Annotated in this window: 51 protein-coding genes and 1 tRNA gene (2 of these 52 running past the window's edge); 31 read left to right on the forward strand and 21 right to left on the reverse strand. The window is 40.4% G+C overall.

Going from position 1 to position 57,671, the window contains the following annotated elements; all coding sequences use genetic code 11:
• The 7 genes from Q0590_RS14215 to Q0590_RS14245 form a co-directional block, all read left to right on the forward strand.
• Nucleotides 1-1,202, forward strand: partial view of a site-specific integrase gene (locus tag Q0590_RS14215; protein WP_302038222.1) — the 3' portion only. 823 nt of this gene lie to the left of the window's left edge; 1,202 of the gene's 2,025 nt are visible here — the last part of the coding sequence; its start codon lies beyond the left edge, outside the window; its stop codon occupies nucleotides 1,200-1,202.
• 12 nt (nucleotides 1,203-1,214) lie between these two features.
• Nucleotides 1,215-1,829 carry a hypothetical protein gene (locus Q0590_RS14220; RefSeq protein ID WP_302038223.1) on the forward strand — a complete coding sequence of 205 codons (615 nt, stop codon included), beginning with the start codon at nucleotides 1,215-1,217 and terminating at the stop codon, nucleotides 1,827-1,829.
• On the forward strand, nucleotides 1,813-2,622 hold the full coding sequence (gene thyA, locus Q0590_RS14225) for a thymidylate synthase (RefSeq protein ID WP_302038224.1): 810 nt from the start codon (nucleotides 1,813-1,815) through the stop codon (nucleotides 2,620-2,622). Before Q0590_RS14220 ends, thyA (Q0590_RS14225) begins: the two co-directional genes overlap by 17 nt.
• A gap of 217 nt (nucleotides 2,623-2,839) precedes the next feature.
• Nucleotides 2,840-3,793, forward strand: a complete 954-nt coding sequence (locus tag Q0590_RS14230) for a DUF4062 domain-containing protein (protein ID WP_302038225.1) — start codon at nucleotides 2,840-2,842, stop codon at nucleotides 3,791-3,793.
• A gap of 414 nt (nucleotides 3,794-4,207) precedes the next feature.
• On the forward strand, nucleotides 4,208-4,537 hold the full coding sequence (gene thyA, locus Q0590_RS14235) for a thymidylate synthase (RefSeq protein WP_302038226.1): 330 nt from the start codon (nucleotides 4,208-4,210) through the stop codon (nucleotides 4,535-4,537).
• 111 nt (nucleotides 4,538-4,648) lie between these two features.
• Entirely contained in the window at nucleotides 4,649-5,929 is a 1,281-nt protein-coding gene (gene fahA, locus Q0590_RS14240) for a fumarylacetoacetase (RefSeq protein WP_302038227.1), read from the forward strand.
• A gap of 62 nt (nucleotides 5,930-5,991) precedes the next feature.
• A complete protein-coding gene (locus Q0590_RS14245) occupies nucleotides 5,992-6,888 on the forward strand; it encodes a flavin reductase family protein (RefSeq protein WP_302038228.1) in 897 nt (298 codons plus the stop codon).
• Here the strand turns inward: Q0590_RS14245 and Q0590_RS14250 are convergent, their stop codons facing one another.
• The 7 genes from Q0590_RS14250 to Q0590_RS14280 form a co-directional block, all read right to left on the reverse strand.
• The gene (locus tag Q0590_RS14250; protein ID WP_302038229.1) at nucleotides 6,889-8,694 is read right to left on the reverse strand and encodes a sensor histidine kinase; all 1,806 of its coding nucleotides are present in this window, start codon (nucleotides 8,692-8,694) and stop codon (nucleotides 6,889-6,891) included.
• An 8-nt stretch (nucleotides 8,695-8,702) separates the two neighbouring features.
• Nucleotides 8,703-9,545 carry a hypothetical protein gene (locus Q0590_RS14255; RefSeq protein WP_302038230.1) on the reverse strand — a complete coding sequence of 281 codons (843 nt, stop codon included), beginning with the start codon at nucleotides 9,543-9,545 and terminating at the stop codon, nucleotides 8,703-8,705.
• Between the two features lie 235 nt (nucleotides 9,546-9,780).
• Nucleotides 9,781-10,536: a hypothetical protein gene (locus tag Q0590_RS14260; protein WP_302038231.1), complete on the reverse strand. Its 756-nt coding sequence runs from the start codon at nucleotides 10,534-10,536 to the stop codon at nucleotides 9,781-9,783.
• Nucleotides 10,537-10,745: 209 nt separating this feature from the next.
• Nucleotides 10,746-12,107, reverse strand: coding sequence for a glycoside hydrolase family 140 protein (locus Q0590_RS14265; protein ID WP_302038232.1), 1,362 nt, complete (start codon nucleotides 12,105-12,107; stop codon nucleotides 10,746-10,748).
• 188 nt (nucleotides 12,108-12,295) lie between these two features.
• A complete protein-coding gene (locus tag Q0590_RS14270) occupies nucleotides 12,296-13,522 on the reverse strand; it encodes a geranylgeranyl reductase family protein (protein WP_302038233.1) in 1,227 nt (408 codons plus the stop codon).
• Between the two features lie 139 nt (nucleotides 13,523-13,661).
• Nucleotides 13,662-14,267 (reverse strand): thioredoxin family protein, encoded by a 606-nt coding sequence (locus Q0590_RS14275; protein ID WP_302038234.1) that lies wholly within the window; start codon nucleotides 14,265-14,267, stop codon nucleotides 13,662-13,664.
• 104 nt (nucleotides 14,268-14,371) lie between these two features.
• A complete protein-coding gene (locus Q0590_RS14280; RefSeq protein WP_302038235.1) occupies nucleotides 14,372-15,010 on the reverse strand; it encodes a 4'-phosphopantetheinyl transferase family protein in 639 nt (212 codons plus the stop codon).
• Between the two features lie 115 nt (nucleotides 15,011-15,125).
• Here Q0590_RS14280 and Q0590_RS14285 point away from each other — a divergent pair, with 115 nt between their 5' ends.
• The 3 genes from Q0590_RS14285 (at nucleotide 15,126) to folB (ending at nucleotide 17,392) form a co-directional block, all read left to right on the forward strand.
• Nucleotides 15,126-16,049, forward strand: coding sequence for a WD40 repeat domain-containing protein (locus tag Q0590_RS14285; protein ID WP_302038236.1), 924 nt, complete (start codon nucleotides 15,126-15,128; stop codon nucleotides 16,047-16,049).
• 191 nt (nucleotides 16,050-16,240) lie between these two features.
• The gene (locus Q0590_RS14290) at nucleotides 16,241-16,975 is read left to right on the forward strand and encodes a DivIVA domain-containing protein (RefSeq protein ID WP_302038237.1); all 735 of its coding nucleotides are present in this window, start codon (nucleotides 16,241-16,243) and stop codon (nucleotides 16,973-16,975) included.
• Nucleotides 16,976-17,041: 66 nt separating this feature from the next.
• Nucleotides 17,042-17,392: a dihydroneopterin aldolase gene (gene folB / locus Q0590_RS14295; RefSeq protein ID WP_302038238.1), complete on the forward strand. Its 351-nt coding sequence runs from the start codon at nucleotides 17,042-17,044 to the stop codon at nucleotides 17,390-17,392.
• 79 nt (nucleotides 17,393-17,471) lie between these two features.
• On the opposite strand, the gene trxA is transcribed toward folB, so the two are convergent.
• The 5 genes from trxA to Q0590_RS14320 form a co-directional block, all read right to left on the reverse strand.
• Nucleotides 17,472-17,807 carry a thioredoxin gene (gene trxA / locus Q0590_RS14300; RefSeq protein WP_302038239.1) on the reverse strand — a complete coding sequence of 112 codons (336 nt, stop codon included), beginning with the start codon at nucleotides 17,805-17,807 and terminating at the stop codon, nucleotides 17,472-17,474.
• A gap of 134 nt (nucleotides 17,808-17,941) precedes the next feature.
• Nucleotides 17,942-21,466 carry a DNA polymerase III subunit alpha gene (gene dnaE, locus Q0590_RS14305; RefSeq protein WP_302038240.1) on the reverse strand — a complete coding sequence of 1,175 codons (3,525 nt, stop codon included), beginning with the start codon at nucleotides 21,464-21,466 and terminating at the stop codon, nucleotides 17,942-17,944.
• A gap of 192 nt (nucleotides 21,467-21,658) precedes the next feature.
• Nucleotides 21,659-22,276: a PNPOx family protein gene (locus Q0590_RS14310; RefSeq protein ID WP_302038241.1), complete on the reverse strand. Its 618-nt coding sequence runs from the start codon at nucleotides 22,274-22,276 to the stop codon at nucleotides 21,659-21,661.
• A gap of 102 nt (nucleotides 22,277-22,378) precedes the next feature.
• Complete coding sequence (locus Q0590_RS14315; RefSeq protein WP_302038242.1) at nucleotides 22,379-23,257, reverse strand: DUF4249 domain-containing protein; 879 nt, start codon at nucleotides 23,255-23,257, stop codon at nucleotides 22,379-22,381.
• 3 nt (nucleotides 23,258-23,260) lie between these two features.
• Nucleotides 23,261-25,609, reverse strand: a complete 2,349-nt coding sequence (locus Q0590_RS14320) for a TonB-dependent receptor (RefSeq protein WP_302038243.1) — start codon at nucleotides 25,607-25,609, stop codon at nucleotides 23,261-23,263.
• Nucleotides 25,610-26,019: 410 nt separating this feature from the next.
• Here Q0590_RS14320 and Q0590_RS14325 point away from each other — a divergent pair, with 410 nt between their 5' ends.
• From Q0590_RS14325 to Q0590_RS14335, 3 genes are read left to right on the forward strand one after another with little or no spacing between them, the layout of a single operon-like run.
• Nucleotides 26,020-27,045: a FecR family protein gene (locus tag Q0590_RS14325; RefSeq protein ID WP_302038244.1), complete on the forward strand. Its 1,026-nt coding sequence runs from the start codon at nucleotides 26,020-26,022 to the stop codon at nucleotides 27,043-27,045.
• Nucleotides 27,046-27,088: 43 nt separating this feature from the next.
• Nucleotides 27,089-30,526, forward strand: a complete 3,438-nt coding sequence (locus Q0590_RS14330; RefSeq protein WP_302038245.1) for a SusC/RagA family TonB-linked outer membrane protein — start codon at nucleotides 27,089-27,091, stop codon at nucleotides 30,524-30,526.
• A 23-nt stretch (nucleotides 30,527-30,549) separates the two neighbouring features.
• Nucleotides 30,550-32,214: a RagB/SusD family nutrient uptake outer membrane protein gene (locus Q0590_RS14335; protein ID WP_302038246.1), complete on the forward strand. Its 1,665-nt coding sequence runs from the start codon at nucleotides 30,550-30,552 to the stop codon at nucleotides 32,212-32,214.
• 70 nt (nucleotides 32,215-32,284) lie between these two features.
• Here Q0590_RS14335 and Q0590_RS14340 read toward each other — a convergent pair whose 3' ends face one another.
• From Q0590_RS14340 to Q0590_RS14350, 3 genes are all read right to left on the reverse strand, one after another.
• Nucleotides 32,285-32,737 (reverse strand): hypothetical protein, encoded by a 453-nt coding sequence (locus Q0590_RS14340; protein WP_302038247.1) that lies wholly within the window; start codon nucleotides 32,735-32,737, stop codon nucleotides 32,285-32,287.
• Nucleotides 32,738-33,135: 398 nt separating this feature from the next.
• Nucleotides 33,136-34,035 (reverse strand): DUF58 domain-containing protein, encoded by a 900-nt coding sequence (locus Q0590_RS14345; protein ID WP_302038248.1) that lies wholly within the window; start codon nucleotides 34,033-34,035, stop codon nucleotides 33,136-33,138.
• Between the two features lie 172 nt (nucleotides 34,036-34,207).
• Nucleotides 34,208-34,957 carry a septal ring lytic transglycosylase RlpA family protein gene (locus Q0590_RS14350; protein WP_302038249.1) on the reverse strand — a complete coding sequence of 250 codons (750 nt, stop codon included), beginning with the start codon at nucleotides 34,955-34,957 and terminating at the stop codon, nucleotides 34,208-34,210.
• A gap of 355 nt (nucleotides 34,958-35,312) precedes the next feature.
• Between Q0590_RS14350 and Q0590_RS14355 the strand changes: the two genes are divergently transcribed.
• From Q0590_RS14355 to cas6, 4 genes are all read left to right on the forward strand, one after another.
• Nucleotides 35,313-35,654, forward strand: coding sequence for a DUF3276 family protein (locus tag Q0590_RS14355; protein ID WP_302038250.1), 342 nt, complete (start codon nucleotides 35,313-35,315; stop codon nucleotides 35,652-35,654).
• A gap of 141 nt (nucleotides 35,655-35,795) precedes the next feature.
• Nucleotides 35,796-36,944 (forward strand): AI-2E family transporter, encoded by a 1,149-nt coding sequence (locus Q0590_RS14360; RefSeq protein ID WP_302038251.1) that lies wholly within the window; start codon nucleotides 35,796-35,798, stop codon nucleotides 36,942-36,944.
• A gap of 79 nt (nucleotides 36,945-37,023) precedes the next feature.
• Nucleotides 37,024-38,121 carry a redox-regulated ATPase YchF gene (ychF, locus tag Q0590_RS14365; RefSeq protein WP_302038252.1) on the forward strand — a complete coding sequence of 366 codons (1,098 nt, stop codon included), beginning with the start codon at nucleotides 37,024-37,026 and terminating at the stop codon, nucleotides 38,119-38,121.
• Nucleotides 38,122-38,263: 142 nt separating this feature from the next.
• Nucleotides 38,264-39,064 carry a CRISPR-associated endoribonuclease Cas6 gene (gene cas6 / locus Q0590_RS14370; protein WP_302038253.1) on the forward strand — a complete coding sequence of 267 codons (801 nt, stop codon included), beginning with the start codon at nucleotides 38,264-38,266 and terminating at the stop codon, nucleotides 39,062-39,064.
• Nucleotides 39,065-39,122: 58 nt separating this feature from the next.
• On the opposite strand, the gene Q0590_RS14375 is transcribed toward cas6, so the two are convergent.
• From Q0590_RS14375 to Q0590_RS14390, 4 genes are all read right to left on the reverse strand, one after another.
• On the reverse strand, nucleotides 39,123-40,547 hold the full coding sequence (locus Q0590_RS14375; RefSeq protein WP_302038254.1) for a type IX secretion system plug protein: 1,425 nt from the start codon (nucleotides 40,545-40,547) through the stop codon (nucleotides 39,123-39,125).
• 31 nt (nucleotides 40,548-40,578) lie between these two features.
• Nucleotides 40,579-42,516, reverse strand: coding sequence for an ABC-F family ATP-binding cassette domain-containing protein (locus Q0590_RS14380; RefSeq protein ID WP_302038255.1), 1,938 nt, complete (start codon nucleotides 42,514-42,516; stop codon nucleotides 40,579-40,581).
• A gap of 474 nt (nucleotides 42,517-42,990) precedes the next feature.
• On the reverse strand, nucleotides 42,991-43,497 hold the full coding sequence (locus Q0590_RS14385) for a pyridoxamine 5'-phosphate oxidase family protein (RefSeq protein WP_302038256.1): 507 nt from the start codon (nucleotides 43,495-43,497) through the stop codon (nucleotides 42,991-42,993).
• Nucleotides 43,498-43,628: 131 nt separating this feature from the next.
• Nucleotides 43,629-43,712, reverse strand: a tRNA-Leu gene (locus Q0590_RS14390).
• 526 nt (nucleotides 43,713-44,238) lie between these two features.
• On the opposite strand from Q0590_RS14390, the gene Q0590_RS14395 reads away from it, so the two are divergent.
• The 10 genes from Q0590_RS14395 to Q0590_RS14440 all read left to right on the forward strand — a co-directional run bounded on the left by Q0590_RS14395 (nucleotide 44,239) and on the right by Q0590_RS14440 (nucleotide 53,021).
• Complete coding sequence (locus Q0590_RS14395) at nucleotides 44,239-44,814, forward strand: restriction endonuclease subunit S (protein WP_302038257.1); 576 nt, start codon at nucleotides 44,239-44,241, stop codon at nucleotides 44,812-44,814.
• A 2-nt stretch (nucleotides 44,815-44,816) separates the two neighbouring features.
• A complete protein-coding gene (locus Q0590_RS14400) occupies nucleotides 44,817-46,286 on the forward strand; it encodes an N-6 DNA methylase (protein ID WP_302038258.1) in 1,470 nt (489 codons plus the stop codon).
• A gap of 112 nt (nucleotides 46,287-46,398) precedes the next feature.
• Nucleotides 46,399-47,445 (forward strand): oxidoreductase, encoded by a 1,047-nt coding sequence (locus tag Q0590_RS14405; protein ID WP_302038259.1) that lies wholly within the window; start codon nucleotides 46,399-46,401, stop codon nucleotides 47,443-47,445.
• Between the two features lie 234 nt (nucleotides 47,446-47,679).
• Nucleotides 47,680-48,210: an RNA polymerase sigma factor gene (locus Q0590_RS14410; protein ID WP_378411429.1), complete on the forward strand. Its 531-nt coding sequence runs from the start codon at nucleotides 47,680-47,682 to the stop codon at nucleotides 48,208-48,210.
• On the forward strand, nucleotides 48,185-49,861 hold the full coding sequence (locus Q0590_RS14415; RefSeq protein ID WP_302038261.1) for a porin family protein: 1,677 nt from the start codon (nucleotides 48,185-48,187) through the stop codon (nucleotides 49,859-49,861). The genes Q0590_RS14410 and Q0590_RS14415 overlap by 26 nt, the downstream gene beginning before the upstream one ends.
• Nucleotides 49,862-49,894: 33 nt before the next feature.
• The gene (locus tag Q0590_RS14420; RefSeq protein WP_302038262.1) at nucleotides 49,895-50,467 is read left to right on the forward strand and encodes a SprB repeat-containing protein; all 573 of its coding nucleotides are present in this window, start codon (nucleotides 49,895-49,897) and stop codon (nucleotides 50,465-50,467) included.
• A gap of 111 nt (nucleotides 50,468-50,578) precedes the next feature.
• The gene (locus Q0590_RS14425; RefSeq protein WP_302038263.1) at nucleotides 50,579-50,998 is read left to right on the forward strand and encodes an OB-fold protein; all 420 of its coding nucleotides are present in this window, start codon (nucleotides 50,579-50,581) and stop codon (nucleotides 50,996-50,998) included.
• 81 nt (nucleotides 50,999-51,079) lie between these two features.
• Entirely contained in the window at nucleotides 51,080-51,511 is a 432-nt protein-coding gene (locus Q0590_RS14430) for a hypothetical protein (RefSeq protein WP_302038264.1), read from the forward strand.
• A gap of 48 nt (nucleotides 51,512-51,559) precedes the next feature.
• Complete coding sequence (locus Q0590_RS14435) at nucleotides 51,560-52,114, forward strand: YceI family protein (protein ID WP_302038265.1); 555 nt, start codon at nucleotides 51,560-51,562, stop codon at nucleotides 52,112-52,114.
• A 4-nt stretch (nucleotides 52,115-52,118) separates the two neighbouring features.
• On the forward strand, nucleotides 52,119-53,021 hold the full coding sequence (locus Q0590_RS14440) for a DUF5777 family beta-barrel protein (protein WP_302038266.1): 903 nt from the start codon (nucleotides 52,119-52,121) through the stop codon (nucleotides 53,019-53,021).
• Between the two features lie 88 nt (nucleotides 53,022-53,109).
• Here Q0590_RS14440 and Q0590_RS14445 read toward each other — a convergent pair whose 3' ends face one another.
• Nucleotides 53,110-54,588, reverse strand: coding sequence for a PRC-barrel domain-containing protein (locus tag Q0590_RS14445; protein WP_302038267.1), 1,479 nt, complete (start codon nucleotides 54,586-54,588; stop codon nucleotides 53,110-53,112).
• 57 nt (nucleotides 54,589-54,645) lie between these two features.
• Nucleotides 54,646-54,891 carry a hypothetical protein gene (locus Q0590_RS14450; protein ID WP_302038268.1) on the reverse strand — a complete coding sequence of 82 codons (246 nt, stop codon included), beginning with the start codon at nucleotides 54,889-54,891 and terminating at the stop codon, nucleotides 54,646-54,648.
• 222 nt (nucleotides 54,892-55,113) lie between these two features.
• On the opposite strand from Q0590_RS14450, the gene Q0590_RS14455 reads away from it, so the two are divergent.
• The 4 genes from Q0590_RS14455 to Q0590_RS14470 all read left to right on the forward strand — a co-directional run.
• The gene (locus Q0590_RS14455) at nucleotides 55,114-55,818 is read left to right on the forward strand and encodes a 16S rRNA (uracil(1498)-N(3))-methyltransferase (protein WP_302038269.1); all 705 of its coding nucleotides are present in this window, start codon (nucleotides 55,114-55,116) and stop codon (nucleotides 55,816-55,818) included.
• A 59-nt stretch (nucleotides 55,819-55,877) separates the two neighbouring features.
• Complete coding sequence (locus Q0590_RS14460; RefSeq protein ID WP_302038270.1) at nucleotides 55,878-56,552, forward strand: DUF4159 domain-containing protein; 675 nt, start codon at nucleotides 55,878-55,880, stop codon at nucleotides 56,550-56,552.
• 5 nt (nucleotides 56,553-56,557) lie between these two features.
• Complete coding sequence (locus tag Q0590_RS14465; protein ID WP_302038271.1) at nucleotides 56,558-57,124, forward strand: hypothetical protein; 567 nt, start codon at nucleotides 56,558-56,560, stop codon at nucleotides 57,122-57,124.
• 159 nt (nucleotides 57,125-57,283) lie between these two features.
• Nucleotides 57,284-57,671, forward strand: partial view of a hypothetical protein gene (locus Q0590_RS14470; protein WP_302038272.1) — the 5' portion only. It continues 356 nt past the right edge of the window; only the first 388 of its 744 coding nucleotides appear in the window; its start codon is at nucleotides 57,284-57,286; its stop codon lies off the right edge, out of view.

Raw genomic sequence — 57,671 nt, forward strand, 5'->3', positions numbered from 1 at the left:
AAGATTATTCAGAAATAAAAGCAAAAGATTTCTCTTATATGAGTATGTCTAATAAAAGAGGGAGTGGCTCACAAAATCAAAGAGAGTTATTCAAAAGAACGTATACTTTAAGCGTAAATGAGTTCAAAATAATTCTTCAAAGGGTGCAGTTAGCTGCACAATATTTACTATTGCAATTTACAGGAATTCGATATAGTGAAGCTGTTCAGCTTAAAAGAGGTTGTATTGAGCAATTAGACTCAGGTGATTATGTTATTAGAGGAACAATGGTAAAAGGGAAACCAGATGATCGACTTACTAACATAGATTATTGGGTTGCTTGCCCAATTGTTCGCGATGCTGTTAGTGTACTTGAATTGATGGCTAGACTTAATAATAATGATTATTTATTCGCTCCAAACAGATTAGTCGTACTAAATATAGATAATCGGCCATTATCAAATAATAGTATAAGTAATGGTATTACATCATATATTCATATAGTTGACACGGATAATAACTTTTCTTATAAGAATAATAGCGCAAAAAAACGGTATCAAAATGTTTATGCGAAATACCAACTCACTACTCACAGATTAAGACATACACTCAGTCTCCAATTATATAAAGCAGCTGTAGGTATTCCATACATTAGCTTTCATTTAAAACATTTATATGAGTCTCATAACAGATTTCGAACTGCAAGTGAAGTTACTCTAGGATATGGAGGAATAAGCACAGAAATATTTAATGATGCCGTTGCTATCAATAGAGTAAACAAAGATATTATTAATTCACTTTATCATCCCGAAGCCCCAGTAGCTGGACCTAACGCTGAAGAGTTTAAACAGAGACGTGAAGATTTTTTTAAAGGATGGCAAGCAGCAGGAGTTCCAATAGAAGAAGTTATGGAAGACCTCGTAAGCAAGGGTATCCCATTTGTAGATGTCGGATTAGGATTTTGTGGAGGCAAACGCAAAATTGAATATGCAGATGGGACAGTTGAGGAGCCGCCCTGTAAAGGAAACCTGCAATGCAACCCTACAAAATGCAAAAATGCTATCATAACTAAAATGCATATTCCTATATGGAAGGATGTATACGTAAAAAACAAGAAGAAATTAAATGATCCATACATGGCGTATGCAAAAAAAGAAATTCAAGCTATAGTAACTGAAGCTGAAAATGTTTTGAAAAATCTGGGCATTAAATTAATTACATGAAAATTCCGGAATTTGTTATTTAAGCATGGAGCTAGTAGTAGAGATTGGATAAAGGAGCATGATAGGTTACAGCAATTAGATTTTCAGAATCCTTTTGACCAGAGAAATCTGGAAGACTGGTGGTTGCAGAATTATAAAATAAGGAAATTATTTGATTCAATTGAAGCTGAAATAAAGGCTTCAATAAAGAAGGGAGTTACTCCCAGTATTCGGATAGTTTCCTGGGTGAGATTGGCTAAAAAACTTAAGTGTGACAGAGCTACTTTGAAACACTCTAAAAGATATTTCTGGACAAAGAATAGAAAAGAGAATATAGAAAAAATCATCCTAGAAAATAAGAACTCAACTACATTAAATCCTAATGAAAGCCGAAGTGATAAACTGAAAGAGATAAAAGAAACACTCTCAAAACAGAGAAACCAAACAGCTCACTGGTTTACCAAATGTAAAGCTTTAGAATGCGCATTCAATGAGTTGAGTATTTACACAGAAAATTTAAAAGCTAAAGTTGAAGAGTATGAAAAAATTATAGCTCAATTGCCTAACTTGGAACAAAATTTATCAATTTTAGAAAAGAAGGTTTTTAGTATCCATAGAAATAATAATAACAATGAGCCAACATCCTGAGAGACAATATTTAGCCTTAATGAGAGATATTTTGGATAATGGTGTGCAGAAAGGAGATAGAACTGGGACAGGCACTTTATCTGTTTTTGGCAGGCAAATGAGATTTGATTTATCAAATGGCTTTCCCTTATTAACGACAAAAAAACTTCATATACGGTCTATCATCCATGAATTACTATGGTTCTTAAGTGGTGATACAAATATTAAATACTTAAAAGAAAATGGAGTTTCTATCTGGGATGAATGGGCCGATGAAAATGGAGATTTAGGGCCAGTTTATGGGAAGCAATGGCGGAGATGGAAAACTCCAAATGGAGAAGAGATAGATCAGATTACTCAGATTGTTCAGCAGATCAAAACTAATCCTAATTCCAGAAGACATATTGTAAGTGCCTGGAATGTGGCTGATGTAAATGATATGGCCTTGCCACCTTGCCACACGCTTTTTCAATTCTATGTCGCTGAAGGTAAATTATCCTGCCAACTCTATACTCGCAGCCAAGACTTTTTTTTGGGTACCCCTTTTAATCTGGCAAGCTATGCATTACTAGTACATATGATCGCCCAGCAATGCGAATTGGAACCTGGAGATTTTGTATGGACTGGAGGAGATGTGCATCTATATTCTAATCATTTGGAACAAGCAAAAATTCAGCTTGCTCGTGAGCCCTATCCCATGCCTACACTCATAATTAAACGTAAGCCAGATTCTATATTTGATTATAAGTTTGAAGATTTTGAGATAGTGAATTATCAAGCTCATCCTTCTATTAAAGCCCCAATTGCTGTATAAATTAGCCTGATTATATAGCTCTGATGTGTTTTACTCTGTAGCCGTCCTATAAATTGAGCTACAAAGCAGAAGCAGAAAATATAACATTAGATAGACACAAAACCCAACAGATAAATATCGTGGAAATATTTATCTGTTGGGTTTTGTGTCATATTAAAAATTATAAAAATATATTTGATATCTTGGACTATACCTAATACAAAGTTATAATATAAATATGCCATTCGTATCAACTGTTTATAATGTAATGCTTGCATCACCAAGTGATGTAAATGATGAACGTGAAATAGCTAGAAAGATAATATGGGAATGGAATTATCTTTATTCAATACATAAAAAGATGGTGCTACTACCAATAGGTTGGGAAACTCATTCTGCTCCGCTATTAGGGGATCGGCCTCAAGAAATCATTAATAAACAGGTATTAGGCCAAAGCGATTTATTGATAGGAATTTTTTGGACACGAATTGGTACTCCAACCGGTAATTTTATTAGTGGAAGTGCAGAAGAGATAGAGGCACATATTAAAACTGGTAAGCCAGTAATGCTATATTTTTCGAATAAACCTGTAGCATTGGATAGAGTGGACAATAGTCAATATCAAAAATTAATAGCATTTAAAAATGAATATATGCAAAGAGGTCTGATAGAGACTTTCAGTTCAATTGAGGACTTTAAGAACAAGTTTGAAAGACAATTAGCAATAATGATTAATACTACCTCATATTTCAAAGGATTTGAAGAGGCTGGTGTTATTGCTGTCCAAAATGGGGAACCAATAGCTGTAGATAAGTATATTAATAGGTTAGCAGATGTAGAGCAACGAAAGCTTAAATTAAGTGTAAAGCCTAAATTATGGCTAAATGGTGCTTCGACTAATGGTGCGAGCGGCGATATTAAAATAGATTTAAATAATAAAGGCGAAACAGCTTATATTAAAGATATAAAATTGCTTTCTGGCAATATAAATTTACATTCTCTTAGCCTACCATATGAACTCAATAAAAGTGAAAGAAGGTATATATTTGGCAGAACAACTGGAGAGAATCATATTAGTAATACTAGCTATACAATAGAAGTGTCTTATGAAGATGAATTAGGAAATAAATTTATTTCAATAATAGAAGGAGTAGGACCTAAAGCAACCATCACAAAGACTATTGAAAATTGAATACTTTAATTTAAAGATATATAATTTAAGACAGATTTGCTAGATATATTGTGGACATTATTATTAACTACCCTATTGAATTAATCCTATTTAGTCTTCTATAATAGAATTTATGTGCAACTTATTTTCAAATTTATTAAGCCAGATCTAGTATAAGAATTTATAAAATATAAAAAAGGTAAGCTAAGTATTATATCAATAAGTTTATAAAATTTAGATCTCTATCAATAAAAGATTATATATTTTGAAACATATTGTAAAGTAATATTGGGTATTTTGACTTGAGTAGATATTTATTGTATAATTGAAAATAGAATTATTTAGAGTTGAGAAAGATACTAATTTGAGTAGCTTGTGCCGAAGATGTTCATATTCAACAAATTTTATCTGTGTAATACATAAAATTTCATTAAAATGGTTGATTTACAATGTATTCATCAAATTTTTAGTAATACAAAGCTGATGGGAGTTCCTTTTAATATTGCTTCGTATGCACTGCTAACCATGATGGTAGCTCAAGTATGTGATTTACAGCCTGGTGAATTTATCTGGACTGGTGGAGATACGCATTTATATTCTAACCACTTGGAACAAGTACAGGTACAACTCTCCAGGGAACCCCGTCCATTACCTCAGATGCGGTTGAATCCGGAGGTTAAAGATATTTTTTCTTTCCAATATGAAGACTTTACATTAGAGAATTATCAGCCGCATCCATCTATTAAAGCGCCGGTAGCCGTATAATAAAAGAATAATTATTGACGGATGAAGGCATAACCAATACCTGGGAATACCTTCTGAGTTATACATTTATACATCATTAGTCATTCATCCGTATCTATTATTCAGTACTCTATGCTTTCTGCGAACGATCCAAGTCTGAAAACATGGGTAGAAGTACCGGCAGACAGTGATTTTCCGGTGCAAAATCTTCCTTTTGGCATTTTTAAACCCAAAATAGGTACTGCCCGTGCCGGAGTTGCCATCGGCAACTATGTACTGGATCTTCAGGAGATGGCGCAGCTGGGGTATTTCGATACCTTACATCTAAAAGATCATGCTGTATTCAGTCAGCCGTATCTGAATGATTTTATTGCATTAGGAAAATCAGCATGTCAGCAAGTAAGGCAGCGGATATCAGAATTGCTGCGGCATGATAATGCCAAACTGCAGGATAATTACGAACACCGGCGCAAAGTATTGTTGTACGACACAGAGGTACATATGCAATTGCCGGTAAAAATAGGCGACTATACAGATTTTTACTCCTCCATGGAGCACGCCACCAATGTAGGCACTATGTTTCGCGATCCTGCGAATGCCTTGCTTCCAAACTGGAAACACCTGCCGGTAGGGTATCATGGCCGATCCTCCTCTATTGTAGTATCCGGCACAAATTTTCATAGACCTAATGGCCAGTATAAAACACCGGATGCAGCATTGCCTGGTTTTGGCCCTTCGCAGCAACTGGATTTTGAACTGGAAATGGCATTTGTTATAGGTCAGTCTACGGAGTTAGGAGAACATATACCTGTAACCAAAGCAGAGGAGTATATATTTGGTATGGTTCTGTTTAACGACTGGTCTGCCAGAGATATTCAAGCCTGGGAGTATGTGCCATTAGGGCCATTTCTGGGCAAAAATTTTGCTTCCTCCATTTCTCCCTGGATTGTTACTTTGGATGCATTAGAGCCTTTCCGTGTGCCTGGTCCGGTACAAGAGCCCCAAGTGTTACCCTATCTGCAATCTTCCGGGCAACGGAATTACGATATTCATTTAGAAGTTTCTATACTACCCGACAAAGGCAGTGAAAAAGTTGTTTGCCGTTCGAATGCTAAATACCTGTATTGGAATATTGCCCAGCAACTGGCACATCATACCGTAAATGGCTGTAATGTTACTATTGGTGATGTGTATGCCTCAGGTACAATTAGTGGCCCGAAGGCAGATGCGTATGGCTCTATGCTGGAACTTACCTGGCGGGGAACTAAGCCCTTGCTTCTAGCCGACGGCTCTGAAAGAAAATTCCTACATGACCATGATACGGTAATTATGCGGGGCTTTGGAAAAAAGGATGGTAACAGAATAGGGTTTGGGGAGGTGAGAGGAAAAGTGCTGCCAGCGAAAGAAATATAGTTACCAAAGAGTGTAAGCTAAGCCATTATTGTATACCTGCCAGCACCTGAAAAAATACTACCATGCCTGTTAAGACCATTCATCCTAATGATATTGCTACGCAAACCCTTCATGGGTATTTATTAGGTGCCGTAGCCCCTCGTCCTATTGCGTTTGCCAGTACGGTAGACAGCAATGGAAATGTAAACCTCAGTCCATTCAGTTTTTTTAATGTATTTGGCTCTAATCCACCAACGCTGGTATTTTCTCCCGCACGCCGGGTACGGGACAACAGTATAAAGCATACGCTGGAGAATGTGTATGAAACAAAAGAGGTGGTAATAAATGTGGTAAACTATGCTATGGTGCAGCAAACCTCGCTGGCTAGTTGTGAGTACGACAAAGGAGTGAATGAGTTTATAAAAGCAGGTTTTACAGCTCTACCTTCTACCTTAGTAAAACCCCCGCGAGTAGGAGAGTCTCCAGTAGCTTTTGAATGCAAAGTAAATCAGGTGATAGAAACTGGCACATCTGGGGGAGCAGGCAATTTGGTCATTTGCGAAGTGCTGCTTATGCATATAAAAGAAGAGATTCTGAATGAAAAAGGACAGATTGATCCTCAGAGGATTGATCTGGTTGCCCGTATGGGTGGCGATTGGTATTGCCGGGCAAGTGGCGATGCTTTATTTGAAGTACCTAAACCTAATCAGAAAAAGGGTATTGGTATAGATCAGATTCCACATTCTATCCGCAATAGCACAGTACTTACAGGAAATGATCTTGGCATGTTAGGCAACATTGAAGCTTTCCCGGACAAACAAGCCATTGTTAATTTTTCAAACCAGCCCGTTATTCAATCGGTACTGGCTGCCTATAAATCGGATGAAGATCTGCAGATAAGACTGCACCGGACCGCACAATCTTATCTGAGAGTTGGCAAACTTACGGAAGCCTGGCTAACGCTGCTACAGAAAGTATAGTTAGACAGTTTTATTAATATGGTTGGGTAAGGTAACACTAAAGATAGCTCCTTGATCGGGTTTACTTTCAACATGAATAGTTCCGCCTAAAGCTTCAATGGCTTGACGGGCTATATATAACCCAAGGCCAGATCCGGTAGCTTTTTCGCTGCCTCTGAAAAACATATCAAATATTTTAGGCAAGTGCTCTTCTGTAATGCCTTCTCCGTTATCGGCTATGGTAATAACTGCTTGTTCCTGGGAAGTATGAATAGTTATGTTAACAAAGTTACTGTCTGCATTCGACTTGCTGTATCTAACTGCATTGGCTACTAAATTGTGCAAAATGATATTTACCCGAAACAGATCACTGCCAAACGGATAGCTTACCTCGGTGTGCACTTGCAGCTTTATCTGATCAGCACCGGAGATATAGTGCTGTGCTTCCTGAAAGCAACTGTTGGCAAGCGTTGGTAAATCTATTGTTTCTATCTGTAGTTCAGTATTTAATACTTTGGAATGACTAAGGATAGATTGGATAAAGCGGTCGGATTTATAGACAGATTTCTCTATCAAATCTATGTATTGCTTTATATTAGCTATATCGCTTTCAGTTTTTGACAGATTAATTAAACCTTGCATAGAGCAGAAGGGTGCCCGCAAATCATGTGAAACCCGGTATACATAATTATCCAGTTCATGATTCCGGGTTTGTAGCTCTTTTACTGTTCTCTTTAATAGTTCTTCTGCTTGTTTACGGGGCGTTATATCTTCACTAATGGTCAAAATAAACATGGGCTCCCCTTTATCATCACAAATGGTTGATTTTCTGGTATACAAAAATTTAGTTTCATTGTTTTTATTGGTCACCAATCTCTCTGCTTCTATTGTCTCTTTTGATTGAAGCACCCTTAAGTCTTCTTCCAGTAAAGCTTCTGCCTGCGTATGTGGATAAAGATCCGTGTCTTTTTTATTTACAAAATCAACTGCTGGGTACAACATCAAGTCTTCACTTGCTTTGTTTACCCTAACATATCTCAGTTCTTTCACATCTTTCACAGCCAAAGACAATGGTAGATTATCGATTATACTGTTCAGAAATATTCTGTTTTTAATCAATTCATCTTGTGAGGCAGTTAAATTAGCATTTAGTAGCAACAGTTCTTCATTTTGCCTAGTAATTTCTTGTTCCTTAACCTGCAGCTCCGCTACCAAAATTCGTAAGTCTCTCTCAGATTTTTCGTAAATAGAGAACAGATACAACACAGATAATACCACCGACAGTAGAATGAAACCTATGTTGACGAAAAGTGAACTGTGCGAAAATAGCTCAGAAGCAGTAGTCCCTCTTAGCAAAGTAATATCTAGCAATTGCACACAAGCAAATAAGAGTACCGGAATAGTAAAACTCAACGCAAGTTCCAGTTTTTCTTCTTTGGAAAACAGAACTAAATTAGCCACCACAGCCATTGTACAAAGCAAAAAAGCTAAAACCGGGGTGTTGCCTGTTATGAATACTAATGTAGTTAACACATACAATGCTCCTATAAACATCCACCTAGCCGCATGATAATATCCCCGTTTATTGATTAATAAAACAGATAGTGCAGCAAAAGAAATAAGTCCATAGCTTTCATAAGATGCCTGGAAATTTATTAAACCTACCAGAAGGTTAATAACGATGATGCTTAAACAACTATAGGTTATGGTATGTATTTGAAAAGTTCTATAAGCTTCAGTATTCCTGGACCACCCATTAAGAAGCGGGGAGTGTAACACAGAAAAAATCCGGGGAAGTGATATAACAGGTTTAGAGAGCAATTTCATAGGGGTAATTAATTCAATGTTAAAAAATAAACAGACTGAAACTGGGCTTCTTCTGAATAGACTTTTATCGAGTACTTACCTTTAACAAATTCATCTTTGGAAGGGGTAAAAATGTACTCAGACACGAAATGGTTAGTAATGCGTACCTTATCTCTGGGACTGGAAATAATGCGGTGAGAGGGATCTCTTACTTCCAGGTACAAATACTTATCCTGTAAGTCAGCCGGGTCTCCTTTCAACTGGAATTTTATGCGTAGATTTTTTGTGCGGCTTGCCCGGTATTTTTTATCGGAGGAAACTATGGTTAAATAGTACATGGATAATTTATTTTGCAGAACCACTGAAGGGTGCCGTGCTTCCAGCTCAGCTATAGTTGCTTTTAACTTAGCTATTTCTGCTTCCTTAGCCAGTAGCAGTGTATCTTTCTTAACTATAGGTAAATAGATATCCGGTAGAATTTCTGCCTTCTGAATAATAGTAATGGTATCTGCTTTGGTTTTTGCTTCCAGACTAAGTAACTCTACCTGGTTTTTAAGTTCTGAAAGCTTGAGTATCAGTTTCTTCCTTTCTTCTTCCGAGGTTTGGGTTTTAGACATTTCAGCTTCCACTTCTTGCATCTGGAGTAAAATTTTCTCTTTCTGCTTTTGAATCATGGAATCTTTCTCAGGCAGGTATTTCAACAGTACATTCATTTCACCGGTAATAACCTGTAAATCCTGCCGGAAATGCTCTATTTTGTTCTTCATTACCAGGCTATAGCTGCTCATATAAATCAACGAGAACAGCATAATACAAATCACAACAATAAAAGTAGCCTTTTCGCTTTTTAAGCCGTTAAGCGGTGTCTTCATTGAAAAAAAATTATGCAAGCGGATACCCTTACTTATTTTGGGTGAAACGCCCGAATCAAATATAAAAGAATTGGACTGTTAATAAGATTTGGGCAGGCAGGGTATAGCCAGCCTCTGCAGCAGAGCGTGCAGAAAGTAGAGATAAGTGCAGGAGAGAGAGGTAAATGAACTTTATTAATGAACTAACTTACATAAGGAATAAGCGGATGAAGGTATTTTTCTGATAATGGGAAGTTTACTTGGCACTTTTCTTTAACTGAATGCCATATTTGACAATATACAGATATGGCTCATTTACATTGGCCCCGTCTATCTCATATGTTTCTTTTATAGTCTTAGAGCCATTGATGATGTTATTAAGTTCTGCAGCATCAAATGCTTGTTTAGTACCTCCCAGGTCGTCGTTTGTAGATACATCCATTTGCTTGGTTTTAAAATATTTATAGCCAGCTATTTTAAACGATCTGTCTATGAGTTCCAGTGGGGGTAGGTTTTTATCCTCATCAAAGGCGGATACCCGGAGCAATTTTGGAAATCGAACAGATTTAGTATAATCCCTTACTTTGTCCATCTTCCGTTCGCCTTTGAAATCATCGATCTCTATTAATGAAACAGCTATTAGCAGCCTTCCGTCTCTATATGCAGGAATATCTATTTTATCAAACTGATCTGCTAAAATTAAGGCATTTTGTTTTGTCTGGCGAATTCCCCACAGGCCATTGTTAACAGAAGTAAGTTGCCCTTCTTTATTATAGGCATTGATGGTATATAGCAATGCCAGTTCATCGCCAGTATCGGAATCTAATAGCCCTTTTTCCTGTACTTGTTTCGCGTGTAAAGAGTTAATAGTTAACTGTACGGCGGCATCGCCAGTGGTATCGTGTGTTTTGGTTTGAAAAAGTGTACAGCTATTTAATAAGAGTGCCAGGAGTACAATGCTGTATATATAGGATTTTTTGATCAACAGTGGGGTAAAAATAAGTTTTTCCATGGGGTTTAGGCAGTATGGTAGTTAAGTAAAGCTGCTATCAGGCACATACGGGTAGTTGGCGGTAACTGTTGCTCTAGATAGTAGATGCTGGCTATTTATTCAATTACGTAGCCAGCATCTAGTATAGCCTTAGTAACCCAGTGGTTAAGAGGTTGCATGGGTTTAGGGAAAGGTTTGTCTACTTGATTAGTAAATTAGCCATGTTTGTGTTAGGTATTTTTCTTAGTAACTATTTTCTGCGGCTCTTTGTAATTTTTAGTGGCATCGTCTAAAATCAGTATCCAGTCTTTGCCCAGACCACTGGAAGGTGGAGTAAATTCTTTTTTGCCTGTATTATCCATGCTTTCTACGGCTTTAGACGTTCCTTCGCGTGGGTCATACCAGAAGCCTTTTACTTGCTTGCCAGAGATTTTTCCCATGTTTACCGTAAAGGGCCGCCCAGTGCTGGTGTATACAAATAAATAGTCTTTGCCTCTGGTAGCCTGAATGCGGTCTCCTTCAGCATAGGTATCAGTAGCCACGATGGCCTGGTCTGGTACCCGGTCCAGTATGGGACGTGATTCCATAAGTGCCCGGACATGCGTCATGTCAGAAGCACCGGGGAGGTCTAACGATTCCGACCAGGGTTTTAAGGGGCCATTTACAGGCTTGCGGTTTGGCGCATACATCTGCCATATACTGTGGCAGCCATAGGTGTGGCCGTGGGCTCCGGCAAATAAATCCAGGTATGCTGCCCGGCGCACATCATAGGCAGCAGAGTAGCCTAAATCATTGGCATTAAAACAAACCGGGTGATCTTCATAAATGGGTTCGCCATCCATAGTAGGCTTGGTCGTGGCAAGTGTATAATCATGAGTTATTTTCTCATATACATTGCTATTGCGGCAGTGCCCAGTCTGGAACATATTAAAATCTAGCCACTCATCGGTGTGGAACCAGGTAGATGAGCCGCCTTTTTCTTTAGGTTGAGGGTGATAGGTCATGAGCGCATTATCTTTATTTCCCACACCAGCGATAATACCTTCGGCCATTGCCCGCCATATAGCTATATCGGCATCGTTGCGTGGATTACGGTCGCCGCCCAATATCCAAATAATAGGTTTGCTGGCATACCGTTTTCCTAAATATTCACCGTAGGCTTTGGCATTTTGGGGGTTAAAAATCTCCGGACCAGCACCCCAGGTATTTTTAAAAACTTTGTCTCCCCAGGTAGGTAACATGCCAATGTATAAACCCAGGTCAGTAGCTTTATTTACAATATAGTCTACATGTTTAAAATATTCATCGTTTGGCTGCGTAGGGTCGTTGTTTTTTAGTGGGGTATGTCCATAAGGGTTAGGGTCGTTTAAGCCATCCAGTTCTGCGAGTACGACAGCCTGTATGACTGTATAGCCTTTGTCTGCCCGGTTTTGCAAATATTTGTCCGCTTCTTCCCGGTTTAGCCGGTGAAACAACTCCCAAGCTGTATCACCCAGGTAAAAGAAAGGACTGCCGTCCTGTTTTACTATATACCGCTTATTGGGGCTTACTTTTAATATTTGTGCCTGTGCCATGTTTTGAATTAGCAACATAAAGAGTACTGCTATACAGCATTTTTGCATGCAAAAAGATCGGAAGAGCATAATAGGTTTTGGAGTTATAAGCAATCAAAATAAAAATAAATCATGAATAAATACAAAATATTTGTGAATGTATTGGTTATTGTATTACCTAAGGAAGCCTAACTCCAGCTCAGGAACAATAAAGCTGCTATAATTCATTATTTGTTGAATAGCAACCGGTAATAAAAGCTGGGCTGGGTTAATAGCCGTTTGGTGTTTACATCGGCAAGTGCATCTGTAAAGAATTGCTGTAAATAGGCATTGGTGCTTGCTTTTTTTAAGAGAAAGTTGAACAACCATGGGTATCTGCACAGGTTTTGGAGAGAACGGCTTATGCTTAACTCATTCCACATACGCCGGTAAATCTCATTATCGTATTGCTTGTTGAAGGAAGCTGAAAAAGTATTCTGTTTAAAGCACGCAATACAATGCTCTGCCGCTACCCGGCCACTTCGGATAGCATTGCCTATGCCCTCACCGGTAAATGGATCTATGAGAGAGGCGGCATCGCCAGTGAGCACAAACCGTTCGCCGGAAATAGCTCGCTTTTTAGACCCTAAGGGCAGCCCAAATCCTTTTATACTTTCCAACGGCCGGGCCTTTTGAAATCGTTCTTTTAGCAGCGGATGTGTATCAAGTAATTGCTGTAGGATATGTTTTAGATTTAACTTCTTTGCTGCAATAGATGAAGAAAGCATACCTATGCCTACATTTGCCTTGTTGCCGGGCAGCGGAAAAATCCACAGATACCCTGGCAGGATTTCACGAAAGAAGTATAGCTCAATAAAATTTTGCGGATGAAAATGTTCTACCCCTTCATAATACAGCCGAAGTCCTGCACTATGGTGAGGCCGTTCCATCTGCAGATGGGCAAGCTGCTTGCCTATTATGGAATGAGCACCATCTGCGCCGATAACCATCTGTCCTTCAAACACGCCTATGTTTGAATATAGCATAACTCTGTCTTGTGCATTTTCTGCTTTCTGGATCAGGCAGTTTTCATAGGTATCTATCTTAGCACTCTGTTTTACCTGGCTAAAAAGCAAATTATCAAAATGTGTCCGCTGGCAGATGTAGCCATACCGGTTTTCGCCCTTATGGATAAAAGGGATATCCATTCGATGGCCTCCGGGAGAGATAATACGTACCCCATACGAATGCGTTTTTTCAGCAGACGATTCCATACGTTGAGCCAATGTCTGCGAAAGTATAGGCAGTTGGTTAAGCACATCTACACTTAAGGCATCTCCACATATTTTGTCTCTGGGAAAAGAAGCTTTATCCAGCAAGGCTACCCGCAGTCCGGCATTTGCCAGTCGTAAGGCGCTCGCACAACCTGCCGGACCTCCTCCGGCAATCAATACATCGTATACATATCTGTTCACTAGTAAGCTTTTGTGCAAGGTTAGTTTGATTGAATCAAATATGCAAAAAGGAAGGGATAAGCCGTTTATACCTTCCTATAGTTGGTAAATAAACGGTAAAAGAGACACAGTAAATTGTGGAAAGAGACAAACTATATAATTATTCTTTTTTTATCATGCATCCGGTGGCCCGCTTTTCTACTACTGCCAGGTTGCGTTTATTTACAATGGCATTAATGGCATCTCTCAGGTAAAAAGCAGAAGCAGCATTAGGTAGTTGCGGATTGTCGTCGATAGCGCCTTTGTATTTTACAATGAAAGCGCCGTTTCCGGTATTCTGCAAGACAAAAGCTTCAGGTGTTTTGGTGGCTCCCAGCCGGTTACTTAGGGTATGCTCTTTATCAGCCAGGTAAGGAATTTGCCAGTTTTTCTCCCGTGCGTACCTGGTCATTTCTTCTACCGTGTCGTCAATATTATCAGCGGAGGTATTGGAGTTTACCATCAAAAATTTTATTCCCTGGGCATTAAACTGATTGGCAAGAGTAATTATTCTATCCTCGTAGAGTTTTGAATACGGACAGTAGTTACTGGTAAAAACAATAACAACCCCTTTTTCGCTGGCAAAATCAGTTAAGGAAACCGGGCGATTAGTGATTGTATTAGTTAAAGTAAAGTTCTCAATTTTGTTTCCAGTCTGCAAATTGGGCTCGGCATCAGAGCTATATAAACTAAAAAGAGTAACAAAAAACAATGAAAGTATTTTCATATGTGTATTTTTTCAGCGACTATGTTGTTCCATATAAGGCAAAGTTTTCTCCTTAAACATATTTTTTAGCAGGCTATTTTTATTAGGTGTTGTTCAAAAGTGACCTACTCAAAACTGAAAGATATAATCAAATTGTCAATTATCATATATATAATTTCATTCTGAATGGAATAGCCATTTTTTTCTACAGTGCCTCTAATTGTGCCAAAAGTGCTCACCTTGAATGGAGAAATGCTGATTTCTTCTTTTAAAGAAAGTTGTCTCCGGCCGTATTTCTTGTATAGCACCTCTTTGGCACTCCAATAGATACCCAACTTCTGTAAGTCATCTCCAGCATCCTGGTATTCTTGTTCATTCAAAAATTTATGAGCTACTCTTAACAGTTTCCCTTTGATAAACTCAATATCTATACCAACTTCTTGATGCTTATGCATGATTACTGCCGCATAGTGGCTTGTATGGCTAATAGATATATGAATAGGTAATTCGGCCAGATAAGGTTTGTCGTGTTCATCTTTGATAATACCCCAATATGCACAATGCCATTCTTGTAACATATGCATGGCTAAAACCCGTACGGCTAACGATTCAGCCTTTTTGCCTTCGTGAGTAACACTGGCTAAATAATGTATGTCATGGATGTTAGGTGGCAGTTGAGTAGTTAGTGCCTCTGCAGATTCTGTAATTTCCCATAAACCCCATATGCAATCTTCATTTATAACAGTCAGTTGGGACAAAGGCATAATATATGTGTAATTTCTAAAGGAAATGGAATATACCAGATGTCATTTTCTCTCAGAAAATACATCTGTTCAAATTTATCTCTATTTTTGTTTACTTTACCAGCTAACACCGCGAATGAATATAACAAAAAAAGTAACGGTAGAAAAAATTGCTTCTTTTACTGGGCACCGTGACTCTGTGTATACCATAGAGCAGGGCCCATTACCTTACATATTTTACTCAGCTGCCGGAGATGGCATGGTGGTTAGTTGGAACCTACAAAGCCCAGACCAGGGTGAGCTGATAGCCCGTATAGCAGCGTCTGTATATGCCTTGCATTTTTTGCCGGAATTACATCAACTCTGGATCGGACAAAACTTCGATGGCCTTCACATTATTGATTTACATACAAAAAAAGAGGTTAAATCAATTAAAATTACAGATGCAGCCATATTTGACATTAAAAGCTGGAAGCAAGATATATGGGTAGCTGCAGGCGATGGTACGCTTACAGTTGTAGATGTACAAACAGTTGGTATAAAAAAACAAATAAAAGTTTCCGGCAATAGTGCCCGCTGTATAGCAATTAACCCTGTAAAGGGAGAAATAGCTGTCGGTTACAGCGATCATCAGATCAGGGTTTTCGACCTCTCTACTTACAAACTTACCTATACAATTGATGCACATACAAACTCTGTGTTTGCTCTAACCTACTCACCAGACTATCAATACCTGCTAAGTGGCAGCCGGGATGCCCATCTGAAGGTCTGGCATACGGCCGACTACTCATTGCACCAGTCCATTGTGGCTCATATGTATGCGATTAACCATTTAGTATATAGCCCTTCCGGGGAATGTTTTCTATCGTGTAGTATGGATAAATCTATTAAAGTATGGGATGCGGAAAGCTTTAAGTTGCTGAAGGTGATAGACCGGGCCCGGCATGCCGGACATGGAACCTCTATTAATAAACTGCAATGGACCAATTTTCATAACCAGATTGTAGCTTGTAGTGACGACCGCTCCATTTCTGTGTGGAAATTGCATTTTGACCAGTAAAATATAACGGTTAATTTTAAAATATCTCTAATAATATGTACTTTACAGTACAAAAAATATAAATAAGTTATGAGTCTGTAGGGAGTTGTCTTCATGCCAGAACCTGAGACTGCGGACTTTTGAAACTTTAAACCAACAAATTGAGATGAAATGGGCACTCTATATGTCCATTAAAAATAAACATTATACATATGAAAGTAACACCGATAGAGATAAGGCAAAAAAGTTTTGAAAAAGTATTCCGTGGGTACGATAAAGAGGAAGTAGATGGATTTCTGTTGTCTTTGTCGCAGGAGTGGGAGCGGATAATAGATGAAAATAAAGAATATAGAATAAAACTGGAGATAGCTGAAAAAGAAGTAAAGAAACTGCGTGAAGTAGAAACTACCCTCTATAGAACTCTTAAAACCGCGGAAGATACAGGTACGCATTTAATAGAGCAAGCCAACAAATCGGCGGAAATGCAAATACGGGAAGCACAGGTAAAGGCAGACAGCATCTTGCGTGAAGCCCGAAGCAAAGCACAATATATGGTGCAAGAGGCCGATGGAAAAGCAAAACAAGCCTTACAGGAAACCATAGCCGAGTTAAAAGCCATGGAAAAGGATGTGCGCATTATCGAAAGCCAGAAAGATAATTTGATTGTAGAGCTAAGAAGTATCGTTAGTGATATATCCGAGAAGGTGAACCGCATAGAGGCCAAAAGCAGCCGCATTTCTTTTGATTCCAAAGTAAATGAAGTAAAATCATTCTTGGAGCAGCGTAGTGAACCGCCTAAGTACGTAACTCCCGAGAACGAATCTACGGTTTCCTACAATCCATCTGCCAAATCGACCCCCTCAGAACCCGAGCATACACCACAAACTCAAGCAGCAGAGCCTAAGCAACCTGGTGGAGGTTCGTTTTTTGACGAAATAGGCAGCTGATCGGATAGTTTTAGTAAACCAACATTATTGCCAACTAGCCAAAGTTTGTAAGTATTGAAATAACTGATGGGAACTGTTGCTTTAGAAGGTATGGAATTTTTTGCCTATCATGGGTTCTATGAGGAAGAACGCAAAATAGGCAATAAGTACAGTGTAGACATTACCGTAAGCCTGGATATAACGGAGGCAGCCTCTACCGACGATCTGCAGGGAACTGTTAATTACGAGGAATTATATGACATTGTCCGCCACGAGATGCTAACCCCTTCCCGCTTATTAGAAAACATTGCTTACCGGATAATCGACCGCACCTACGAAATATATCCTGAACTAGAATGGGTAGAAGTACAGATTTCTAAATTTAATCCTCCCTTGGGCGGAATCTGCCATAAATCTACCATTACCTTACGAAAGTAGCTGTTTGTTCCCAGGGCTTGTAAAATAAAAAACCTGCCACAGGGAAATGGGCAGGTTTAAAAAATAGGGGAGAGTTACTTTATACTTTTTCTGCAACAATAGCATTGTTCAGCTTCTGGGCAAGTACATTTTTGGGAACAACCCCTACTTGCTTATCTACGAGTTGACCGTTTTTAAAAATCAGCAAGGTAGGAATATTGCGTATGCCAAATTTCATTGGTACTTGTGAGTTTTCCTGTACATCCAGTTTGCCTATTATTGCTTTTCCTTCATAATCTCCAGCCAATTCTTCTACAATCGGGCCTATCATCTTACAAGGTGCGCACCAGTCAGCCCAGAAATCTACAAGTACAGGTTTGTCACCGGCTATCATTTGTTCAAAATTGGCATCGGTAATTTCGATTGCTTTTCCCATGATCTTTTCTTTTAATTGTTAGTATTTTTGTTTTAAGGTGTCAGGAGTCAGGTAGTGTTACATTAGTTATGTGTTTGATTATCCAACTCTTTTACTGCTTGACTGGATAATTTTTTTTTGTGTAAATAAGTTCCTTACCAGATCAACTTATATGATAAGCCTTCCAGGGATGATAGCTGGTCGATGAGTTCATTGGTCGGGAAGATTTTAAATTTGCGGGCTACTGTTTCTATCTGCATTTTATCTTCTGTGTCATGCAGCACTACTTTCAAATAACAATCGCCAGTATGAGACTGAGCAATTCTGGCTAGTTCTTCCACCACTTTATGGTTAACCCTGGCCAGGTCCAGATTTACATGCAGCCCTTTGCAGAGTTTTTTACGAAGTTCGCCCAATAACTGAATTTGCATTGGCTTTACCTCCCATTGGTCATTAGTACCATAACGCAGTTGTACTTTGCCTTTGATATACACAAACTGCCCTACCGTAATATATTTAGAAAGGTTTACATAATCTTCTCCAAATAAAGCCATATCCAGAGAACCGTTGTAGTCTTCAATAGAGAATAAGGCGAAAGGATTTCCATTCCGGCCTTGCCGTACCACATTTTTAGTTACAATGCCGGCAATACATACTTCTTTGTTCTTGTAGTTTTCTATATTGTCAATTGTGTCGCTGCAGAAATTATCAATCTCCAGCTTAAACTGGTCCAGTGGATGGCCGGAAATATAGAAACCTACTACTTCTTTTTCGTACTTGAGTTTTTCAATCTCACTCCAGGGGTCTGTTACCGGGATGCGGGGCGTAGGCACATCTACATTTCCACCAATGCTAAATAAGGATTGCTGGGTAGCACCTTTGGCTTGTAAGTAGCTGTTACCATATTTAATAACTTTCTCTATCAGGTTGGCGCCATCTGCTTCAAAAAAGTACTGTGCCCGGTGAATGGTTGAAAACCCGTCGAAAGCTCCTGAATACGCCAGACTTTCGAATGTCCGTTTGTTAACAGCACGTAAATTTACCCGGCGGGCGAAATCAAAAATATCTTTAAAAGGCCCTTCTTTCGCACGCTCTTCAATTATGTTATCTACGGCTGCATCACCTGTTCCTTTAATGGCACCTAAGCCAAAGCGGATTTTACCTTCTTTATTTACGTTAAAGAAACGGGCTGATTCGTTTACATCCGGGCCTAACACAGGTATATTCTGCTTCCGGCACTCATCCATGAAGAAAGTAATTTTTTCAATATTGCCCATCCAGTGCGTAAGCACAGAGGCCATATATTCTGCAGGGTAGTTGGCTTTTAGGAAAGCCGTTTGGTAGGCTACCACTGAGTAAGCGGCCGAGTGAGAACGGTTGAAGCCGTACTCAGCAAACTTCTCCATTACGTCGAATACTTCTTCGGCTTTCTTCTCCGGAATACTGTGTATTTCTTTGGCCCCTTTCACAAATTTTACCCGTTCTTTGGCCATCTTCTCCTTATCCTTCTTACCCATAGCCCGGCGCAGCAAATCGGCTCCGCCTAAGGTATAACCTGCCAGAATCTGGGCTGTCTGCATAATTTGCTCCTGGTACACCATAATACCATAAGTATAATTCAGAATAGGCTCCAGCAGGTCATGCGGGTAAATTACTTCTTCTTTCCCATGTTTCCGGTTGATGAAGTTGGGAATGAATTGCATCGGACCCGGACGGTACAAGGCGTTCATGGCAATTAAATCTTCAATATTCGTGGGCCTTAGGTCTTTCAGGTACATTCGCATACCCTCGGACTCGAACTGGAACGTGCCTACCGTATCGCCTCGCTGGTATAATTCGAACGTTTTGGGGTCGTCCATGGGGATGGCGTCAATATCTATATCAACTCCATGGTTCTTCTTGATCATAGCCAGGGCATCTTTGATGATGGTGAGGGTTTTTAGCCCCAGAAAGTCCATTTTCAACATGCCCGCATCTTCTATGTGCTTTCCATCGAACTGGGTAACGAAAAGTTCAGAATCTTTGGAAGTAAATACCGGAATGTAATCTGTTAAATCGTCTGGCGCAATAATTACCCCGGCAGCATGTATACCAGTGTTCCGTACCGAGCCTTCCAGTTTTTCAGCCAGTTGTAATACATCGCCATTAATATCTTTTGAGTTACGTAGTTCCTGTAATTCTGGTACTTCGGAAAATGCTTTGGGCAAGGTCATGCCTACCACGGTTGGTACCAGGTTGGCTAATTTGTTGGATTGAGGCAAAGGTAAATCCAGTACGCGGGCTACGTCTTTTATGGAAGACTTTGCAGCCATGGTACCAAACGTTACAATTTGGGCTACCTGATTTTTGCCGTATTTATCTACCACATAATCTATTACTTGCTGGCGGCCCTGGTCATCGAAGTCAATATCAATATCGGGCATGCTTACCCGTTCCGGATTCAGGAAACGTTCGAATAGCAAGCTATATTTAATCGGATCTATGTTGGTAATACCAATGCAATAAGCTACGGCTGAACCTGCTGCCGACCCACGGCCCGGGCCAACGGCTACACCTAGTTTTCTACCGGCTGCAATAAAATCCTGCACAATGAGGAAGTAGCCAGCAAAGCCCATGGTTTTAATAATGCGCAACTCATGTTCCAGGCGTTCGGTTACTTCGGTGGGTAAGCTTAGACCACTGGTATCCTCATGCGTCAGCGGTAAGCCATTGTAGCGTTTTTTGGCTCCTTCAAATGTGAGGTAGTATAAATAATCGTCGGCTGTGGCAAATTGCGGAGGCAGAGGAAAATTGGGTAGCAAAATATCTCTTTTCAGCTTCGGGGGAGTTATTTTGTCTACTATCTCATTTGTATTATCCAGGGCTTGCGGCAAATCATGAAAGAGCTTGGCCATCTCTTCCGTCTTTTTAAAATAAAACTGGTCATTGGGAAAGCCAAACCGGTATTCTCTTCCGCCAAAGCCATCTCCTTTCCAAACAGGTTTGCTTTGCAGTTCACCTGTATTTACACACAATAAGATGTCATGCGCATTGTAATCGTCCTGGTTGAGGTAGTGCGAATCGTTCGAGCAAATGATTTTTACATTGTACTTCTTGGCAAACTTGAGCAATACGGCATTTACCTTTTCCTGCTGCTCCATTTTGTGCCGTTGCAACTCCACATAGTAATCGTTGCCAAAAAGATCTAACCACCACTGAAATAATTTTTCAGCTTCTTCTTCACCCTGATTTAGTATAGCTTGTGGCACTTCGGCACCAATACAACAGGTAGTAGCAATCAGACCTTCTTTATATTTCAGCAATATTTCTTTATCAATCCGGGGCCATTTGCTGTACATGCCTTCAATGTAGCCCAATGAGCAAAGTTTAGCCAGATTTTTATAGCCATTCTGATCTTTAGCCAACAACAGCTGATGATGGCGGTTATCTTTAGATTCTTTGTTGAACGTTTTTTTGTGCCGGTCTTCCACTAAATAGAACTCACAGCCGACAATGGGTTTTACATTGTATTTATTAGCTTCGGCTACAAACTTAAAAGCCCCAAACATGTTGCCATGATCAGTTAGTGCAACGGCTGGCATCCCATCGGCTTGTGCTTTTTTCATCATGTCGCTGATATTGGCTGCACCGTCCAGCAGAGAGAACTGGGTATGGCAATGCAAGTGGCTGAATGTCGGCATAGTAAGTAGTCTAGTAGTGAGTAATGAACAATGAATAATAACTAAGAGGTTTCACTTCAAGCGGATTTTAAAGTGAAGATGTAAGTAAAGGTATCAAATTTTGGGGTAGGGGAAAACGGTATTTTTTCCTAAAAAAGTTTCTGCTTTGGTAGGTAGTTCATTCTCAAAAAAATAAGCTCAAAAAATTTAACATTAGGGGATGACCCAGCTGGCTTCGGCTAGTTCTCCGGCCTCATACCGGAACATAGCCCGGCGATGGCCGCTTTTAGCTAAGTGCAGCCAGTCCATCTGTTGAATACGGGTAACAATAACAGCAAAATTGAATCTGCCTTGTTCACTTTCTTCCTGGGTAGGTTCTCTGGTGTCCAGGCCCTCTGGTAAGCCGGAAGTAGGTTCTGATTGGAAGGAGCCCGGAGCAGGAATAGCCAGGTAACTCCGCCGGTTACTTGGGCTTGTTTGTTGCCAGTGTCCTTCTGCCAGTATATCAGTTGTGTGAATAGTAGCTGTACCGGATAAGCGGAGTTGAATCTTGCGTTCGCTGTCCCAAAAAAGAAAACTCACCGATGAATTAGTTTCTATCTCCTGAATTTTAGAGGCTCTTTTATCTGAATAACAACTAATTGTTTTTTCAAGCGCATTAACTTCCCGCACAACTACTGTCCGTAGGCTAACGCCGCTGCCCGATTGCGTACCTAAGGTGCCTGTATAAAAAACATCGCCTGGCTTCTGGCTGTCGGTTTGTAAAATGGCCCAGGCTTGTTGTTGGAGTTGTTGTAAGGAAGCTATAGGTGATTCTCTGGATGGCTGCATGTGGTGATAATATAAAGGGTAAGGTTTACAAAGCTATTCAACACAAAAAATACCTCACAGGTTTTTAAAACCTGTGAGGTATTTCAACCATCCGGCGTATTATTACTTAAGCGGCATGGAGACTGTATTCCGGTTGTAGGAAGCAAAAACTCCTAATCCTCCATTCATATTTGAGTATAACAATACCGGCTCAGCAAATGGATTGCCATCTGTGTGGTAATTGTTATTCAACGATTGATGATAGCGGTAATAATGCTCGTCAGTATTTAATAAATAGCCAAACAAAGTGTTAGCAGTAGGATAATCAGGATTGTAGGAAGGTTTCCAGATAGAACCTCTGGAAGATGAAAATTTTGCACCATCTAACCGGTTATCTGTAAATAGCTGTATATCATTACTAGAACCTTCAAAATATACCCGCTGAGAAAAAGGAGAGTGGCTGCCCTGCGTTGTAGCAATCTCTGCAAATATGCGGTAATAATTTATCTCGCCCGGTGTATCCTGCCAGTTAAGCATCATGTAGTATTGCATAAAGTCGGCATAATCACTTTTAGCAGAATCAATAACCATCTCTACACCAATGGGCTGATTAATAGGCACTGTACAAGTAGCCGCTGCTTTGCGGCCTTTTGTATCATTTACTTCCAACGTATACTTATTGCCTTGAATGATTGGCAACTCTTCCGCATCAGCTACATAGGCATGGTCAGTATCGTGGTAAGTAAATGTAACAGACCTATCCCCGTCAGACATAGTGACGGTGGCATTGCGGATATCATTGCTGGAAAGTGTACTTTTTCCAATGGCCGGTATAGACTCTACTACCGAAACCCGCAGTAACGTATCTTGAGGGGATATAAATGAGGTAACTACTAGTTTGGAGGAGGCCTGTGGTAGTTTAATGTTCGTTACTTCTTTTTCGCAGGCTGAAAAACCTATTAACAGACTAAAAGTGAATATAAATAGAATCCGTTTGTTCATTTCTTAAAATTTAAAAGAATAGCTGAATGAAGGAATTATGGGGAATAAAGTAATCTGTTTTAAAAACCGCGTTTCTGTCTGGGTATTATTATCATAACGGCTATCTATATAATAGAAGAATGGATTTTTGCGGCTGTAGGCATTATACAAACTGATTTCCCAGGTACGTTCGCCCCACTTTTTCTTTTTGTGAAATTGTATGCCAATATCCAGGCGGTGGTAGGCTGCCATGCGGAAGCTGTTTTTTGGGCCGTAATCATTAACAGAACTCATGTAAAAAGACCCGGATTGCCCACCGGGCTGATGAGGTTTGGCAAAGTATTCGCCAATAGGCAGGGTAATAGCATTGCCCGTTCCATATACCCAGGTACCAGAAAGGGTAATTTTAGGGCTTAGTTCGTAAATACCTACCAGGGATATATCGTGGCGGCGGTCGTAGCGGGCGTAGTACTTTTTACCAAAGTTCAAGGAATCGAATTGCAACTGGGTCCAGGAAAGGGTATAGCCCACCCAGCCAGAGAAGCGGCCTACTTTTTTCTGTACCAAAAATTCCAGGCCATATGACCATGCTTGCCCGGCAGTTACATTGTCTTCCCAGCTTACCTGGTTAGCTCCCTCGGGGCCATCTTCAATCAGTAGAAAACTGGCTCCTTCTTTATAACCTAAAATGTTATCTGATTTTTTGTAATAAGCCTCTGTTGTAAGGGTAATACCTTTATCTGAGAAATCTTTGGCAATGCCTATGGCTATCTGTTGCGACTGCTGCGGCGCTATACGGGCGGTAGTAGGCACCCACAAATCTGTTGGCAGGCCAATGCCAGTGTTAGAGATCAAGTGTACATACTGGTTCATGCGGGCATAGGAGGCTTTGGCTGAAAGATCTTCCCGCAGGCTGTAAGACGCAGAAATTCTTGGCTCAGGCCGTATATATTGCTTATTCTTAGCGGCAAAATGACTCAAGCGGAACCCTGCATTAATGCGTACTTGCGGCAGTGGCTTATACAAATCTTCCACATATATGCCTGACTCCACCACATCTATATTATCTACCTCCCGTCTAAATTCGGCTATATCTGTATCTTTTAATACCAAAGCACTTGGGGTGAAGCGGTGGTGAGTACTCAGGATTCCCATTTTTATTGCATGTTGCGGGTTAGGGAAAAAATCTATGTCATATTTTATTCCAAAGTCGCGGATGCCAGAGAAGTAATCCAGGTTATATTGTGAGCCGTCTTTGTTTTTCTCGCGGGAGTAAATATTAAATTTATAGTTACTGAATATAAAAGAGGTATTGGCAAACAATTTATTTGTAAACAAGTGGTTCCAGCGAAGCGTACCAGTAGCATTTCCCCAGTTAAAGCCGGTTTTGTCGTTATTGCCATCATATTTATCCACGTAGAAGAAGCGGTCCTGGCCGAAGTAGCCACTTAGATAGAGTTTGTTTTTGCGGCCAAAGTCATAATTTACTTTGGTGTTCAGGTCGTAAAAATAATAGCCACCTCTTTCCTCTTTTGGCATCAATGGACGAATTAATGCATCGGCATAGGTTCTGCGGCCAGAGATCAGAAAAGAAGATTTGCCTTTTTTCAGGGGGCCTTCCAGGGTAAGCCGCGAAGAAATAAGCCCAATTCCGCCTTCGCCATGCAATTTCTCTTTGTTCCCTTCTTTCATATTCATTTCAATGACTGAGGAGAGCCTGCCCCCGTATCTGGCCGGAAAACCGCCTTTGGTGAGTTCTACACTTTTTAGGGCATCTCCGTTGAATAAAGAGAAAAAGCCAAACAAATGATAGGCATTGTACACCACCGCATCATCCAGAATAATCAGGTTCTGATCAGGCCCGCCGCCACGTACATAAATACCACTGTTCCCTTCGCTGCCTTTTTGTACACCGGGCATCAGTTGCAGTACTTTTAGCACATCTTTTTCTCCAAGCAAAGCCGGTATAGTTTTAATCTGGGACACTGGCACCTCAATTGTGCTCATTTGTGGTGTTTCACTGACTTTTTCTTGGCGTTTAGCTATCACCTCTACTTCCTGTAACAGGGCTTCCGGCAGAAGATCAATATTCAGCTCTAGTTGTTGGGCTAGTTTAAGCCTTTTTATCTCTGGCAAATAGCCCACATAAGAAAATACCAGCGTTAAGGTGTCGCTAGCTGGCAGTGTGATGGAGTAAAAACCATAGGTATTGGTAGTAGTGCCGATAGTAGTGCCAGGCAGGTACACATTTACACCAATGAGTTGTTCGCTACTGCCTTTTTCCCGCACAAAACCGCTAATGGTGTACTTGGTTTGTGCCTGGGAAACAGAAAACAGCATACACAGGCAAACAATGGTAAAATAATGTTTCATTGAAAAGGAAAATAATGTATTTAACTGGATAATGGATACCAACAGCGGATTAATGATTTTAAATTGATTTAACTGCAGGTAGGACCCATCTACCGGATAGTTAGTTGCAATTTGTTAGTGGTAATTATCGAAAATAGTAACCAGTCTTCAGGTCAATTACCAGGCAAAACTATTTGTTATTCCACAACCGAGCAGCGCAATTTTCGGCTCAACCTTACAGCTCTTGTTCTTTCTCTCCAAGCCTGTCACTCGTCCAGTTAAAGATGGTCCATAGGAAGTTTCCATCAGGTATACTTTATATAAGTACTATAAAAATTATGGGAGGTAGTAAGTACAAAATAAAAAGTGCATGCTTATATGAATATGATACTATAAATATTCTGACATTTTATAATACTTAATCTGTATAGATGGACCACTTCCAAGATTTTAGTGAGGAGGAGTTATTACTGAACGAGTCTTTCCACAATTGGGTAAAGCAAGCTAACCCGGTAGATATAGCTTACTGGGAGCAGTGGTTGGCTAAGTATCCGGAAAAAAACAGGGTAGTACACAATGTCAGAAATATCATTCTAAGTCTTTCTCCGGAAGAGCCTGATGTACCGCCGCAGGAAGTTTCAGAAGCCTGGGCAACATTACAACAAACCCTACAGGCAAGAAAGCAGCCTGTTAGCAGACATAGGCCTGTTTCCGGCAGCAGAGTTAAAAAGTGGTACGCGGTGGCCGCAGTGTTTGCAGGTATGTGTATTAGTTATGTTTTAATAGAATATGTGTGGCTGGCTGAAAAGTACATAGCCTATGCAACCCGCTTCGGCGAAACAAAAGATCTGGTATTGCCCGACGGTTCGCAGGTAATATTGAATGGAAACACCCAATTGAAGTACAAGGAAAAATGGGATGAACACGATAACCGAGAAGTGTGGCTTGCCGGGGAGGCGTACTTCTCGATTACCAAAGCCGAAGATACAAGGCAAATCAAATTTATTGTACACACCGATAAGCTGGATGTGGAAGTGCTGGGTACCCAGTTTACTATATCGAACAGAAAAAAGTCGACTCAGGTAGTGCTGGATGAGGGAAAGATAAAAGTACGCCAGAAAGCAGATACGACAGATATGTTTATGCAGCCTGGCGAAATGCTTAAATTCTGTAATACCCGGCAAGAAATAATTAAAAAAATGGTCAACCCCCAGATGTATTCCTCCTGGAAACATAAAAAAATGGTATTTGAGGAAACCTCTATCCGGGAATTGGCCGAACGCATAGAATTTACTTATGGTTACCACGTGCTTTTCGCAGATAAAGAGCTTACCCAACGTAAGCTGACCGGCACCATACCCAGCGATAACCTAGATGTATTGTTGCTCACGTTGTCTAAAGTATTTGATCTGGATATTCGAAAAGAAAAAAATCAGATAGTGATAAAATCTAATTGAAAATGAATGCATCTAAATTTATTAACCCAAACCTTTATTAATTATGCGAACAACTACTCATCGTACAGGTAAGCTGTGGCTTTTGCTCATAGTTTGCTTAAGTAGCCAGATGGCATTCGGCCAGAGTCTGGCTTCGCTGCACACTGTAAGTCCACCTTTGCAAGAAGATGGAAAGAAAGTAAGCGATAAGGCGCTAAAAGCTGTACTTACCGAACTGGAAACTAAACATTCGGTCTACTTTATCTACGAAAGCGAAGTAATCAACAACAAGTTTGTGCCCTCCAATCAACCTTCTTCTCAAGGGTTGGAAGAATCTCTTAAAAACTTGTTGAAGCCGCTGGATCTTAAATTTGAGAAGGTAAAAAACAATATGTACATCATTGTGGCGACAAACAATGGCAAAGTACAGTTGAATGAAATCACCAGAAATTATGCTTCTCCCTTATATGCCGATGCTTCCGGACAAAGAGGTATGGATGTATATGAAGGCATTATTTTGAAAACAAGCCAGGATGATTTCCGGAATAGAAATATGGCGGTAACCATTACAGGAAGAGTAACCGCCCAGGAGGATAAATCAGGTTTGCCAGGAGTAAATGTGCTGCTGAAAGGTTCTACCAACGGTACCACTACCGATGGCAATGGGAATTATACACTTTCTGTACCAGAAGCAACTGGTACTCTGGTATTCTCTTATATCGGCTATACTACGGAAGAGGTGCCCATTAATGGCCGCACAACTATAGATATTGCTATGGTAGCCGATATTAAATCATTGAGCGAAGTAGTGGTAGTAGGATATGGTACCCAGAAGAAGAGTCAGTTAACAGGTGCTATTTCCTCCGTTTCTTCCAAGGAGATCTCTGAGTTGCCAATAGCCAACGCTCAGCAAGCACTGCAAGGCCGCGCTCCGGGCATAGACGTAATGGCTGAAGGAGGTAGACCAGGACAAGGCGTATCCGTACGGGTAAGGGGCCGCCGCTCTTTCAGTGCAGGGAATGAACCGCTGTATGTAGTAGATGGAATTCCTTTAGCCGGAGGCATTAACGATATTAACCCCAACGATATTGAATCTATGGAAATATTGAAAGATGCTTCGGCCACTGCTATTTATGGTTCCAGAGGTGCCAATGGCGTAGTAATTATTACTACCAGAAGGGGTACCTCCGGCAAAGCTACTATTTCATATGATGGATATTTTGGTCTGGTTAATTCTATTGGTAAAGTTGATGTGTTTAATGCTGCCGAATTTGCAGAGTATAAACGTGAGTCGCGCAGGGCACGTAATGCCTATACAACGGATGAGGCTTTATTTGATGCCGTCGAATTAAAATCTATTCAAGAAGGCAGAAACACAGATTACTGGGATTTAATAGAAAGGCAAGGTACGCAGCAGAGCCATCAGATAGGAGTTACAGGCGGTTCAGAGAAAACACAGTTTGCCGTTACGGCCAATCATTTTTATGAGAAAGGAATAACGCCCGGTCAGGATTTTACCCGTAATACTATTCGTATTAACCTCGACCACAGCTTTAGCGATCGCTTGAAAGTAGGTACCTCTACCTTAGCATCATTAAACATACAAAACTGGGGTCCCAATCCTTGGCCCGGCGCATTACAGGAAAATCCACTTGGCGTACCCTATGACGACAATGGAAGGCTTCTTTTCAGGCCTACTACCGATGGCGCACGTACGAATCCTCTGCATGAAATTATTCCGGGTGCGGTAGTCGACGAAAACCGCCGTGTAAGGGTTTTCTCTAGTATATATGGGGAATACAAAATATTGGATGGATTAAGCTTCCGTGTAAATTTTGGCCCGGATAACCAAAACCGCCGGAATGGTATATTCAATGCAAGCTTAACTAACTCCAGACAAGGAGGATCACCTACAGCACGGCAGCGGTACTGGAATACCTTCTCCTATACGTTAGAAAATATTCTTAAATACAACAAAACCTTTAATGCCGTTCATACAATTGATGCTACAGGATTGTTTAGTATCCAAAAGCAACGCGATGAATTCCTGGATGCCAGCGTAAGCGGATTACCTTACGAATATCAGCAATATTATAATATAGGTTCTGCTGCTGTAGTAGAAGGAGTAGGCAGTAACTTAACAGAATGGGGCATTCTTTCCTATATGGGACGCCTAAACTATAGCTTCAAGGAAAAATATAACCTTACGCTAACAGGCCGTATAGATGGTTCTTCTCGTTTTGCGGGAGAAGTTGGCTTATTCGGCGACACTAAAAAGTATGGCTTTTTCCCGTCTGCGGCTGTGGCCTGGAATATCCATCAGGAAAACTTTATGCAGAATCTTAACTTCCTAAGTAACCTAAAACTTAGAGCCAGTTATGGTGCTACCGGAAATACGGGGATAAATCCTTATCAAACCCAAGGTTCATTAACACGGTCAGTATATGCCTTCGGTAATACTGGTGCCTTTGGCTTCCGCCCAGGTGCTTTAGTAAATCCAGACTTACGCTGGGAAACTACCAAAACGCTTAACATTGGCTTGGACTATGGTTTATTCGATTATAGAATATCAGGTTCAGTTGAGTTCTATGAACAGAATACAACCGACCTGTTAATGCAAAGACAATTGCCTTGGTCTGGCGGATATGGAAGCGTACTGGCTAACGTAGGAGCTACCCGCAATAAAGGTATCGAATTTAGCTTATCTACCATTAATCTAGATCTACCTAATGGCTTCAAATGGACTACAGATTTGAACGTATTTGCCAACAAAGAGCAAATTGTAGAACTATACGGTGGCAAAGAAGATGATCCGGGTAACCGCTGGTTCATTGGTAAACCACTTACCGTGTTCTGGGATCTGGAAAAAATAGGTATTTGGCAACAAGGGGAAGAAGATCAGGCAAAGATCTATAGTGATGAAATAGGCCAGATTAAAGTTCGCGATGTAAATGCAGATGGTAAAATCAACGATCAGGACCGTGTAATTTTGGGTTCAGATGTGCCAAAATGGAGCGGCGGTATCACTAACCGCGTTGAGTTCAAAGGCTTTGATTTATCCTTCTTCGTCTTTACGCGCCAAAAATATATGATCCGGAGTGCATTCCATGATAATTATAACCTGTTATTTGGCCGTTATAACAACTTGGATGTTGATTACTGGACACCTACCAATCCAACAAATGCCTATCCCCGGCCAATATTTAACCAGGAACGTCCGAAGTATAATACAACCATGTCTTATTTCGATGGCTCTTTTGTAAAAGTAAGAAACATTACACTAGGCTATAATTTCCCCTCTGCGCTAGCTGAAAAAATGAAGATGCAATCGCTTAGAATATATGCAAGTGCGCAGAACCCTTTCATATTCAGTAAGTTTGCCAAAGGTATTGATCCAGAACGTGTAAGAACGCCTGAAAATGGAGTAGAACGTACAGCTGAAATAGGTGCCGATACTCCTAGTGTCAGAATTGTATTGCTTGGTTTAAATGTTAGATTTTGATTAACCTCTTTTAAGTAAAGGATATGAAGAAAATAGTATTACTCTGTATGATGGCTTTAATAAGTCAGTCATGCAAAAATATATTAGAAGAAAAAATTATATCAGGGATTACGGCCGATTATTACAATACACCTGCAGGGTTGGAAGATGGTGTGAAAGCTTCTTATGAGCCGCTCCGCAGCTGGTATGGTTCTCAGCGGGGATTTACCCTTACTGTTTTTGGTACCGATGAGTTTACGAAAGGGGCAGATGGAGATTTTAAGCCAGTAAATGATTATGAAACTCCCTCTATGATCAGTGGTCCGGCTTCCACCTATTTCCGTGAAGCATGGAACCAACTTTATCAGGGTATCAACACAACTAATGCTGTAGTTACCAGGGCTCCTACGGTAGAAATGCCGGAAGCCTTGAAAACGATTCGGGTAGCAGAAGCCAGATTCCTACGGGCGCACTATTATTTTTTATTAGTGCAAATGTACGGCCCAGTTCACTTAACTCTGGAAGAAACTACTACGGTTATTACAACAGCAAACCGCACCCCGGTAAGTCAGATATACGACGTAATAGTAGAAGATTTAGAATTTGCTGTTGCTAACCTGCCTGCCACTAAACCTGCCGAATGGGGCCGTGCCTATAAACCGGCTGCCGAGCATATGCTGGCAAAAGTATTGCTTACCAGAGGTTATCTTCCGGAAGCAGCCAAGCCAGATGATTTTTCCAGAGCCGCTGCATTGGCAGAAAGTGTATTAACTAATTACAGCTATCTTAGCTTGATACCCCGGTTCATAGACTTATGGGCTATGGATAATCAAACAAACCCTGAAGTTGTGTGGGCTGTACAATATACAACGGACCCATTAACCAACACCAATACCACAGGTAATCCGGCTGGCGGAGCTTTTAATAGCGGCAATAGCGGGCACTTATATTTTATTATGGAATATGATGCCGGCCATCCGGGAATGATGCGGGATATAGCCAATGGCCGCCCATTCAAACGGTTTAAGCCAACACAGTATACATTAAAATCTTTCGATTTGGAAAATGATTCCAGATACCATGGTACCTTTAAAACTGTATGGTATGCTAACAATCCAAATAATCTGGCTCCTGGAATGAAAATAGGTGATACAGCATTATATGTACCTACCTTCGAAATGTCAGATGCTGTAAGAGCTACAAAGAATTATAAGGTATTTAACCCTTCTCTGGTAGCACAGCGAAGTAATGGCCGGTATTTTCCTTCGTTGAACAAGTTTATAGATCCTAGCCGTCTTACCTTAGCACAAGAGCCAGGTTCCCGTGATTTCTTTGTTGCCCGTCTGGCAGAAACATACCTGATTGCAGCAGAGGCTAACTTCAAACTAGGCAACCTGGAAAAAGCAGCCGAACAAATAAATATTGTTCGCCGCCGGGCTGCCTTACCAGGTAAGGAGGATGCCATGACCATTACTGCTGATCAAGTAACACTTGACTTTATTCTGCAAGAAAGAACACGTGAGTTATTAGGTGAAATGGTTCGCTGGTTCGATTTGAAACGTACCGGAACCTTAGTAGACAGAGTGAAGCTCCATAATCCGGATGCTGCCTCTAATATTCAACCATTCCATCTGTTGCGTCCCATTCCACAAGACCAGTTAGATAGAGTAACGAATCCTGAAGAATTTGCCCAAAATGAGGGATATTAATCTAAAACAACTAAACACAAAAGGCACTGAATTTTCAGTGCCTTTTGTATGTCTGGCTGATCGGCCACTGTTAATGAATAGATTTAAGCCATGTAAGGGCATTATCTTCAGAGCCAAACATATGTGTAACAAATGCGCCTTCAATAGGAGCATCCAGATCATCCGCCAGGTATGAATAAAATTCCTCCGAAAGCAGGTAAGCATTGTATTTAGTGCCTATTTTCAGCAGCTTAGGGATGTAGTATTCTGCCAGCCAACGGTTCACCCCATCAAAATAGCTGTTCATTTTTGAAATATCTGCCAATATTTTGTTCAGCTTATGCTGCTCCAGAAATGTATAGAGCGGTCCATCCAGAATTTCTTTTATCTCTTCATTTGTAACCGAGCCAAACCAGCGGTGTATAGCTATTTTACTGGGTATTTCTTTACTTTCAATAATGTGTATTAGCTGACCTTTTGTATTATAGCTCTCTATGCGATTGTCTTTGTGCTGAATAGTAATACTGGTATGGGTATTGATCATCTTGTGTATATATGAATAAGGACAAAAAGTTTACTGGCCTACCTAACCGGTTGGAGTATTGCCGGAATAGTTTTACAATATACCAGTACACAGTCCATTCAGCCAAACAGCCATTATTATCGCTTGTATATAATAATCTGAAATAGAAATCTGCGATTTTAAAGAGGGTTTCTGTCAATATTTTCTTACATACATAAAAAGCCACCTGGGTATTCCTACCTAATAAAATAGCCGTAACCAGTTGGGTTTGCCAATAGGTAAATGCTCAGAAAAGATGAGGATGCGTAAAAAATAAGTGCATGGAGTTTGCCAGCCGGAATACCAGACTAAGAAAATTCTAAAACTAAGACGAAATTCTTACTGGCAGCGAATTACACAGAAATATATACTTAGGGTAGCTACTTCATTTTAGAACGTTTAATCAGGTAAGCATACAAAATCTGATTAAAGCCCTGCTGAATATCTGCTTCAATAAAGTCTATTTTGTACTGCCCGCATTTAAGTTTAAGCTCTTTGTTGTACTGCTCCACATAGTGCCGGTAATGATCTTTTATCTGAGCAGCCTGTACTTTTACTCTTTCTCCACTTTCCATGTCAATAAATTCATACGGGCGGTCTTCAAAATCGAAGTTTGTTTCTGTTTTTTTATCAATCACATGAAACAGCAATACCTCATGCTGGTTGTGCTTCAGGTGTTGCAGGGCAGAAAATAACTGGTCGGCTTGTGCAATATTCTCAAACATATCGCTGAAAATGACTACCAGCGAGCGTTTGTTTATTTTATCAGCTATTTGATGAATAACGTCAGCAACGGCTGTTTTACCAGATGGCTTATCCTGCTTTAATAAATTCTGTAGCTGTAGAAAAAGCTTATGCACATGAGTAGGTGTAGACCGGGTAGGCGTATGTACATCTATGTTTTCTGCGAAGGTACATAAGCTAATGGCATCTTTCTGTTTTTGAAGCAAATAGGCCAGGCAGGCGGCAGCCATTGTGCTGAACGTAATTTTACCCAGATTGTCCTGCGGATAATACATAGAAGCCGAAACATCTAGCAAAATCTGGCAGCGCAGGTTGGTTTCCTCTTCATAACGTTTGGTGTACAGCCTGTCAGTTTTGGCATACACTTTCCAGTCGATATGCCTGGTACTTTCACCGGTATTGTATAGCCGGTGTTCAGCAAACTCAACGGAAAAGCCATGAAAGGGAGATTTATGCAGGCCCGTGATAAAGCCTTCTACCATTTGCTTGGCCAGAAACTCAATATTGCCAAATTCTCTGATTTGTTTTAAATCCATAGTGGTTTGTTGAATAATAACAACCTATTCTGTTAACGTATCTATCCGGAAAATAAGAACTCTACCCTTAAAACGGATAGAGTTCTTATATTATGTTGAATATACGAAATAAAGCGTAATGAATGGAGTGTTGCTGCTAACTAAATTAAAATACCAGCGCTTTTCAGGCTAATTAATAGTGTTTTTTTACGAATCCATCAAATCCTAACTCATCTAAGCGGTGTGCATATAGCTGGGCTTCTGTCTCTTTTGGGAAGGCTCCGGCCACTACCCGGTGTATTTTTTCTCCTTTGGTGAGATCTACCTGAATGTATACTTCTTGCACACTGGCAGCCAGTAATTCCTTACAAACATCTTTTGCGTTTTGCAGATCGGCAAAGGAGGCCACCTGTACACCAAAACCTTTCGGAAACCGTTCAGTACCCCAAAGGCTATAAGTATGTCCGTAGGAAAAAGGAATATTAATTTTTTTATCGGGCGTGGGAGCCGTATTTGAAAGCGTACGCGGCGCAATAGAGGCAATGCTATAGGGTTCTCTGCTTCTGTGCTGTGCATCTTCTAGTACTTCTACCTGTACAGTAGCAATTCCGGCCCGGATCATATCCAGTTCCCTGGCGGCAGCAGCAGACATATCCAGAATACGAGCTTTGGTATGAGGCCCCCGGTCATTGATGCGTACCACTACAGATTTACCATTGGTAGTGTTAGTTACCTTAACCAGTGTGTTAAATGCCAGGCTTGGGTGGGCAGCTGTTAAGTCGGAGTTGGTAAACGTTTCTCCGTTTGCTGTTAGTCTTCCTTCAAATTTATTGGCGTAATAAGATGCTTTTCCTTGTTCTGCTAGCTGAAGCTGCGTTTGCGCAGAGAGTACCTGCCATCCGCAGAAAAACCATAGTATAAAGCAAATACATGCTTTTTGCATAGGTGTAAACGTTTTAAAAGTGAACTAATTTTACATAATGGCAATAAAGTGATGCGCTAGTATATATATTCCACTAAAACTTTCCAAATCCGGCTGATAGCCCATGAGGTAATATCAACGGAGTTCCTACCAAAAAACAATAGGCCATTAAGGCGTTAGCAAGCAAACTTTAACCTAGGGGTGAAAGCCTATGGAGGGGGTTTAATTCGGGAATTTAGATGGCAGAAAGTGTAATAAGCTTCATTTGCGCAGGAATGATGCAAAAGCTGGTGGACTAATTTATTTTTAAAAATCTTTTATAAGTGCAAATAATATTATAATTTTACTTTCGATAAATCTTAAAATTTTAAGGATTGTGGAAGAGAACAAAGAAAACGAAAAAGTAGAAATTTACTCAAAACGAGTAAGAGCCGGGAAAAGAACGTATTTTTTTGATGTGAAGTCTACACGTTCGAACGATTATTACTTAACCATTACGGAAAGTAAAAGACGTTTCAAGGATGAAAGCTATGTGTATGAAAAACACAAGATTTTTCTTTACAAAGAAGATTTCGATAAGTTTATCGAAGCTTTGAAAGAAACCGTGGAACACGTAAAAACGGATCTGATGCCTGAATTCGATTTCTCGCAATTTGAAGAAAAAGGTGAGCAAAGTGAAGATAATACTGCTTCAGACAAAGATTTACGTTGGGACTAGCCCCTCAGAAATTATTTTATTGAAAAAAAGCTCTTGATGCCCTCAAGAGCTTTTTTAATAACTTCCCTTAAGGCAACAAAAGCCTGGCAAGCGGTACAGACAAAATAGAGACAATGCTCCCTTTTAGTAAATTTATTGCATTTGCGCGGCTTGTCTGAAGCCGCAGGTTATCCGGGTTTATATTTCTTTATGCATATAAAAAAGCAATACATCAGTATAGCCTATATCGCACTCATCACCCTAATTGTGGTTGGGTTAAGCTGGTTGTTTTCTACCATTCTCCTTTACTTTGTTATTTCCCTGATTTTTTCATCGTTGCTACGTCCGGTAACCGATTACCTGAGTGAGATTTATTTCATGCAAATGAAATTACCCAGGGTACTAGCGGTAATTGTATCCTTTATTATCCTGATCTCTATACTTACGCTATTTGTTCTGCTGTTTATTCCGCTGATATCTGAGCAAATTCGCATTCTCAGTTCTCTGGATCTGGAGAAACTGATGGGGTATCTTTCTAATACATTAGGTAGTTTAGAAGCTTTTTTGATACGCGTACTTCATCTGGAAAAGGAACCAGGGTTTTTGTCAGAGGCTTTGCAAGAGAACTTGTTTGCGTTTCTGGAGCGGCTGGAGGTAAGTTATATTATTAACTTCACTATTCAGTTTTCTACTGCTTTTTTTGTAGCTGTGCTGGCAGTAATCTTTATTACGTTTTTTTTATTGTACGAACGAGGCTTGTTGCGCCGTAACATTATTCAGTTAATTCCAAATAAGTATTTTGAGTTAACCATTACGGCCCTACACAAAGTAGAAAAATTATTGTCTAATTATTTACTGGGACTTTCCCTACAGATATTTTCTATTTTCAGCCTTACTGCGTTAGGGCTTACGATGGTAGGCATTAACTATGCCCTAACCATTGCGTTGTTTGCCGCATTGGTAAATGTGGTGCCTTATATTGGCCCGGTTATCGGAAGCGTGTTTGCCATTGTTATTGGCCTATCTACTACACAACTGCCAGATATACCAGATGCGTCGTTGTTTGCCCTAATTAAAATTTTAGCCGTGTTTACGGTTGTCCATTTGATAGATAATCTTATTTCTCAGCCGCTTATTTTTTCAAAAAGTGTAAAAGCACATCCTCTGGAGATTTTTGTTGCTATATTTGCAGGCGCAACAATTGGGGGCCCGGTTGGGATGATTGCTGCCATACCAGTGTACACCATTGTACGGGTGTCGGTAATGGAATTCCGGAAAGGATATAAACAATACCGGGTATTCAAAGAATAACAAAAACATAATGCAGGATGTAAAGCTTTAAGACCTCATGAGTCTCTAAAGCCTGAATCCTAAACACTAAACTATTATTATGGGACTTCAATGTGGAATTGTAGGCTTGCCAAACGTAGGTAAGTCCACTTTATTTAATGCCTTATCTAATGCCAAAGCAGAAGCTGCTAACTATCCTTTTTGCACAATAGAGCCAAACGTAGGCGTAATTACTGTACCAGACGAACGGCTGCAAATACTGGAATCGTTAGTGAATCCGCAACGCGTACTGCCTGCCGTCATTGAGTTTGTAGATATTGCCGGCCTGGTAAAAGGGGCGAGTAAAGGCGAGGGGCTGGGAAATAAATTTTTAGCCAACATCCGCGAAGTAGATGCGATTATCCATGTAATCCGCTGTTTTGCCGACGATAATATTGTACACGTAGCCGGGAGTGTAGATCCTTTGTTTGATAAGGAAGTAATTGATACCGAATTGCAACTCAAAGACCTGGAGTCTGTAGAGAAAAAAGTAGCCAAGGTAGAACGTACGGCTAAGTCTGGGGATGCCAAAGCAAAAAAAGAATTAGCTACCCTGCTACTTTATAAGGAAGCGCTGGAAGGCGGTCAAAACGCCCGGAGCGTGGAAGTATCCAAAGAAGACAAAGAAGCCATTGCCGACCTTCATTTACTTACTGTAAAGCCTGTTATTTATGTAGCCAATGTAGATGAAGCAGCTATTCATACAGGCAACCAGTATGTAGACGCCTTAAAAAAAGCAGTAGCATCAGAAGATGCACAAGTAATTATGGTATGTGCTGCCCTGGAGTCGCAGATTGCAGAGATTGCTGACCCAGAGGAGCGGCAAATGTTTCTGGAAGAATATGGCTTGCAGGAGTCGGGCCTTAGTAAACTGATAAAAGCCTCTTATTCTCTACTTAACCTGATTACTTATTTTACAGCCGGCGAAAAAGAAGTTCGAGCCTGGACCATAAAAAAAGGATTTAAAGCCCCACAGGCGGCTGGCGTAATTCATACTGATTTTGAACGTGGATTTATTAAAGCAGAAGTAATAAAGCTGCCAGACTATAAACAGTATAAAAATGAAGCCGCTTGCCGGGAGGCCGGCAAAATAGCTATAGAAGGTAAAGAGTATGTAGTGGAAGACGGAGATATTATGCATTTCCGGTTCAATGTATAAATAGATAAACCTCACAAATTTTTTTAAACAATTTAATTATCACCTTAGTTAAATTGTTGTCTCTAACCAAGATAGTTGGAAGATATTTTTAGTTTATCTTTTTATTGGTTTAATTATCACTTTTAACACTATTCCAACCGTTGTGAGGGTAAGAATCATTTTTATACTAAAAAACAAAGGAGGCTATGTTCCATTCCATCATCAGTTTTTACTGGCAGAAGTAAAAGAGAAAATTCTTTATGACACTAAGAAATATGATGGATTTACTGATTATAATTTCTCTGGTTTAAAAGGACAAACCAAAATCAGTAAGAATGGACTTCATTTTTATTCCAGCCGTGTTACGCTGGTGCTCTCCAGTCCGGATCAGAACTTTATAGATCATTTTCTACAAAGTTTATTTGATCTGAAAGAGTTAGTTATAGGTAATCTACAGCTGGTTCCAGAAGCCGTAGAACAGGAAATATTGCCTGTGTTCAGCGATTCTATGAAGTGTATATGCATTTCTCCCATTGTGCTGGTAGATTCACTGTCTGGTAGTTCGTATATAAAAAAGTTTGTAGCTCCTGATTCAGATGTATTTTCTGATCTGCTATATGAGTCTACGATAGACCGTATGGAAAAAACCGGTACATATACCTCTGAGCAGATCGCTTCTTTTTATAAGTTCCAGATTGTACCAGATAAAAATTATCTGGATAAAATAAAGGAGGGCGAGAAAAAGTTTGCCAGGATATATCCGGTATACACTAAATCGGATAAATACGAAGTACGGGGCTATACATTTCCCTTTAGTTTGTATGCTGCTCCACAGGTACAGGAGTTTTTGTTCAACTATGGGTTAGGTAATTATACTTACAAGGGTTTTGGCATGTTGGATATTGCCAATGCCGACCTTACCCGTAAAACAGAAACCTATCATTTTTTAACTGTAGACCGGTAGTCTTACAGTGAAGGGCAACACATTTAATGAAGTAAATAGCCTATTGCTTTTCGGACGACTATCTTCTGCTGTTGTGTTTTAGCAGCGTATACCCTATAACTAAATCAGCGCGGGAAGCTAAAGGGCGGTAGTAAATAATAATTTCATAAAAGTTTTCTGTCTCGAAATGGGAACCTTCAAAGTAGGTTTCATTGATTGCGCCGCCTTGTGCAGGTTCCAGGGCATACACATAATTATATAAGCCCTGTTTTAGCAGATAATTTCCTTTGTACGACTGACTGGCTGCATCATAGCGCATTTGACTAATAGAAGTTGGGTTCCAGTTCATAAAGGCGCCCCACAAATGGACATTGCCCGGCGCGCGTTCCGGACTTTGCAAGGTAAATTCTACATTTACATAATCTGCTTCCGTAGCGCCTCTACCTGTTTCATAATTATCTACAGCAAACTGGCCATTGATATCAACCATCTGGCTGTAGGCTTCTTTCGCACGGGATTTATCTGGTACAATCAATACAGTAGTACTGTCGGGGGCAGGATTAATTTTAGCCATATTCATTCCTAAGAAACGAATGCTCCGCATATCAAAAAAACGGTATTCATTGCCGCCGGCAAAATTGTTTTCCAGGTTAAAATAATTGTATTCTAAGGTAGCCTGGTCTTCCCGAACAGATAAAGGCAATAGGCTGGTAATGGCATTATTCCATTTGTAGTTCTGCCGGATGCTTACTTTTACTGTTTCACGTGGATTTGTTAGCGGATAATCGCGGTAAAGTACCTGAAAGTTAATTTGCTGGTTTCTGTTTCTTTCTTGCACGCCAGTAGAAGGGACAACAGTTGCCGCCACCTGCACCCGGTTTTCATAAACGATGAACCGTTTGGTTAAAATAATATCCTTAACATTGCCTTCCCGGTAGACCATTAATACATAATTCCCTGGCAGTTTTACTTTGGGTACTTCAAAAGTATAATGAACGTAAGGAACTTTCGTATTAAAAGAAAGTTGAGGTTGATTAAATAAAAAATCATTGATCTGATCTACAAAATCTATGTCTGTGAGCAAGGAAACAGACCAGTCAGCATTGCAATGAAACAGTTTAGCCCGGTAATTTTTAAAGGTATTCCCCATTTCGTCAAATTCCAGGAGTAAAGGTACCGATTGTACGATAGGAAGTACCGGAGGCTGTAACATGGCAGCAGCCGGGTCGGCACCTTGTGCAACCTGCGGATATAGAAGTACCGTTTTTATGCCCTCTTCATACACATAATCACTGGTACGCATTGTTTTGTCGAGGTAGTAGGCCTCTCCACTTGCCGTAGAAGTAGTTCCCTGCTGGGCTAATGGCACACACGAAGGAATAAATAAATAAACAGCCAGAATAAGCATAAAGGGGAGAGAAGCTTTTTCCGTAACCCATGGCTGGATTCTAGCTACTACTTGAAATGTACGGGTATAAAATCTAAGAAACGGGCTACTCTTCATGTGAAATTTGCTAATGCCAAATGTCTTGTTGTTATGATAACTTTTTTTCCCATTCTTCTTGCTCCAGTAAGGCATCTTCCCACTGCTGCTGGGCGTTATCTAACACTTCGGTAATTTGTTTGTATTGTAAATTGGTTTGTTCTAGCTTTTGGGCGTCGGCATATACTTCTGCACGGGCCAAATCATTCTCCAAAGCCACTTTCTGTGCTTCAAGTTTGTTAATGCGGTCTTCTATCTCCTGTACCTGGGCAGAGACTTTTTTTAGTTGTTTCTGAAATTCTTTTTTCTGGTCGTCGCTGTAAGCCGTTTTTGTTTCTTTCGGCTTTTCTTTAGTTACAGGTTGTTTGGTGGCAGTTTCTGATTTGCTATTTTTTAGCCTTTCTGCCTGCCATATTTCATATTCCTCAAACGTGCCGGGATATTCTTTTATTTGATAATCTTCTATGTACCATATCTTGTTGGCTACATGCGAAACGAAATGCCGGTCGTGCGACACCACTACATAGCTTCCTTCGTATTGCTGCAAAGCCTGTATCAAAATGTTGACTGACTGTATATCGAGGTGGTTGGTAGGTTCATCAAGCAGCAAAAAGTTGGCTTCCGAAATTAAGGTACGTGCCAGAGCCACTCTGGATTTTTCACCACCAGATAATACTTTTATTTTTTTGAATACTTCGTCGTTTGTAAACAAAAAGCAGCCCAGTACACTGCGAAGCTCCATTTCTGTTTTTTCACTCCCAGCTTGTTTTAATTCATCCAATAGCGTATTCTCTACATTGAGTGCTTCCAGCTGATGCTGTGCGTAGAAAGAAAAGTTTACATTGTAACCCAGCCGCCTTTCTCCCCGGATGGGCTCGGTACCGGCAATTATCCGCAGCAGAGTAGATTTACCTTTGCCGTTGGCTCCAATCAGGGCAATTTTGTCGCCCCGTTCAATTACCGCATGCGAATCTTTTAGAATTACTTTTTCACCATACGCTTTGCTCACGTGTTCCAGGTGCATAATAAAACGCCCGGTTTGCTGCTTAAAGTTGAAGCGGAAATTAACCTTGGCCGTTTCATCAATCACATCATCAATTACATCCATTCTGTCCAGGGCTTTGATACGGGATTGTACCTGCCGGGCTTTGGTAGCTTTGGAGCGGAATCTTTCGATAAAACGTTCAGTCTGGCGAATTTTGGCCTGCTGGTTTTCATACGCCCCTTTCTGAATTTCGTTCCGCATAGCTTTTTCTTCTATATAAAAAGAGTAATTTCCTGCATACACGTTTAGCTTCTGCCCGGAAACTTCTACAATCATATTTACAGCATTCTCCAGAAACTGCCTGTCATGCGATACAATAATTACAGCTCCTTCATAATTGTTCAGGTAATTTTCTATCCATTGAATAGAGGGTAAATCCAAGTGGTTGGTAGGTTCATCCAGCATCAATAGCGAAGGATTCTGCAACAGGAGTTTGGCCAACATTACCCGCATACGCCATCCACCGGAAAACTCACGCAAGGGCCGTTCCAGATCTTGGGTTGTAAAGCCTAACCCTTCTAATATTTCTTCTGACTTAGATTGAATAGTGTATCCACCCAGCATGTCAAATTCCTCCTGCAAGCGGGTTAATTTATTCACTAACTCATCCGAATAATTGTTTTCCATCTCATGCAGAATTCTATCAATCTCTTTCTGCAACATATTTTCTCTTTCAAAAGCCTGCATAGCTACACTTAAAATACTATCATTTGTTTGATAGGATAGCAAGTCTTGGTTAAGAAACCCGATCGTGCATTCGCCGCTTTTAGAAATGGTACCTTCGTCGGGCTGATATTCGCCCACTATCAACCGCAATAGAGTAGATTTGCCTGTACCATTGGCTCCTATTAAGCCAATACGGTCTTTCGGTTTTATGTGTAGGTTTACATTTTGATAGAGAGGACGGCTACCGAAATAGAAAGATAAATTATTAATTGACAGCATACGGCAAATTTAAGGATAAATCAACAGATTAGTGAAGTTCCCGGATTATTCCCTACTCTCTACTTAAAAATATTGTAATCAAATCTGCCCTTAAAGAATAATTGAAAGTGTATGTTGCCCGCACTGGTCTTTCAAAAAAGGGAGTGGATAGAATACTTTAAAAATAAAAGCCCAACTCCTAGTGAGAAGGGCTTTATTTTTGTTACTATTTTTTAATAAAATCTTAAAACTGGACTAATATTTGCTGCAGTTGATAGTACTTATGAAATGATTTCATAATGCAAAAGTGTATATTTATAAAGGCCTCTGTTTCTGATAGAGGCTTTTTCTTTTTATAAAGAAATTAGCTAGTTGCAAAATGCAGTAATCTTTCTATAAAGGAATTTACAATATACAACTTTATCAAACACAAGCAACTACCTCTTAAAAATATATTTATTATTTGCAGATATAGCGCAAAAATTCTAACTAATATTAGCTTTTTTCAAAGCCAAATTTTTCATTACGCCCACTTTTATCCGGCTCTCCGGTAAATTTAGCTTTTACCATTTCAAACAGCGTTACCATTTTACCGCCTGGTCTATCCCAATATTCTGCCTGATGTAATTCTACTTTAAGCAAAGCAATACGTGGGTCCTCTTTACCTTCAGGAAACCAGGCTTTCAAAAAGTCGTTCCAGAGCTCATCAATTTTAGCTTTGTCTTTTACAACTTGGGCTGTACCTGCGGCTGTTACATAGGTTTCCGCACTGTGGTTTTCATAGCCCAGTCCTACCTTAGGATTACGCCTGATTTCGCGTACTTTGTTGGAATCGTCATAGGTAAAAAACCATAATGTGCCATTCTCATCCATATCGTGTGTAGCCATAGGCCGCATATGAATATCTCCGTCTTCCTCAACGGTAGAAAGCATAGCAAATTTAATGTCTTTGATTTTTTCTTTGAGCTGATCGAACTCTGCTCGTTGCATAGATGCTTGCATAAGGTAACTATTTTAGGTGTTTTCCTGATAGACGCAAAACCTGCACAAAGAGTTAAGCAGATTGGCAACAAAAAATATACAGAGGGATAATAAAAAACCCGTTCAACTAATTAATTGAACGGGTTAAAGAGTGCCGAAGGCGAGAGTCGAACTCGCACGAGCTTGCGCTCGCACGCCCCTGAAACGTGTGCGTCTACCAATTCCGCCACTTCGGCTACAGGTGCATGCAAATGTACTCAATTATTCGATTTTTGAAAATTTTCTAAATGCGCTATAAAAAAAATTTAACATTTACCTTAAATTTATAAAAGGTGTCAGATAGTTTTCTTAAACAGATATATTTCCTCTGTATTGAGGCATTCTCTCTATCAATCAGAGGCTTTAGCCAAATCCATCTAAAGCCGCCTATCCAAGTTGATAAATTAATTTCAAAAAATTATCTTCTTACATGAAGAATTGGAATTTTTTTATATATTTATCCAGGGCACATAAGAATAGATAATTTTATAGACTCGCACAAGCTATCGCTTGTATTATATACAACTGCTGTATAAAGTCTATTATAGTTGATTGACTATCAATATTTTGGCAAAATAATTCTGCATGTAGTAAGATACATGTATAAACTATAATTTTTTTTAGTCTGCTGATTCAAATACCTTTTTATTTATATATTTTTATTCAAATTATAGAAAATTAAGTAACAATGTGTTAATTAGTGCATTATTTGTCTACACCTACATGATTATAAAGTTACACGAGATTGCCGACATCAAAACAGGGATTACTTTCAGAAACCGTTTATTGGATAATTTGGAGGGAGAAGTAGAAGTTATACAGATGAAAGATGTGGATATTGACGGCAATATTTCTGAAAATTTAGTTCATATTAGTGAAGAGCTGGTGAAGCCTAAACACTTGCTTCAGGCAGGGCAACTTATTTTGCTTGCTAAAGGTAAGTATACGTCTGCTTGTTTAATAAAAGAGTCTGATAAAAAACTGGTAATATCTTCTGCATTTTTCTCATTAAAAATCAAGTCTGGTCAAAAAGTGCTGCCAGAATACCTACAGTGGTATTTAAACCAGCCTGAGGCCAGAGATTATTTTAAATCTTTTGCCTCAGGCACCAGTATGTTTACACTACCCATGAGTGTTTTAAAAAACTTATCTATACCGCTACCGGATCTGGCTATGCAGGAAAAAGTAGTACGTATGGTACGCCTGCGCGATCAGGAGAAAACACTGGTGTATCAACTGGAAGATGAGAAAGAGAAATATATTCAACAGTTACTCCTTCAACATGTTTATCAGAACTAGCTATGTATAATGACTTAATCTTAAGCTTAAACCACCATTACCGAAAATTTAAAGATAAAGACAAAGAACCCTCCTTGTTTTTTCACTTTCTGGCGTTGCTGGCACTTAAATACATTTATGACACCCGCAATAAGGCACTTCCGTTTAAGCTGGAAACTTCCCTAGCCGACAGTTTGCAGCAAATTTTCAGGCAAAATACCCGGTCTTCTGTAGCAGTAGCTTTGGATAAGGTTATTGCTCAACTTTCGAAGAAATATAAATCTACCCTAGCAGGGGTATTTCTAGATATTTCGTTCCGTGAGCTGGGAAACGGGAAAGAGAAAAATCTGGAAGCTAAGCTTAGTTCACTTATTAGCGAAGTAGCCGATATGGATTTAAGCAGCCATGAGGTAGATGAAGCCCATGGCTTAGTGGTGGGCGCTGCCATTGAATACCTTATCGAAAAATTTGCCGAAGAGCATTTTCATAAAAGCGGGTTCCTGTATACACCCCGTAGCATCTCCAGGCTAATGGCAGAACTTGCAGGGTTAAATGAATCTACCACAGTATATGACCCTGCCTGCGGACTAGGTACACTACTTATCCAATGCAGCCGTGCGGGGGGGATTTCCGACTACAAATTATATGGCCAGGAAATCCATTCACAGTATGTGCAGCTTTGCAGGTTTAATATGTTGTTTAATGGGTTGATCCGGGCTGAGATTGAAACAGCTAATAGCTTACAGAACTCAAAGTTTGTTTCCGGGAAAAAACTGCTGACTTTTGATAGAGTTATTTCGCATCCACCTTACCAGATAGAAACTTTATTGCCTAGCCAGCCTGAACTAATTTTTGAAAAGGATAAAGAAACCAGGCATCTGTTTATTGTTGAAGAACCTGCGGTAGCCTATAAAAACAACAGGGAAGCTAGTGCACCTGCTCAGGTAGAAGCAGATTTTGTAACGCATATCCTGCAATCGCTGCAACCAGATGGAAAAGCTATACTCATTGTGCCACATGGAGCCCTGTTCAAACTAGGCAATGCACATACCGTACGCCGGTATCTGATACACAAAAACTACATAGAAGCTGTGATAGATATGCCTCCCAATATTTTTTACAGCAGCAAAACCAATGTGTCTATTCTCATCCTAAACAAAAAGAAGTTGCATACCGATATATTGTTTGTGGATGCTTCTACTGGTTTTGAACCCGACAGGCGGCGGAATAAGTTACGTGCTGAGCATACAACCTACATCCGGGAAGTATTTGAAGCCTATAAGTCAGTGAAAAACTTTGCCCACCGTGCCAGCTTTCAGGAAGTAACGGATAACAGCAACAATTATAACTTAACAGCCAAACGGTATATTCAGCACAGCCATGTGCCTTCGGAAAAAGATATTGAACCGTTAAAAAAGAAAGTAGATTCTTTAACGGCAGAACTCAAAAAAGTGCGTGGTGCTATAGATGAGGAATTAAAGTACTTTATGTAACCGGCAACCCATAGTTTTAGAAGTTCTTAGTTGACTTTTGGTGTTTGATAGTTGATATTTGACAGTAGGTATCTGGCCTGGCCAGGTAAATAACTCTTAAACAATCAATCTCTTGGAAAAAACACTAAATGTTGCTTTGGCAGCGTATGGAATGTCGGGTGAAGTATTTCATGCACCCTTGCTTACATCACATCCGGGTTTTAAGCTCACCAAAGTAGTAGAGCGGAGAAGTAATAAATCCAGTGCGGCCTATCCATTTGTGGAAGTAGTCAGATCATTTGACGAACTACTGGCTGACCCGGCTATTGAGGTAATCGTAGTGAATACGCCTAATAGTCTGCATTATGAACAGGCAAGCAAAGCACTTACCGCAGGTAAGCATGTAATTGTAGAAAAGCCTTTTACAGTAAATTCTCAGGAAGCAAAGGAACTCATCGCTCTGGCAGCAAAACAGGCAAAAGTACTCTCTGTGTTTCAGAACAGACGTTGGGATGGTGATTTTTTAACAGTAAAGCAGGTAGTAGCCAATAAACTTTTGGGCCAGTTAGTAGATTTTGAAGCACACTACGACAGGTTCCGGAATTATGTAGAAGCCGACACCTGGAAAGAAGAAACCGGCCCCGGTTCTGGCATCTTATATAATTTGGGTTCTCATATGATAGATCAGGCACTAGTACTTTTCGGAATGCCCCGTTCCGTAACAGCCGACATCCGCATACAACGCCCGGGCGGTAAAATTGACGATAGCTACGATATCCGGATGAATTATGATGACTTGCGGGTGACACTTAAGTCGAGTTACCTGGTAAGGGAGCCAGGTCCCAGGTATATGTTGCATGGTACTCAGGGCACTTTTATGAAATATGGATTAGATCCTCAGGAAGATGCCTTAAAAGTAGGAGGCAAACCGACCGATAAAAACTGGGGTGTAGATTCGAAGTCTTTTTGGGGAACGATCAATACCCAAATCAACAATTTGCATCTGACCGGCCAGATTGAAACCCTGCCCGGAAATTATCTGCAGTATTATGAAAGTGTGTACCAGGCTATTGCTTCTGGTAAACCTCTGGCTGTACAAGCACAAGAGTCTATGCAGGGTATTCAAATTATCGAAGCCGCTATGGAAAGCAGTCGTACACAGCAAACCATTGTAGTGTAATCTATATTCCTATGTCTTCTACAAATAACTAGTAAATATAGCAGTTGCAGCCCCTGTTATGTGTGTTTCTTCACACAGCACGGGGGCTGCTTGTGAATTAACCTGGTACTTGCTTCCTAATGCCAGCTATAAATATTTTTTTCCTGGCAAGCAACCAATCCCTAAAAATGCCCGTGCTGTGGGCGCAAACATTTTTTTGTGAATCCTGAACCAGATGAACGCCTAGCAGCCCTTATACAAGCTTGTATAAAGGGAGATAAAAATAGCCAGAAAGCTTTGTATAAAAGCTTTTATGGATATGCTATGAGCATTTGTATGCGATATTCCATGAACCGTGAAGAGGCCGCTGAGGTGATGAATGATGGATTTATGAAAGTGTTTACTAAACTGACCAAGTATGATACGTCCCGTTCATTTAAAGGATGGCTTCGTAAAATCATGATCAATACCGCATTAGATAATTACCGTCATAACCTGAAACATTATTATCAACAAGATATTGAAACATCGCCAGATGTATCTGCTTCCGGAAATGTACTGGCAGATATGGCATATGAGGATATTGTAGGTTTGGTACAGAAGCTTTCTCCAGCGTACCGTACCGCATTTAATCTATATGTAATGGATGGATATACACATGAAGAAATAGCTGAAATGCTGAGTATTTCTGTTGGTACCTCCAAGTCTAATTTGTCTAAGGCAAGGGAAAACCTGAGGAGTCTGTTAAAAAAAAATAAAGATGAGTACGCAAGATATTCCCGATAACGAGTTGGATGATTTTTTCAGAAAGTCATTAGAGGAGCCTGAAATAGACTTCCGGGAAGAGGATTGGCTACAGCTGGAGAAAAAAATGGATGCAGCTGCCCGTCAGAAGGCTACTTTCCGCAAGTACCTGTATAGTGTGCTACTATTGCTTTTACTTGGCATCAGTATTCCTACGGCTCTTTGGATAAATTCTCAGGATGACGCTACAGCAATTGCATCTTTGCCAGAACAGGCTTTACCCGAAAGCTCTACTTCCACAGAAGGTACCCCTAAAAGAACAGACAGTAACACAGTTGATGAATTTACAGATAATCAGTTGGCAGCTAACAATCCTGATGAAACGAACAACAAAAATACGGCTGACCTTAAACAACTGGAAGAACCAAAGGGCAAACAAACCAAAGCTGTAGAAGAGAAAGAAGAAAGCCAGGGAAAGGAACTACCTAAACAAGCAGTCAGCAGGCAGGATTCTAAAGAAAAAGATAAAGAAACTAAGCTAATTGGTAAGGAAGGTAAAGAAACGGGCGTATCAGGTGAGTACAAACCAACTGCAACCGTAGGGACTGCCAAACAACCGGCACAGCAGAACAACAAGCCGGCAGATCTTAGTAATGAGGAGATTATTGGAACGGAGCCAAGTATAGACCGCAAAATTAATCCATCGACTAGCAGGCGGGTAAGGCAGGCGAATGAAAATACAGATACCAGTGCTCCAAAAATCATTCCTGGCAACTCCATGACGTATATACATGGTAAACCTTCTACCAGTAAACCAAGTGTTGAAAGCAAAGAGGACGTTACCGATGCTAATGCGAATGAATGGGACCAGCCAGGTACGCCTTTAATAGAGCCTACAGACGAATACACCAATGGAGTAGGAGGGTTACCCTCAGAATGGCCCTTGTTTTCTATGTCGCAGGTAGCCGTAAAACAACTGACTATAAACCGTCAATTTCCGGGAAAATACACCCGGGCATTAACTGAGATGTTGCCGGCCAGTTCAGCGGATACACAACCCAACGACTCTATAGTGAAAAAACTGGCGAAAGAACGAATAAATTACCGTTTTAAAATAAGCCTGGTGCTTTCGCCAGATATAAGTACGGTGAGGCTTGGCGACATTACACGGCCAGGTACAAATATAGGCATTCTGTTCAGCTACCGTTTTTCTCCAAGAATGAGCGTATCTACCGGGCTAATCCGCTCGGCTAAAATTTATGATGCCCGTACGGAAGATTACAATCCACCTTACGGACAGTGGATCTATTACATAAAACCTGTAGCTATAAAAGCTACCTGTACCGTACTGGATATTCCATTAAACATCCGGTATAACCTTCTGGCAAAGGAGAAATTTACCCTATATGCTGTCACAGGGTTATCTTCGTACCTGATGCTTTCTGAATACTACAAGTATATTTATAATGTTGACGATACACATTTAAGAAAATACTGGAAGGTTAATAATGAGAACAAGCATTTTTTTAAAGTATATAACATATCAGCAGGGTACGAACGGAAACTGGGCAGACGGCTAACGGCGGGTGCAGAACCTTTTGTGAAGATACCGGGTGCCGGAGTGGGTTTTGGCAAAATTCAACTCTGGAGTGCAGGCATATTTATTTCTGCTAATTATCAACTAGGCAAATAACCTTTTAAACTAACCTTATTCCCTTACAGAATTATGAAAAACCTGACCTCTACTCTGGCAGGAGCAGCATTGGTATGCTTTCTCAGTATTTCCTGCGAAAAAGAAAACAGTGATCCTATAAATTGTGCTACTGACGGGCCAACGGTTGCTGCAACGGCTAGCAACGCTTCGTGTGGCAACGACGATGGCAGTTTACAAGTAACTGGTACCGGCGGCAAATCTCCTTATCAATATTCCATTGATGGTACTACTTTCCAGGCAGGAACAAATTTTGCCAGTCTGGGGGCAGGAAATTATACCATTACTATAAAAGATGCCAATAACTGCACAAGTACTGCTACTGCTACAATAGATGTAACTGCAGGAAGCGTCGGTTACGAAGCCACGGTGAAAAATATTATTGCCACCAACTGCTCTATTGGCACTTGCCATGTTTCTGGTGGGCAAGCTCCAGGTGATTTCAGTCAGTTATCGGTAGTACAAAATAAGGCTGCTCAGATAAAAACCCGTACCGGAAACCGCTCTATGCCTGTAGGCCGCACACTGACCGAAGAACAGATTCAGCAGATTGCTTGCTGGGTAGACTCCGGTGCACCAGCTAATTAGTATAGCTGGTGAGTCTAAGATTCCATAGGTAATGTTTGCATGGAATTCTCTGCTAAACAAGGCAGAATTTCTGATTCTGCTTTGTTTTCTTCATCTTTTTAGTATTTGCTTATGAAAACTCCAGTTATACTCAGTATCGTAGGCGTTGTTATTTTAGTGGGAATAGCAGTTGCATTTTCATTATACAACAAACCGCACAGGCAGGCAGGTAACGCAGCACCTGATTTAAAAGTAAAGGCTACCGAATTATATGCCATGTATACGGCTGATGAAAGCAAAGCCGATTCCTTATACCTGGATAAGGTATTGCAAGTAGAAGGCATAGTAAAAGAAATACTCACTAACGAAAATGGAGATAAAGTACTTATGCTGGAAAGTCCTGAGCTTTTTGGAATTAGCTGCTCTATGGCAGATAGCCAAAGCAAAGATCTCTCAGCGGTGAAAGTAGGTGCACCAGTTACAGTAAAAGGAATCTGCCATGGAATGCTGATGGATGTGGTCCTGGTAAAATGTGTGTTGGTAGAGAGGTAATAGTAGACCCTTCAACCATGCGAGTTCAGAATATCTCCAAACTATATTTTTATCCTTTCATAAATCTATACCATGACTAACATGCTGACTAACATGCTGACTAACATGCTGACTAACATGCTGACTAACAAAATACTTTATAAACTAACTTCTAAGTTCCTATATGCTGCCATAGCTGCTTTTTTCCTGTGGGCTTGCACATACAATAACGAAGAAGAGTTGTATGGTAACCTGCCAGGAACCTGCGATACTACCACCGTATCGTATGCAACAGATATATTGCCTTTGCTGCAAAGTGATTGCTATGGGTGCCATAGCCAGGCAGCTTCTATGGGAGGCATTAATCTGGAAGGTCATAGCCGGGTAAAAGTGGTTGCAGACAATGGCCGGCTGCTTGGGGCAGTTTCTCATGCCTCCGGTTTTTCACCTATGCCCAAAAATGGAAGCAAACTTCCTGCCTGCGAGATTAATAAAATCAGAAGGTGGATCAACCTGGGCACACCCAATAATTAACCTATTCCTGGTAAAAGCACTATTTACTTTCCTCTAAAGCCATTTCGTATGAAACAACCATTGATTTTATTTCTCTGCTTTTGTGCTTTCTCTTTTGCAGAAGCTCAAGGTAAATATTTTACCCGTACAGGGCATATTTCTTTTTATTCGAAAACACCCCTGGAAGATATACAGGCCAATAACCGGCAGGTAGCTAGTGTTATTGATTTTTCTACTGGGGAAATGGTATTTTCAGTATTGATGAAGTCTTTTGAGTTTCCGAAGGCACTTATGCAGGAGCATTTTAACGAAAACTATATAGAGTCAGATAAGTATCCCAAGTCTACTTTTAAAGGCAAGATCCTAAATATTCAAACGGTAGATGTACAAAAAAATGGTTCGTATCCGGTAGAAGTGGAAGGGGAACTTACCATTCATGGCGTAACTAAGCCTGTCAAAAGCAACGGCACCCTGGAAGTAAAAGAGAATAAAATCTATGGTAAGTCACAGTTTACAGTGGCTGTAGCCGATTATAATATACAAATTCCCAAACTGGTAAGAGATAATATTGCCAAGAATATAGATATACAGGTAGACATGGTGTACGAACCTTTTAAGCAATAATGATATGCAGCAACTTTATAAATTACTTTTCTTTTTAATTTTCCTAACCGCTTCCATTCAACTCCAGGCACAAAACGATCTGCTCAACTTACTGGAAAATGACTCCCTAAATAAAGGGCAGAAAGACTATACCTATGCTACTTTCAAAAGTACCCGGGTAATTAACGGTCAATCGGTAGAAACGCAGAAAGCCAAGGTGCTTCAATTCTTGATCTCTCACCGTTTTGGCCGGCTCAACAGTGGCGCGTACAACTTTTTTGGGTTAGACGATGCCACCATCCGGTTAGGTCTGGAATATGGGCTAACCGATGTACTTACTATAGGTGTAGGAAGAAGTTCTCTGGAAAAAACCTACGATGGATTTGTGAAGTATAAAGTACTGCGGCAGCGGCCAAGCGGTATGCCTGTGTCCGTAGTGCTATTTGCCAGCACGGCTATCAATACCTTAGAGTTTAGCGATGCAGAAAGAGATAACTTGTTTTCTTCCAGGCTTTCGTATACGTATCAGGCTATTATTGGGCGTAAATTCAGCGATAAACTTTCGCTGCAACTATCGCCAACCATGGTTCACCGGAACCTGGTACCTACCACCGTTGACCAGAATGATGTGTATGCAGTTGGTGTTGCCGGCCGGTATAAACTAACCAAACGTACATCACTAAATGCCGAATATTTTTATCTGCTACCTGGAGAAACCGCCAATGATTATTACAATTCCCTTTCTGTAGGCTTTGATATAGAAACTGGAGGCCACGTTTTTCAGCTGCATTTCACTAATTCGCAGGGGATGCTGGAGAAGTTTTTTGTTCCGGCTACCAATGGTAACTGGCTGAAAGGCGATATTTATTTTGGATTTAATATTTCCAGAGTATTCAGTTTGAAGAAAGAAGAAAAGAAGCCGTATTAAAAGCAACTGACTCTGGGTACTTTGTGCGGAAAGTTAACCGAATACAAAAAACAATCCCCAAACAGATGATTCGGTTTGGGGATTGTTTTTATTTATTAAAAATAATAGATTTTCGCTTTTTACGCTCTCCATAAAACTTAGCATCGTCGAAAGATTCCTGGTTGTAGAAATCACTGCGGCTGTTAGAACCGATGGTATAATCCGGCGAAAGCGTAGTAAGCAAGGTATGTTCATAGTCCCTGGTTACTGCCTGGCCAGTGTACGACGGGCATTTCATCACCATAGAACGGTCCAGCGTAGGAATAACCACTTTATCGTCTTTTTGGTCTATAGTGGCTACACCAATAGGGATTAACACATGCCGGCTTTCTTTTTCATTCGTGATGGAATTGTCTACATCCACATCCAGGTAGCGGACCTTCATCACTTCAGTATCTACAATCAGTTCATTGATGCGGCCAATGTTCTCGCCTCTGTTCCCTAAAACATTCCAGCCCCGCACATCCAGGTGTTTGTCGGCAACTTCATATTCGTCTTCTATTTCTTTCAGCCTTTTTAGTGTAGGCATCCTGTTCTGGTTATCATTCTCAAGGTAGCTGGCTTCCAGGGCTTCTCTTTCTCGGCGCAGATGTTCCTGGCTTTCGGCATGCAGGCGGTCCGTTTCGCGGGTGTCTTCTTTCAGCCGGTTCATCCGTTCCTGATAAAGTTTGTCTTGCTCAAGCTTTTCCAGCTGTATGCGGTAGAGTTCATCCTGGCGGGCTTTTTCCTGCTGAACCTGTGCTACTCTATCGTCTATTAATTGTACCTGCACTTGCCGTTCCTGGTTTATGCGGGCTATACGTTCCTGTAAGTTCTTATCGTAGTTTTCCAGTTCCAAACGCAACAATCTGGATTTTTCTTCATAGTCTGTGTCTACTTCAGCTCTGTCGCGTTCAATTTCCATAAGGCGGTTCTGGTACTTTTCGTGCTCGTCGTTCCAGTCCCGGTTTATGGCCGTCCGGCTTTTCAGCACATCCTCTTTGTAGCTTTGATCCTGCAGAAAGGCATTTATCTTTTCTTCATAGATTTTATCCTGCTTCAGTATTTCCAGATTTAATGCATCAATCTGTGCCTGAATTTCTTCCTGTTTCTGTTTCTTTTCCAGCTCCAGCTGCCACACACCTTCCCGGTGCTTTTCATCTTTTTCTACCTCATGCACCCGGATATGTTCCAGTTTTTGATGATAAGCTCCCTGGCGGCTGCTCAATTCCTGTTGTATAGACGTTAGTTTTTCCTGAAACTTCCTGTCATGTTCTGCTTTTTCTTCCACCATTCTAGCCATTCTGTCTTGCAGCAAGTCGTGTTTATACTGCTCATCCTGGCGGAGTTTTGCTATACGTTCTTCATATAGCCTGTTTTGCTGCGTACGCTCGTCTGTTAGTGCAGCAAGCTTATCCTGGTACTCTTCGTCCAGGTGCATTTTATTTTTGTTCAGATTCTCCAGATTTACATAGCAATTGTCGGCATTGCTAACTTCGTCTATAAAATCTATATGTTCGCGTTTGCGTTCGTTTCTATCCTGATTCATATATCCTCCTTTAGTTGATTTGTTTTAGTTCCAACCTGTACTTGTGCAACAGAAGTATCAGGCTAAGTAGGTTTCCAGTTTCAGTGAAACAATCCCTGGTACCTGTGTCATGCTTTTAGGTTTTAGAGCTATTTGCCTGTTTGCCTGCAACTTTAGCACCTGGCTCGATTGATTAGGTTGGGTAGTTGAATCGGTGTTGTTTTTGGTAACTAGCCATACTACAATTGCCACTAAGGCCAGGATTCCCAGAATCCAAAGCCATACCGGACTTTTGCTTTTTTTTCTTATAGGTATTTCAGCCATCGCTCGTGTTGTTAGAATATCCTTGAATACGTATAATTTGCCTGTTGATCGATGCTTAATTATCAAAGCTTTAGTATATTGAACATGCAAAGTGCCGTACTCAATTTTTACGGGAATGCGTATACATAGTTTGGTCTTTCAGCCGCCTTTTTCAAATACTTGCCTGCGTATAATTTCTGTAACAATAAATTATATGATGGATAGGGCTGTTATTTAACAAGTATGATAGTATTTTATAACCCACAATTTTCGCCTGCTACACCCATTCTTCCCGAAGAAGAAGCCAGACATGGAATAAAAGTACTCCGGATGAACACCGGTGATACATTGCATGTAACCGACGGAAAAGGAAATATGTATGAAGCAGAGATAGCCTCAACTGATATTAAAAAGTGCAGAGTAGCCATCCGGCACATACATCCGGAGTTTGGTAAAAAGCCTTATTCTATCCACCTGGCAATTGCCCCAACCAAAAACGCAGACCGGACAGAGTGGCTGGTAGAAAAATGTGTGGAGCTGGGGATTGATGAGATTAGTTTTATTGCTTGCGAACGTTCGGAGAGAAGGGTGTTCAAAACCGACCGTCTGGAGAAAATTGCCGTAGCTGCTATGAAACAATCAATAAAAGCCTATTTGCCACATATTCATGAGGTAATTCCGTTCCGGCAGTTTATTGAAAAACCCCTGGACGGGCAAAAATTTGTAGCGCATTTGGAAGAAGGGAGAAGGGAGTTGTTGCAAAAAGCAGCCATTAGGCAGCATTCCTATTGTTTACTGGTTGGCCCGGAAGGTGATTTTTCTCCAGCAGAAATAGCCTTAGCTCTGGAAAAAGGATATGTACCGGTTAGCTTAGGCGAAAGCCGGTTACGTACAGAAACAGCCGGAATGGCTGGTTGCCATATCCTGAATCTGATCAATAATTCTTAAGCCGTTTCTGCACTAAAAATACCCGGAATAAGTTTATATATGTATTACTCCAAACTATTATGCAGCCAAAGTATCCGTTTCTGATTTTACTTATTCTTCTATGTTCATTCGCTGGTATACCTGCTTTTGCCCAGAAGCCGGCTTATAAAATTGCTAAACTCAAATACAGTGGCGGGGGCGACTGGTATGCTAACAAAACATCTCTACCCAACCTGATTGATTTTGTTAATAAAAACCTGAAAATGAACATTGCTGCCGAGGAAGAAGTAGTTGAGGTAGGTAGCCCGGAATTGTTTTCATATCCTTTTGTTCATATGACCGGCCATGGAAATGTGGTATTTTCCGATTCGGAAGTACGTAATTTGCGAAAATATTTAATGTCGGGTGGGTTTCTGCACGTAGATGATAATTATGGCCTGGATAAATTTATCCGCCTGGAAATGAAAAAGGTGTTTCCGGAACTAGATTTTGTAGAACTGCCTTTCAATCATCCTATTTACCACCAGAAATATAGCTTTCCTAATGGCCTGCCTAAAGTTCATGAACACGATGGCAAACCTAGCCAGGGGTTTGGCCTGATCTACGAAGGCCGCCTGGTATGCTTCTACAGTTACGAAACTGATTTGGGGAATGGCTGGGAAGATCAGTCGGTGCATGAAGATCCTGAAGAAAAACGGCAGGAGGCTCTCCGCATGGGAGCTAATTTGCTGTATTTTGCCCTTACTAATTATTAACCTTCATGCGGCTTACCGGAATTACCCGGAAACCGGAAAATAGCATAGCTATCCTTCTTCAACGCGTATATTCATTAGTCCGCAATATAATGATTCATAACGAAAGGAAGAATCGATTAAATTATCCAAGAAGCATTGAAGTTATTCTTTATCCGGACAGCATATTAGTTAGCACGTATTATCAGGCAAAAGCAGGATTCAGCTTTACTACGGATAATATCTCATGGATTGATGTATATGCCACTGCTGAAGAAATAGGTAAGGTAGCCAGAAAGCATCTGGCAATCAGTCAAACGGATGTAGATACTCCAACCGATTTTTCGTATATTCAGAAAGCCTATAACAAAGCCACTGGATTTACAAGCATAAAGAATCAAATGAAAGATGCCCGTTCTATTATGTTAGGAGAAACAGAAAAGCACTTTAGCATTCTGCCTTTCCGAAATGGAGGTGCTGTAGGAGAATCCAGAGGATACCATCCCTTAATAAATAAAGAAATAAAAATCGAGAATACTATTTCAGATAGTCAGCTAGGAGAACAAATCAGAAAAGGTTGGAACAATTGTGAATAAAAACGTAAGCATACAACACCAACTTTAATCGGTCAGCAGCCATGCTAAGGCTCAGTATTGGTACTAAATCTTGCCCCTAATAAGTTTTGAGCCAACAGTAGATAGATAAATGACTGCTTATGGTTTGTATTTTATAAGAGGAATAGATAACTTTTCTGTATGCAGAAATTACTATGGTGTTTTGTAGCAGGAATAGGTATGCACTTTTCCGGGAGGGCACAAGAAACTCCTGTCTATTCAATTAACGCTGGAGAAGTAGTCTCTACGATAATTCCGTCCAAAGAGCAATACCTCTATAATGGATTTCAACAGGGAACTGTTTTTTTCAGAAATGGAAGATCCTTGCCTGCCAGGCTCAATTATAATCGCTTATATGGGGAAATGCAGTTTATCAACAGCAAAGGCGATACGCTAGCCCTAGTGGAAGAAAATTCGCTGAAAAAGATTGCTATTGGTGAACAGGTATTTTATTATATGAATAAAAATGGTTTCGTTGAGCTAATTCCTGCTGATGTCCCTGTAAAGCTTGCCAGGAAACAAAACCTGG

This window comes from Rhodocytophaga aerolata (genome assembly GCF_030503435.1).
GTDB lineage: Bacteria > Bacteroidota > Bacteroidia > Cytophagales > 172606-1 > Rhodocytophaga > Rhodocytophaga aerolata.

What these genes read in the sequence shown, in the direction of transcription:
- thyA (WP_302038224.1), top strand. Translation starts at nt 1,813, where the DNA reads ATGAGCCAACATCCTGAGAGACAATATTTAGCCTTAATGAGAGATATT.
- Q0590_RS14230 (WP_302038225.1), top strand. Translation starts at nt 2,840, where the DNA reads ATGCCATTCGTATCAACTGTTTATAATGTAATGCTTGCATCACCAAGT.
- thyA (WP_302038226.1), top strand. Translation starts at nt 4,208, where the DNA reads ATGGTTGATTTACAATGTATTCATCAAATTTTTAGTAATACAAAGCTG.
- fahA (WP_302038227.1), top strand. Translation starts at nt 4,649, where the DNA reads ATGCTTTCTGCGAACGATCCAAGTCTGAAAACATGGGTAGAAGTACCG.
- Q0590_RS14245 (WP_302038228.1), top strand. Translation starts at nt 5,992, where the DNA reads ATGCCTGTTAAGACCATTCATCCTAATGATATTGCTACGCAAACCCTT.
- Q0590_RS14250 (WP_302038229.1), bottom strand. Translation starts at nt 8,694, where the DNA reads ATGAAATTGCTCTCTAAACCTGTTATATCACTTCCCCGGATTTTTTCT.
- Q0590_RS14255 (WP_302038230.1), bottom strand. Translation starts at nt 9,545, where the DNA reads ATGAAGACACCGCTTAACGGCTTAAAAAGCGAAAAGGCTACTTTTATT.
- Q0590_RS14260 (WP_302038231.1), bottom strand. Translation starts at nt 10,536, where the DNA reads ATGGAAAAACTTATTTTTACCCCACTGTTGATCAAAAAATCCTATATA.
- Q0590_RS14265 (WP_302038232.1), bottom strand. Translation starts at nt 12,107, where the DNA reads ATGTTGCTAATTCAAAACATGGCACAGGCACAAATATTAAAAGTAAGC.
- Q0590_RS14275 (WP_302038234.1), bottom strand. Translation starts at nt 14,267, where the DNA reads ATGAAAATACTTTCATTGTTTTTTGTTACTCTTTTTAGTTTATATAGC.
- Q0590_RS14280 (WP_302038235.1), bottom strand. Translation starts at nt 15,010, where the DNA reads ATGCCTTTGTCCCAACTGACTGTTATAAATGAAGATTGCATATGGGGT.
- Q0590_RS14285 (WP_302038236.1), top strand. Translation starts at nt 15,126, where the DNA reads ATGAATATAACAAAAAAAGTAACGGTAGAAAAAATTGCTTCTTTTACT.
- Q0590_RS14290 (WP_302038237.1), top strand. Translation starts at nt 16,241, where the DNA reads ATGAAAGTAACACCGATAGAGATAAGGCAAAAAAGTTTTGAAAAAGTA.
- folB (WP_302038238.1), top strand. Translation starts at nt 17,042, where the DNA reads ATGGGAACTGTTGCTTTAGAAGGTATGGAATTTTTTGCCTATCATGGG.
- trxA (WP_302038239.1), bottom strand. Translation starts at nt 17,807, where the DNA reads ATGGGAAAAGCAATCGAAATTACCGATGCCAATTTTGAACAAATGATA.
- dnaE (WP_302038240.1), bottom strand. Translation starts at nt 21,466, where the DNA reads ATGCCGACATTCAGCCACTTGCATTGCCATACCCAGTTCTCTCTGCTG.
- Q0590_RS14310 (WP_302038241.1), bottom strand. Translation starts at nt 22,276, where the DNA reads ATGCAGCCATCCAGAGAATCACCTATAGCTTCCTTACAACAACTCCAA.
- Q0590_RS14315 (WP_302038242.1), bottom strand. Translation starts at nt 23,257, where the DNA reads ATGAACAAACGGATTCTATTTATATTCACTTTTAGTCTGTTAATAGGT.
- Q0590_RS14320 (WP_302038243.1), bottom strand. Translation starts at nt 25,609, where the DNA reads ATGAAACATTATTTTACCATTGTTTGCCTGTGTATGCTGTTTTCTGTT.
- Q0590_RS14325 (WP_302038244.1), top strand. Translation starts at nt 26,020, where the DNA reads ATGGACCACTTCCAAGATTTTAGTGAGGAGGAGTTATTACTGAACGAG.
- Q0590_RS14330 (WP_302038245.1), top strand. Translation starts at nt 27,089, where the DNA reads ATGCGAACAACTACTCATCGTACAGGTAAGCTGTGGCTTTTGCTCATA.
- Q0590_RS14335 (WP_302038246.1), top strand. Translation starts at nt 30,550, where the DNA reads ATGAAGAAAATAGTATTACTCTGTATGATGGCTTTAATAAGTCAGTCA.
- Q0590_RS14340 (WP_302038247.1), bottom strand. Translation starts at nt 32,737, where the DNA reads ATGATCAATACCCATACCAGTATTACTATTCAGCACAAAGACAATCGC.
- Q0590_RS14345 (WP_302038248.1), bottom strand. Translation starts at nt 34,035, where the DNA reads ATGGATTTAAAACAAATCAGAGAATTTGGCAATATTGAGTTTCTGGCC.
- Q0590_RS14350 (WP_302038249.1), bottom strand. Translation starts at nt 34,957, where the DNA reads ATGCAAAAAGCATGTATTTGCTTTATACTATGGTTTTTCTGCGGATGG.
- ychF (WP_302038252.1), top strand. Translation starts at nt 37,024, where the DNA reads ATGGGACTTCAATGTGGAATTGTAGGCTTGCCAAACGTAGGTAAGTCC.
- Q0590_RS14375 (WP_302038254.1), bottom strand. Translation starts at nt 40,547, where the DNA reads ATGAAGAGTAGCCCGTTTCTTAGATTTTATACCCGTACATTTCAAGTA.
- Q0590_RS14380 (WP_302038255.1), bottom strand. Translation starts at nt 42,516, where the DNA reads ATGCTGTCAATTAATAATTTATCTTTCTATTTCGGTAGCCGTCCTCTC.
- Q0590_RS14385 (WP_302038256.1), bottom strand. Translation starts at nt 43,497, where the DNA reads ATGCAAGCATCTATGCAACGAGCAGAGTTCGATCAGCTCAAAGAAAAA.
- Q0590_RS14395 (WP_302038257.1), top strand. Translation starts at nt 44,239, where the DNA reads ATGATTATAAAGTTACACGAGATTGCCGACATCAAAACAGGGATTACT.
- Q0590_RS14400 (WP_302038258.1), top strand. Translation starts at nt 44,817, where the DNA reads ATGTATAATGACTTAATCTTAAGCTTAAACCACCATTACCGAAAATTT.
- Q0590_RS14415 (WP_302038261.1), top strand. Translation starts at nt 48,185, where the DNA reads ATGAGTACGCAAGATATTCCCGATAACGAGTTGGATGATTTTTTCAGA.
- Q0590_RS14420 (WP_302038262.1), top strand. Translation starts at nt 49,895, where the DNA reads ATGAAAAACCTGACCTCTACTCTGGCAGGAGCAGCATTGGTATGCTTT.
- Q0590_RS14425 (WP_302038263.1), top strand. Translation starts at nt 50,579, where the DNA reads ATGAAAACTCCAGTTATACTCAGTATCGTAGGCGTTGTTATTTTAGTG.
- Q0590_RS14430 (WP_302038264.1), top strand. Translation starts at nt 51,080, where the DNA reads ATGCTGACTAACATGCTGACTAACATGCTGACTAACATGCTGACTAAC.
- Q0590_RS14435 (WP_302038265.1), top strand. Translation starts at nt 51,560, where the DNA reads ATGAAACAACCATTGATTTTATTTCTCTGCTTTTGTGCTTTCTCTTTT.
- Q0590_RS14440 (WP_302038266.1), top strand. Translation starts at nt 52,119, where the DNA reads ATGCAGCAACTTTATAAATTACTTTTCTTTTTAATTTTCCTAACCGCT.
- Q0590_RS14445 (WP_302038267.1), bottom strand. Translation starts at nt 54,588, where the DNA reads ATGAATCAGGATAGAAACGAACGCAAACGCGAACATATAGATTTTATA.
- Q0590_RS14450 (WP_302038268.1), bottom strand. Translation starts at nt 54,891, where the DNA reads ATGGCTGAAATACCTATAAGAAAAAAAAGCAAAAGTCCGGTATGGCTT.
- Q0590_RS14455 (WP_302038269.1), top strand. Translation starts at nt 55,114, where the DNA reads ATGATAGTATTTTATAACCCACAATTTTCGCCTGCTACACCCATTCTT.
- Q0590_RS14460 (WP_302038270.1), top strand. Translation starts at nt 55,878, where the DNA reads ATGCAGCCAAAGTATCCGTTTCTGATTTTACTTATTCTTCTATGTTCA.
- Q0590_RS14465 (WP_302038271.1), top strand. Translation starts at nt 56,558, where the DNA reads ATGCGGCTTACCGGAATTACCCGGAAACCGGAAAATAGCATAGCTATC.